Source organism: Streptomyces sp. NPDC090445, from assembly GCF_044769385.1.
In the GTDB taxonomy this organism is placed as follows: domain Bacteria; phylum Actinomycetota; class Actinomycetes; order Streptomycetales; family Streptomycetaceae; genus Streptomyces.
Genome location: NZ_JBIVXV010000043.1, coordinates 1 through 47,518, shown reverse-complemented (window position 1 = coordinate 47,518; position 47,518 = coordinate 1). Strand labels below are relative to the sequence as shown.

General features: G+C 70.5%; 49 protein-coding genes and 6 pseudogenes. 26 read left to right on the top strand and 29 right to left on the bottom strand.

Translation table 11 applies throughout. The features are described from left to right. The 4 genes and pseudogenes from ACIQUT_RS37970 to ACIQUT_RS37955 form a co-directional block, all read right to left on the bottom strand. A pseudogene (locus ACIQUT_RS37970) lies at positions 1-121 on the bottom strand (IS607 family transposase); the annotation flags it as partial. Between the two features lie 372 nt (positions 122-493). Continuing rightward, positions 494-1,870 (bottom strand): tetratricopeptide repeat protein, encoded by a 1,377-nt coding sequence (locus tag ACIQUT_RS37965; RefSeq protein ID WP_403570004.1) that lies wholly within the window; start codon positions 1,868-1,870, stop codon positions 494-496. A gap of 128 nt (positions 1,871-1,998) precedes the next feature. After that, positions 1,999-2,262 (bottom strand): recombinase family protein, encoded by a 264-nt coding sequence (locus tag ACIQUT_RS37960; protein WP_403570002.1) that lies wholly within the window; start codon positions 2,260-2,262, stop codon positions 1,999-2,001. Further along, positions 2,220-2,861 carry a recombinase family protein gene (locus tag ACIQUT_RS37955; RefSeq protein WP_403570000.1) on the bottom strand — a complete coding sequence of 214 codons (642 nt, stop codon included), beginning with the start codon at positions 2,859-2,861 and terminating at the stop codon, positions 2,220-2,222. The genes ACIQUT_RS37960 and ACIQUT_RS37955 overlap by 43 nt, the downstream gene beginning before the upstream one ends. Positions 2,862-3,221: 360 nt before the next feature. On the opposite strand from ACIQUT_RS37955, the gene ACIQUT_RS37950 reads away from it, so the two are divergent. The 6 genes from ACIQUT_RS37950 to ltrA all read left to right on the top strand — a co-directional run bounded on the left by ACIQUT_RS37950 (position 3,222) and on the right by ltrA (position 10,061). Then, entirely contained in the window at positions 3,222-4,769 is a 1,548-nt protein-coding gene (locus tag ACIQUT_RS37950) for a Mu transposase C-terminal domain-containing protein (protein ID WP_403569999.1), read from the top strand. Next, positions 4,770-5,528: an AAA family ATPase gene (locus ACIQUT_RS37945; RefSeq protein WP_403569997.1), complete on the top strand. Its 759-nt coding sequence runs from the start codon at positions 4,770-4,772 to the stop codon at positions 5,526-5,528. Then, the gene (locus ACIQUT_RS37940; protein WP_403569995.1) at positions 5,521-5,940 is read left to right on the top strand and encodes a hypothetical protein; all 420 of its coding nucleotides are present in this window, start codon (positions 5,521-5,523) and stop codon (positions 5,938-5,940) included. Before ACIQUT_RS37945 ends, ACIQUT_RS37940 begins: the two co-directional genes overlap by 8 nt. After that, entirely contained in the window at positions 5,937-7,046 is a 1,110-nt protein-coding gene (locus ACIQUT_RS37935) for a hypothetical protein (RefSeq protein WP_403569993.1), read from the top strand. Before ACIQUT_RS37940 ends, ACIQUT_RS37935 begins: the two co-directional genes overlap by 4 nt. Continuing rightward, a complete protein-coding gene (locus ACIQUT_RS37930; RefSeq protein ID WP_403569991.1) occupies positions 7,043-7,855 on the top strand; it encodes a hypothetical protein in 813 nt (270 codons plus the stop codon). The genes ACIQUT_RS37935 and ACIQUT_RS37930 overlap by 4 nt, the downstream gene beginning before the upstream one ends. 451 nt (positions 7,856-8,306) lie before the next feature. Next, positions 8,307-10,061, top strand: a complete 1,755-nt coding sequence (ltrA, locus tag ACIQUT_RS37925) for a group II intron reverse transcriptase/maturase (RefSeq protein WP_403569990.1) — start codon at positions 8,307-8,309, stop codon at positions 10,059-10,061. A 204-nt stretch (positions 10,062-10,265) separates the two neighbouring features. Here the strand turns inward: ltrA and ACIQUT_RS37920 are convergent. Then, a pseudogene (locus ACIQUT_RS37920) lies at positions 10,266-10,622 on the bottom strand (zinc-binding dehydrogenase); the annotation flags it as partial. Between the two features lie 464 nt (positions 10,623-11,086). Then, positions 11,087-12,277: an MFS transporter gene (locus tag ACIQUT_RS37915; protein WP_403569988.1), complete on the bottom strand. Its 1,191-nt coding sequence runs from the start codon at positions 12,275-12,277 to the stop codon at positions 11,087-11,089. A 79-nt stretch (positions 12,278-12,356) separates the two neighbouring features. On the opposite strand from ACIQUT_RS37915, the gene ACIQUT_RS37910 reads away from it, so the two are divergent. Both ACIQUT_RS37910 and ACIQUT_RS37905 read left to right on the top strand, forming a co-directional pair. Then, on the top strand, positions 12,357-12,746 hold the full coding sequence (locus ACIQUT_RS37910; protein WP_403569986.1) for a MerR family transcriptional regulator: 390 nt from the start codon (positions 12,357-12,359) through the stop codon (positions 12,744-12,746). Positions 12,747-12,974: 228 nt separating this feature from the next. Beyond that, positions 12,975-13,655, top strand: a complete 681-nt coding sequence (locus ACIQUT_RS37905; RefSeq protein WP_403569984.1) for a recombinase family protein — start codon at positions 12,975-12,977, stop codon at positions 13,653-13,655. A gap of 107 nt (positions 13,656-13,762) precedes the next feature. On the opposite strand, the gene ACIQUT_RS37900 is transcribed toward ACIQUT_RS37905, so the two are convergent. The 5 genes from ACIQUT_RS37900 to ACIQUT_RS37880 all read right to left on the bottom strand — a co-directional run bounded on the left by ACIQUT_RS37900 (position 13,763) and on the right by ACIQUT_RS37880 (position 17,485). Then, complete coding sequence (locus ACIQUT_RS37900; RefSeq protein WP_403569983.1) at positions 13,763-14,473, bottom strand: hypothetical protein; 711 nt, start codon at positions 14,471-14,473, stop codon at positions 13,763-13,765. Between the two features lie 87 nt (positions 14,474-14,560). Continuing rightward, positions 14,561-15,589: a DMT family transporter gene (locus ACIQUT_RS37895; protein ID WP_403569981.1), complete on the bottom strand. Its 1,029-nt coding sequence runs from the start codon at positions 15,587-15,589 to the stop codon at positions 14,561-14,563. A 118-nt stretch (positions 15,590-15,707) separates the two neighbouring features. Then, entirely contained in the window at positions 15,708-16,088 is a 381-nt protein-coding gene (gene gcvH, locus ACIQUT_RS37890) for a glycine cleavage system protein GcvH (protein WP_403569980.1), read from the bottom strand. A gap of 282 nt (positions 16,089-16,370) precedes the next feature. Continuing rightward, positions 16,371-16,493, bottom strand: a complete 123-nt coding sequence (locus ACIQUT_RS37885; RefSeq protein WP_403569978.1) for a hypothetical protein — start codon at positions 16,491-16,493, stop codon at positions 16,371-16,373. Positions 16,494-16,591: 98 nt separating this feature from the next. Next, positions 16,592-17,485 carry an NAD-dependent protein deacetylase gene (locus ACIQUT_RS37880; RefSeq protein ID WP_403569977.1) on the bottom strand — a complete coding sequence of 298 codons (894 nt, stop codon included), beginning with the start codon at positions 17,483-17,485 and terminating at the stop codon, positions 16,592-16,594. A gap of 229 nt (positions 17,486-17,714) precedes the next feature. Between ACIQUT_RS37880 and fabV the strand changes: the two genes are divergently transcribed. Further along, positions 17,715-18,929: an enoyl-[acyl-carrier-protein] reductase FabV gene (gene fabV / locus ACIQUT_RS37875; protein ID WP_403569975.1), complete on the top strand. Its 1,215-nt coding sequence runs from the start codon at positions 17,715-17,717 to the stop codon at positions 18,927-18,929. Between the two features lie 195 nt (positions 18,930-19,124). Further along, on the top strand, positions 19,125-20,042 hold the full coding sequence (locus tag ACIQUT_RS37870) for an alpha/beta hydrolase (protein WP_403569974.1): 918 nt from the start codon (positions 19,125-19,127) through the stop codon (positions 20,040-20,042). Here the strand turns inward: ACIQUT_RS37870 and ACIQUT_RS37865 are convergent. Beyond that, on the bottom strand, positions 20,029-20,304 hold the full coding sequence (locus ACIQUT_RS37865; RefSeq protein ID WP_403569972.1) for a helix-turn-helix domain-containing protein: 276 nt from the start codon (positions 20,302-20,304) through the stop codon (positions 20,029-20,031). The two genes, ACIQUT_RS37870 and ACIQUT_RS37865, sit on opposite strands and share 14 nt — an antisense overlap. Positions 20,305-20,605: 301 nt before the next feature. Here ACIQUT_RS37865 and ACIQUT_RS37860 point away from each other — a divergent pair, with 301 nt between their 5' ends. Further along, entirely contained in the window at positions 20,606-21,832 is a 1,227-nt protein-coding gene (locus tag ACIQUT_RS37860; RefSeq protein ID WP_403569970.1) for a serine hydrolase domain-containing protein, read from the top strand. 191 nt (positions 21,833-22,023) lie between these two features. After that, positions 22,024-23,145, top strand: coding sequence for a nucleotide disphospho-sugar-binding domain-containing protein (locus tag ACIQUT_RS37855; RefSeq protein WP_403569968.1), 1,122 nt, complete (start codon positions 22,024-22,026; stop codon positions 23,143-23,145). A 114-nt stretch (positions 23,146-23,259) separates the two neighbouring features. Here the strand turns inward: ACIQUT_RS37855 and ACIQUT_RS37850 are convergent, their stop codons facing one another. Continuing rightward, a complete protein-coding gene (locus ACIQUT_RS37850) occupies positions 23,260-23,994 on the bottom strand; it encodes a helix-turn-helix domain-containing protein (protein ID WP_403569966.1) in 735 nt (244 codons plus the stop codon). Between the two features lie 290 nt (positions 23,995-24,284). Here ACIQUT_RS37850 and ACIQUT_RS37845 point away from each other — a divergent pair, with 290 nt between their 5' ends. After that, on the top strand, positions 24,285-24,641 hold the full coding sequence (locus ACIQUT_RS37845) for a hypothetical protein (protein WP_403569964.1): 357 nt from the start codon (positions 24,285-24,287) through the stop codon (positions 24,639-24,641). Between the two features lie 151 nt (positions 24,642-24,792). Here ACIQUT_RS37845 and ACIQUT_RS37840 read toward each other — a convergent pair whose 3' ends face one another. Beyond that, positions 24,793-25,143 carry a hypothetical protein gene (locus ACIQUT_RS37840; RefSeq protein WP_403569962.1) on the bottom strand — a complete coding sequence of 117 codons (351 nt, stop codon included), beginning with the start codon at positions 25,141-25,143 and terminating at the stop codon, positions 24,793-24,795. Positions 25,144-25,472: 329 nt separating this feature from the next. Beyond that, positions 25,473-26,540, bottom strand: coding sequence for a peptidoglycan-binding protein (locus tag ACIQUT_RS37835; protein WP_403569960.1), 1,068 nt, complete (start codon positions 26,538-26,540; stop codon positions 25,473-25,475). A 279-nt stretch (positions 26,541-26,819) separates the two neighbouring features. On the opposite strand from ACIQUT_RS37835, the gene ACIQUT_RS37830 reads away from it, so the two are divergent. Next, on the top strand, positions 26,820-27,605 hold the full coding sequence (locus tag ACIQUT_RS37830) for a hypothetical protein (protein ID WP_403569958.1): 786 nt from the start codon (positions 26,820-26,822) through the stop codon (positions 27,603-27,605). 86 nt (positions 27,606-27,691) lie between these two features. Beyond that, positions 27,692-28,294, top strand: coding sequence for an HD domain-containing protein (locus ACIQUT_RS37825; RefSeq protein WP_403569956.1), 603 nt, complete (start codon positions 27,692-27,694; stop codon positions 28,292-28,294). A 7-nt stretch (positions 28,295-28,301) separates the two neighbouring features. Here ACIQUT_RS37825 and ACIQUT_RS37820 read toward each other — a convergent pair whose 3' ends face one another. The 5 genes from ACIQUT_RS37820 to ACIQUT_RS37800 form a co-directional block, all read right to left on the bottom strand. Further along, positions 28,302-28,769 carry a DUF3592 domain-containing protein gene (locus ACIQUT_RS37820; protein WP_403569954.1) on the bottom strand — a complete coding sequence of 156 codons (468 nt, stop codon included), beginning with the start codon at positions 28,767-28,769 and terminating at the stop codon, positions 28,302-28,304. A gap of 32 nt (positions 28,770-28,801) precedes the next feature. After that, positions 28,802-30,220: a GH1 family beta-glucosidase gene (locus ACIQUT_RS37815; protein ID WP_403569952.1), complete on the bottom strand. Its 1,419-nt coding sequence runs from the start codon at positions 30,218-30,220 to the stop codon at positions 28,802-28,804. A gap of 111 nt (positions 30,221-30,331) precedes the next feature. Continuing rightward, positions 30,332-31,234: a carbohydrate ABC transporter permease gene (locus ACIQUT_RS37810; RefSeq protein ID WP_403569950.1), complete on the bottom strand. Its 903-nt coding sequence runs from the start codon at positions 31,232-31,234 to the stop codon at positions 30,332-30,334. Further along, a complete protein-coding gene (locus ACIQUT_RS37805; RefSeq protein ID WP_403569948.1) occupies positions 31,231-32,193 on the bottom strand; it encodes a carbohydrate ABC transporter permease in 963 nt (320 codons plus the stop codon). Before ACIQUT_RS37805 ends, ACIQUT_RS37810 begins: the two co-directional genes overlap by 4 nt. Before the next feature lie 191 nt (positions 32,194-32,384). Next, positions 32,385-33,722, bottom strand: a complete 1,338-nt coding sequence (locus tag ACIQUT_RS37800) for an extracellular solute-binding protein (protein WP_403569947.1) — start codon at positions 33,720-33,722, stop codon at positions 32,385-32,387. A gap of 372 nt (positions 33,723-34,094) precedes the next feature. Between ACIQUT_RS37800 and ACIQUT_RS37795 the strand changes: the two genes are divergently transcribed. Beyond that, the gene (locus ACIQUT_RS37795) at positions 34,095-36,380 is read left to right on the top strand and encodes a glycosyl hydrolase (protein WP_403569945.1); all 2,286 of its coding nucleotides are present in this window, start codon (positions 34,095-34,097) and stop codon (positions 36,378-36,380) included. Between the two features lie 166 nt (positions 36,381-36,546). On the opposite strand, the gene ACIQUT_RS37790 is transcribed toward ACIQUT_RS37795, so the two are convergent. Then, positions 36,547-37,089, bottom strand: coding sequence for a GNAT family N-acetyltransferase (locus ACIQUT_RS37790; RefSeq protein WP_403569944.1), 543 nt, complete (start codon positions 37,087-37,089; stop codon positions 36,547-36,549). Positions 37,090-37,127: 38 nt separating this feature from the next. Between ACIQUT_RS37790 and ACIQUT_RS37785 the strand changes: the two are divergent. Next, a pseudogene (locus ACIQUT_RS37785) lies at positions 37,128-37,540 on the top strand (flotillin family protein); the annotation flags it as partial. A 40-nt stretch (positions 37,541-37,580) separates the two neighbouring features. Here the strand turns inward: ACIQUT_RS37785 and ACIQUT_RS37780 are convergent. The 4 genes and pseudogenes from ACIQUT_RS37780 to ACIQUT_RS37765 all read right to left on the bottom strand — a co-directional run. After that, positions 37,581-38,405: an alpha/beta fold hydrolase gene (locus ACIQUT_RS37780; RefSeq protein ID WP_403569942.1), complete on the bottom strand. Its 825-nt coding sequence runs from the start codon at positions 38,403-38,405 to the stop codon at positions 37,581-37,583. Between the two features lie 199 nt (positions 38,406-38,604). Further along, positions 38,605-38,901, bottom strand: a complete 297-nt coding sequence (locus tag ACIQUT_RS37775) for a hypothetical protein (RefSeq protein WP_403570011.1) — start codon at positions 38,899-38,901, stop codon at positions 38,605-38,607. A 174-nt stretch (positions 38,902-39,075) separates the two neighbouring features. Further along, a pseudogene (locus tag ACIQUT_RS37770) lies at positions 39,076-39,246 on the bottom strand (iron chelate uptake ABC transporter family permease subunit); the annotation flags it as partial. Positions 39,247-39,298: 52 nt separating this feature from the next. Continuing rightward, positions 39,299-39,379, bottom strand: a pseudogene (locus ACIQUT_RS37765) (hypothetical protein); the annotation flags it as partial. 368 nt (positions 39,380-39,747) lie between these two features. Between ACIQUT_RS37765 and ACIQUT_RS37760 the strand changes: the two are divergent. Next, positions 39,748-40,224, top strand: coding sequence for a cupin domain-containing protein (locus ACIQUT_RS37760; protein WP_403569940.1), 477 nt, complete (start codon positions 39,748-39,750; stop codon positions 40,222-40,224). Between the two features lie 355 nt (positions 40,225-40,579). On the opposite strand, the pseudogene ACIQUT_RS37755 reads toward ACIQUT_RS37760, so the two are convergent. Beyond that, a pseudogene (locus ACIQUT_RS37755) lies at positions 40,580-40,981 on the bottom strand (alpha/beta fold hydrolase); the annotation flags it as partial. Between the two features lie 152 nt (positions 40,982-41,133). Here ACIQUT_RS37755 and ACIQUT_RS37750 point away from each other — a divergent pair. From ACIQUT_RS37750 to ACIQUT_RS37735, 4 genes are all read left to right on the top strand, one after another. Continuing rightward, positions 41,134-41,625 carry an SCP2 sterol-binding domain-containing protein gene (locus ACIQUT_RS37750; RefSeq protein WP_403569938.1) on the top strand — a complete coding sequence of 164 codons (492 nt, stop codon included), beginning with the start codon at positions 41,134-41,136 and terminating at the stop codon, positions 41,623-41,625. Then, positions 41,582-41,848 carry a hypothetical protein gene (locus tag ACIQUT_RS37745; RefSeq protein ID WP_403570010.1) on the top strand — a complete coding sequence of 89 codons (267 nt, stop codon included), beginning with the start codon at positions 41,582-41,584 and terminating at the stop codon, positions 41,846-41,848. Before ACIQUT_RS37750 ends, ACIQUT_RS37745 begins: the two co-directional genes overlap by 44 nt. Positions 41,849-41,887: 39 nt before the next feature. Then, complete coding sequence (locus tag ACIQUT_RS37740) at positions 41,888-42,871, top strand: hypothetical protein (protein WP_403569936.1); 984 nt, start codon at positions 41,888-41,890, stop codon at positions 42,869-42,871. A gap of 107 nt (positions 42,872-42,978) precedes the next feature. Then, the gene (locus ACIQUT_RS37735) at positions 42,979-43,242 is read left to right on the top strand and encodes a hypothetical protein (RefSeq protein ID WP_403569934.1); all 264 of its coding nucleotides are present in this window, start codon (positions 42,979-42,981) and stop codon (positions 43,240-43,242) included. A gap of 183 nt (positions 43,243-43,425) precedes the next feature. On the opposite strand, the gene ACIQUT_RS37730 is transcribed toward ACIQUT_RS37735, so the two are convergent. Then, positions 43,426-44,190, bottom strand: coding sequence for an IS5 family transposase (locus tag ACIQUT_RS37730; RefSeq protein WP_403570006.1), 765 nt, complete (start codon positions 44,188-44,190; stop codon positions 43,426-43,428). Between ACIQUT_RS37730 and ACIQUT_RS37725 the strand changes: the two genes are divergently transcribed. The 4 genes from ACIQUT_RS37725 to ACIQUT_RS37710 all read left to right on the top strand — a co-directional run bounded on the left by ACIQUT_RS37725 (position 44,098) and on the right by ACIQUT_RS37710 (position 46,895). Continuing rightward, positions 44,098-44,499, top strand: a complete 402-nt coding sequence (locus ACIQUT_RS37725) for a hypothetical protein (protein ID WP_403570008.1) — start codon at positions 44,098-44,100, stop codon at positions 44,497-44,499. The two genes, ACIQUT_RS37730 and ACIQUT_RS37725, sit on opposite strands and share 93 nt — an antisense overlap. A 706-nt stretch (positions 44,500-45,205) precedes the next feature. Then, positions 45,206-46,063, top strand: coding sequence for a hypothetical protein (locus tag ACIQUT_RS37720; RefSeq protein WP_403569932.1), 858 nt, complete (start codon positions 45,206-45,208; stop codon positions 46,061-46,063). Positions 46,064-46,091: 28 nt separating this feature from the next. After that, positions 46,092-46,529 carry an NUDIX domain-containing protein gene (locus ACIQUT_RS37715; RefSeq protein WP_403569930.1) on the top strand — a complete coding sequence of 146 codons (438 nt, stop codon included), beginning with the start codon at positions 46,092-46,094 and terminating at the stop codon, positions 46,527-46,529. 189 nt (positions 46,530-46,718) lie between these two features. Then, positions 46,719-46,895, top strand: coding sequence for a hypothetical protein (locus ACIQUT_RS37710; RefSeq protein WP_403569928.1), 177 nt, complete (start codon positions 46,719-46,721; stop codon positions 46,893-46,895). A 65-nt stretch (positions 46,896-46,960) separates the two neighbouring features. Here ACIQUT_RS37710 and ACIQUT_RS37705 read toward each other — a convergent pair whose 3' ends face one another. Together ACIQUT_RS37705 and tnpA are read right to left on the bottom strand one after the other, a co-directional pair. Continuing rightward, the gene (locus ACIQUT_RS37705) at positions 46,961-47,176 is read right to left on the bottom strand and encodes a hypothetical protein (RefSeq protein WP_403569927.1); all 216 of its coding nucleotides are present in this window, start codon (positions 47,174-47,176) and stop codon (positions 46,961-46,963) included. A 53-nt stretch (positions 47,177-47,229) separates the two neighbouring features. Beyond that, the coding region (tnpA, locus tag ACIQUT_RS37700) for an IS200/IS605 family transposase (protein WP_403569925.1) at positions 47,230-47,518 on the bottom strand (289 nt) is incomplete at its 5' end.

The following is a 47,518-nucleotide window of genomic DNA, read 5'->3' as shown; positions in this document are numbered from 1 at the left end:
TCACCAGGATCGTACGCGGCTCGACCCGCTGAGCCGGTACCGGCAACATCCCCTCACGGAACCAGCGATACGCGGTCTGCGGATGCACGCCCTGCGTCTTCGCCCATTCCGTCAGATTCACGCTCTGACAACGACACTCACTCATACATGGTTACGCTCACCTACCCGACTTCAAGGGCCAACAGGTGGAGACCCCTCGAAAGCCTCGCCGATCTTGTCGTACTGCTGCACGCTCACGTGCGCCCCCTCCGGTACCTCGTCTGTGTACGTCGTCGTCCTGTGCGCCGTTCTTCACGTGCGCGGCCGCGCCCGGCAGCCTTCCGGAACTCGGAGTCCGGCCCGGCCGGGCCGCCGCGGGCATGACAGAAAGTCTCTGTCGGGCGCAGAGAAGATGTCAGTGCGGCGCAGGGTTTTGTCAGTAGCGCGCCCGGTGGTCGATTGCTCCAGCGGGCCGCATCACTCCCGATACGGGTGTGACATGCAACGACAACTCCTAGAAGGGCGGCTCCAAGGAGTACCCGTTCTCGTCCAGAGGGACGGGCTCGGGCTTCGGTTTGGCAGCTCGCTGCTCGGCAGCCGTGGGGTGGACGCTGATCGCCTCGGCCGCCTGCCCTTGCCGGATCAGGACCCGGCATAGTTCCTCACGTGCCTTGACCGTGCCGAGGACCCGCAGTTCGGCAGCGGCGGCGTGGAACTGACCGACCATGCCGAGGAGGTCGGCCTTGATCATGCGGGGGTCGGTCCAAGGGCGGGGGTCAGCTTCGGCCAGGGCGATCGCTTCATCGATGCGCCCGAGGCGGGCGAGGGCCAATGCTCGCCACCAGTGCTGGAAGTCCTCGTGGTCGTGGTGGGGTACGACACGGGGGTGCTCCACCAGGTGCAGGAGTTCCTCGGGGCGGTCAAGGAGCGGGTAGACGAGCGGTGCCAGGAGGTTGGAGCAGTCGTACCAGCCGAAGCCGGGTTCGGCCACGGCGATCGCGTCGTCCAGCCGGCCGTCCCGCAGCAAGGCCAAGGAGAGCCAGGCCCGGTACCCGACCCAGTCGTCGGCGGCGATGGCTTCGCGCATCACGGTCTCGGCCTCCTCGGCCCGGCCGTGGTCGCGAAGGGCGCCGGCGTAGATGGCCAGGACGGTGCGCCGGGTCCGTCCAGTGGCCAGTTCGCGAAGCTCGTCGAGCCGGCCATGACGCGCCAGAAGGTCGGCGTAGGCGGTGAGAGTGTTCTGCGTGAAGTAGTGGTGTCCGGCTATGTCCTGGCCGAGGATCTGGATCGCTTCGTCGGTGCGGCCCGCGCGCTCCAGCACCTGTGCCTGGAGTTCCTGTGCATTGTGGAAGGGGTGGTTCCACCGGCTCTCGCCCCGGGCGTGGCGTGCGCTGTCAGCGTGGGGGGCGATGAGCTGCAGGACCTGCTCGTCACGGTCCTGGCCTACGGTGATCTCCACCAGGACGGACAAGGTCCACCATCCGTCGATGTGCGGGACGAGCAGATCGACGGCCTCGTCGATGCGCCCTGCCTTGGCAAGCAAACCGGCGAAGTCATGGGACTCGGCTTTCGAGGTCCCACCGGCTGCGTCCGGGCGTACCAGATCCAGTGCTTCCTGCGGCCGTCCCGACCGGAGCAGGATGTCGGCCTTCACCCACAAGGCAGTCGGCCACCCGGTCGCGACGAACGGCTCCATCACCTTCAGCGCCCGGCCGAACTCCCCTGCCCGGCATAGCTCCTCCACCGCGCCTTCCGCGCAGAACCACTCGCCGCGTTCCGCCGCCGCCTGGATCACCAGTTCCAGGTGGCCGTGCTCCAACAGGAGGTCCACGCTTCTCGGGGCGAGGCCGCCAAGGTTGCTCGCCTGCCAGGCAAGATCATCCATGTGCATGAACGGGAGCGTAGATGTACCCGCTGACACCCGCTGCCCAGGGGTTCCCGACCGGTCGGCTCGCCTCAGAATGGGAAAGGCGATCCGCAGGTCAACCCAATCGCGTCAGCTGAAGTGGTTGGGCACAGTCAGCAACTGGTTGCATCTCGCCCAGCCGTGGTACCAGCGGCTTCGTCGTACGCGGCGAGCGTCCGGTAGAGGGTGGAGCGGCGGATGCCGAGGTGCTTGGCGATGGCGGTGACGGACTCCTCGGCGTCGCGGCGCCGGAGGGCGACGGCGAGCATGTCGCCGTCGACTACCGGGGGCCGGCCGCCGTGATTGCCGTTGGCCGCGGCGGTGTCCAGGCCGATCAGGGTCCGCTCGTGGATGAACTCCCGCTCGACCTCCGCCATCGCGGCGACACCACGAACAGGACCTTGCCCGCGCCCTGCGGGTCGTACATGCCGGCGAGCGGGCCGCCGAGGATTTCCAGGCGGTGGTCGCGCTCGGCGAGGTCCTGCGCGGAGGTGATCAGCTCGACCATATTGCGCCCGAGGCGGTCGAGCATGGTGACGGTGAGGGTGTCGGCCGGGCGCAGGTCGGCGAGGGCGGCGTTGTATTCGGGGCGGATCTTCTCCCGGGTGCCGATCTTCTCGACGAAGATCCGCACGCAGCCGGCCTTCTTCAGGAGGCGGACCTGTCCGGCGAGGTCCTGGCCCTTGCTGGAGACGCGGGCGTACCCGATGCGGTCGCCAGCCCGCGCGAGGAGTGCGGGGTCGAGGTCGGGTTCGGGGCCGGGCTGCCAGGTGCGGCCGGGCCCGCGCGCGGTCGGGATGCGGATCGCGGGCCCGGACTTCAGCGTGGGGATCTTCGCGTACCGGCCGGTGTGATAGTCGACGGCGACGACGCCGGAGTTGGCCCGGCACGCCGATCCGGGTGGCGCCCCGCAGCGCGGGCACGGTTCGCGCTCGATCAGCTCGGCGCGGGCGATCTCGTCCAGGTCGCCGTTCACGCGTTTCCCCTCCCGCCTGGCCGCTCGACACGGCCGTCCCGAATACCCGTCCCGCTTACTCGTCGCGCCCGCCGGTTTCGGGACGCCTTTCGGGACACCTCCCGGGATCCGCCCGCCGCGGCGGGCGGCCGTCCCGGAAACGACCGATTCCGGGACGCGCGGGCGAGCGACGGCCGCACGGAGTTCCGGCCGGACCGCGCGCCGCCGTGATCAGCGTGGACGGACCCGGGGCGACTGCCCGCCAATCACCCCTCGTTCACTCGTACGGACGAACGGAGCGGATGTCCCGAACACGTTTCGGGACTCTGTCGGAGACTTCCGATCACGGAGGGGGCGGACGAGTCGAAGCGTGCTGCGGCGGTGGCCCGGCTGATCCAGCTGCGCGACGCCGAGCAGTTGTCGGCCGCGCACGTGAGGCTGGCCGCCGAGGGCCTGGGCGTCAGCGAGCGCACGGTGTGGCGGTGGCTGTCCGCGCCCGCCCGCGTCCCCGAGCACCGTGGGCCCGAGCCGTACGTGCTGAGCGAGACGGATCGGGAGGCGTACGCCCTGTACCGGGGGAACGTCTCCGCCGTGCACCGCGCCCGCCAGGCGGTGGTCGACGGTGACGGGACCACGGCCGGCGCCCCGGTCCCCGACTTCCTGCGCGAGGGCTGGGCGGGCGCCGCCCCGGTCGCGCTGCGCACGTTGCAGGTCGCGTTCGCCCGTGAGCTGACCCCGGCCGAGCGGGCCGCGTGGAAGGTCGGCGAGTCCGGGCGCCGGGCGAAGTCGGTGTACCTGCGGCGCCCGGACGAGGTGAGGGGCCGGGTGTGGGAGATGGACCACAAGCAGCTGCCGATCCTCGTGCACCCGCCCAAGGGCAAGCCGCTCTCCCCGTGGATGACCACGGTCGTCGACGACGGCACCCGGGCCCTGCTGGGCTGGTCGCTCGCGGCGAGCCCGCACGCGGGCACGGTCCTGACCGCGATGCGCATGGCCCTGGTCCACGACCCCGACGTCTCGCCGTTCGGCGCGGTGCCCGTGCGCGTACGGATCGACCGCGGCCTTGAGTTCGCCGCCGGCACCATCAAGGACGTGATGGCCGCGCTGTGCGTCACCGTCCACCGCCTCCCGGCGTTCACCCCGCACCGCAAGGGCAAGGTCGAGCGGGTCAACCTGACCATCGAGCAGACCCTCGTCTCCCTGATGCCCGGCTTCACCGGAGGGCCCCGCGACGCGTCGGGCCGCCTGTACGGGCCGGTCGGCGACAGCCCGGCCGCCAAGCGCGCCGCCGAAAAGACGGGCGGTGGGCCGATGCTCCTCGACGACTTCGTTCAGCGGCTCGCCGCGTGGGTGCGCTGGTACAACACCGAGCGCCCGCACCGGATGCTGGCCGGCCGTACCCCGCTGGCGGCCTGGCAGGAGGACGAGGCACCTCTGCACCGGATCGACGCGGACAAGCTGCGCCACCTGCTGCTGGCCGGTGACGAGCGCACCATCCAGAAGGACGGCATCCACCTCAACGGACACGCCTACGTCGCGTCCGAGATCCACGGACGGGTCGGCCAGGTCGTCCAGATCCGCTACATGCCGCACGACGACCGGTCCATCGAGGTCTACCTAGGCGGCAAATACCTCTGCACCGCGCTGCCGACTGGAACGCTCACTGCCGAGCAGACCGACGCCTTCCGCCTCCAGCAGCGCGAGGAGGCCGCCCGGCTCGGCCGCGAACGCCGCAAGGCGTCCCGCCGGGCCCGCCGCGAACTGGCGCCGATGACCGGCGACGGCACCCCGGCCGCCGAATCGCGGCTCGTGCCGGACAAGGTCGGCCGCGGCTCCTCCCGCCAAGCCTTGGACGCCGCCCTGCGCGCCCGCTCCTCCACCTCCCTGCTGGGCATCACCCCGATCACCAAGAACAACGAGGAGAGCTGAATGCCCCGGCACTTCGCCGACCTGACCGGCGCCGCGACGCTGCCGACCGGCACCTTCCAGCTCGCCCACCGCGTCGTGGACGACCTGGTCGCCGACAACGCCACAGGCGTCATCCACGGCCCGGCCGGCACCGGCAAGACGTACGCGGTCGAGGCCGCCCTGGAGGACCAGGCCCACCGGGGCGGCCCCGCGGTGTGCGCGCTGTCCTTCACCGCCCGCCCGACCATGCGCCTGGTCGCCGACCACCTCCTGGCCGCGCTCACCGGCATCGAGGCCCCCAAGTCCCGCAACCGGTTCCACATCACCAACCGGCTCCTGGACCTGCTGTCCCACCCCAAGCGCCTGGTCGTCGTGGACGAGGCCCAGCGCCTCAACAGCGACTGCATCGAACTGCTGCGGCACCTGCACGACGACCCGAGGACGAAGTTCGTCCTGCTCTACGTCGGCGGCGACGGCTGCTGGGAAGTCCTCTCCCGCGAACCGATGCTCCGCTCCCGCGTCTTCCGCCGCCTGCCCTTCCGCCCGCTGACCGCCGAGGAGATCCCCGCCCTCATGAGGGACTACCACCCCATCTACACCGGCGCGGACGACGCCCTGCTGCGGCAGATCGACGAGCTGTACGGACAGGGCACCATGCGCGACTGGGCCGCCTTCACCCACACCGCCGCCGGACTGTGCCAAGCCGCAGGCCGGCCCCGCATCGACATCGAGGTCCTCGACAACGCCCTCACCCTCCTCGGCGGCGGCGTGTATGCCTGAGACCGAGCCCGCGGCACACGTCGTCAACCGCGACCTGCCGCCCGGCCCCCGCCTGGTGTTCGTCCGCAACCCCGGCGACGACCACCGCATCGTGCGCCGCCTCGCCGCCGTCGAAGGCCCCGGCCGGCTCGTTGTCCGCCCCACCCCCGGCGGCCGCACCAGCGACCTCGCCCTCGACATCCTCACCGCCACCGGCCGCAGCCCCGCCACCCTGCTCGCCGACCGCACCCCCGCGCCCGAAGCCTGGCGCCAGGCCGCCGCCTGGCTGTCCACCGACCAGATCGCCACCTCGTCATCGACCGCGCCCACCGGCTCCCCGACGGCGCCCTCGACCTGCTCGCCGAACTCGGCACCCGCGCCGACGCCACCGTCTGGCTCATCTGGCCCATCACCGAAGACGACGCGTACGTGAAACCGCCCGTGCGCGCCTTCCACGACGCCGGATACCGCTTCCAGTCGATCGGCCTGACCGACTTCGCCCGCGAGCTCCCGCCCTCGCCCCGCTCCCTCACCAACCCCCTGCAAGCCGACGCCAAGACCCCATGGGCCGAAGGCATCGGCCCCATCCTGCCCATGCAGGACTTCCCCGTCTTCCTCGCCCACTGCCGCGCGAAGCTCCCCGGCAACACCTTCACCGCCCTGAACGAGGTCTACGGCCGCGAGATCCACCTGGCCGACCAGTGGCTGACCCGCCGCGGCCTGGCCGGCCACCACGCCCAGCCCGGCACCCTCCGGCACACCCGCGCCCTCGGCGCCCGCCTCACCTTCTACCTCCGCGACCACCGCATCGGCCCCGCCCCCGACCAGGCCCACGCCCTCGTACGGCTCCGCGCCGTCCAGGTCGCCCTGTTCCTGCGCGGCTACCTCCTGCGCTGGCAGTACGAGACCCTCGGCGCCACCCCAACCACCCGCCTGCTCAGCCAGCTCACCGAACGCGTCTGCGGCAAGATCCGCACCGTAGCCCCGCCCGAGGCCGCCGCCGCGACCGCTCTGTCCATCCACCTCTCCCACGGACCCACCGGGTTCGGCCTGATCACCTGCGGCAACACCGCCCCCGACGGCAGCAGCGTCCATGTGCCCGTCACCGGCAGCCCGTACGAGCCCGAGGAGACCCGCTACCTCCGCGTCCCCTGGAGGTGGAAGTTCCACCACCACACCCCGCACGAGCTCAACGCCCTCCAGGTCCTCCACCTCGAATCGGATGACCCCGTGCTCCTGCCGGCACACGCCGCCCCTCTCGTCGCCGCGCACCTCGCCTACCGGCGCAGCCAGGGCGCCACCGACACCGACCCCCTGTTCATCCACGACAAGGCCCCGGGCAACAAGAGTCCGGAACTCCACCTGCGCGAAGCAGTCATCCGCACCTGCTACCGCATCCACTTCAACCCGGCCTGGCTCCACCGCTCCCACTGCCGCCACGGCGACGAGACCGCCCACGACGCCGCGGCCGCCGGATGGATGCACTACCGGGGCCTGGACCTCATCGCCCTCAGCGACAACCTGCGCAGCCGCCTGTGACCGAGCCGATCTCCTCCAGCCGTCGCCTTCGACGCGAGGGCCCCCAGAGGCGCCGCGACTCGGCGCAGAGATCGCACATCATCAAGCGGCGCCTCCTGGCCGCCGGGATGACCGGCTGGCAGCTCGCCGATCTCCTCGGTGTCCACGAGCACCAGATCGACCTCGAAGAACTCCCCGACCTGCCCGTCCGCGTCCTGCTCGAACTCGCCCGTCGCCTCGACATGCACCCGGCCGACCTGATGCCCGGCTCCGACGACCTCTTCGAGCTGCCCCGCCACCGCCAGGTCATCGACCGCCGTCCGGCCGGCGCCGACCACGACGCGCTCACCGTCCTCACCGGGCTCGCGTACGCGGACGGCCCCCTCACTGCCGACGCGCTCGCAGCCGCCCTGTCCTGGACCCGCCACCGACTCAACGCCGCCCTTGACCACGCCCGAGCTCACCCCGACGCAGGCGGCGTGCTCGTCCTGCGGCAGGTGCCACCCGAGGCCTACACCGCCACCCCGCGCCTCGACGTCCTCGACTCGTACCAGGTCGACGCCCTCACCGGCCGGAAGAGGCCCCACGCGTCAGTACGCGGCCCGATCCAGCCCGCCGAGGCCGAGGTCCTCCTCCGCGTCTGGGCCGACGGCGGCATCGACCCGCACGACGCCGCCCAGCGCCAGGCCCTCGAAGACCTCGCCGCCGCCGAGATGGTCACCCGCAGCGACATCATCGACCGCTTCCACGACAACGTGCTCTACAGCCTCCGGATGATCCCTGAGCCGTCACCACCTACTGACACGGACTCTGCGATCCCGCTGTCATAACCCTGCGCATCCCACTGACATCCACCCTGCGCACGACAGTCTCCGCCGCCCGTGTCCGCAGGCCGTACTGGCAGATGACACGAAGAAGCGGCCCCACACCCTCGTATCACCCGACACCGCGTCACACACGCCGACCGGTGGCCCCCGCACGGCCGTGTCCTTCCGCCCCGGCGACGCAAGGGGAGCGGTGGACAAGGGCGGTGGCGAACGAGAGCCCGCAGCACCCGGGCCGGTGATCGACTGCGGGAAAAGGATGGTCCGAGAAGCGAATGCCGCCACGCCGAAAGGCACGGGGAAAGGCCGGATGCAGGGGCTCCGCCTTCCGGCTGTAACCCGGCGGATACCGGGCTGGTGCCCGGGTCCGAAAGGACGCCCAAGCGGACCAGGTGGGTCTTTGAAGAGACGACGAAGCACCGAGTAAACGGCAGCGCACGTTAGACAGGGAGGGCAAGTGGACCAGAACACCGGGCAGTTGTCCTTCTGGAACGAAACTGCCGACGATGCGGAAGCCCGGCACCAGATCGACTGGGGCCGGGTCGACCGTGACGTAACGAGGCTGCGTCAGAGGATCTTCAAGGCCGCTCAAGCGGGTGACATGAAGAAGGTCCGCAACCTCCAGAAGCTCATGATGCGGTCGGCCGCGAACACGCTTCTGAGCGTGCGCCGGGTGACCCGGGTGAGCCGGGGGCGGAAGACCGCCGGCGTGGACGGGGAGACGGCGCTCGGCCCGAAGGAGCGGGGCCGACTGGCCCGGATGCTTCTGCGGGACGGGGCCGCCCGTCCGCGTCCGGTGAAGCGAGTGCAGATTCCGAAGGCGAACGGGAAGACGCGTCCTCTCGGTATCCCGGTCATCCGGGACCGGGTCCACCAGGCCAGGGTGAAGAACGCCCTGGAACCTGAATGGGAGGCGCGATTCGAGGCGCGAAGCTACGGCTTCCGCCCCGGCCGGGGATGTCACGACGCACTGGCCGCCATCTTCCAGGTGGTGGGCAAGCCCGCCAGCCACCGGAGGTGGGTGCTGGACGCCGACTTGTCGGCGGCGTTCGACCGGATCGACCACACGCACCTGATGCGGTCCCTCACAGGCTTCCCCGCCAGGGATGCCGTCGAGGGCCGGCTGAAGGCCGGAGTAATGGACAGGGGCGCCTTCGCACCGACGGTGGAAGGTACTCCGCAAGGAGGGGTGATCAGCCCGCTCCTGCTGAACATTGCTCTGCACGGAATGGAGGAAGCAGCCGGGGTCTCCTGGAGAAGACACGGGAACTCCCGCGTCCTCAAGGAGGGGTCTCCGGCCCTTGTGCGGTACGCGGACGATTTCGTGGTCATCTGTCACACGGAGAAGGACGCGCACGAGGCGTACCGGCGGTTGACGGAATGGTTCACCCCCAGAGGTCTGGCCTTCAACGAGGAGAAGACTTCGGTCCGCCACCTCACCGACGGCTTCGACTTCCTCGGGTGCACTGTCCGCACGTACGCCAACGGGTACACGCTCGTGACGCCGAGCAAGGACGCAGTGAGGAAGGCCAAGGGGCGTATCCGGGACATCGTCCGGGCGAACCGGGGAGAGCCTGCGGACCGCCTGGTCCCAGAGCTGAACTCGTTTCTCCGGGGATGGACCGCGTACTACCGCCCCTGGAGCTCGAAGAGGGCCTTCAAGGAAGTCGATCGGATCGTGTTCTCCCAGCTCTGGCAGTGGGCGAGCAGGCAGCATCGGCGGAAGGGAAGGCAGTGGGTCGCAGCCCGGTACTGGGACAAGCGGATTCCCGGGAGCGACAACCGCTGGATCTTCGGTGAGGGTTCGGCGTACGTCAAGCCCGCCGCGATGACCAGGATTGTCCGTCACGTGCCGGTCCTTGGAACACATTCCAAGGACGACCCGGCACTGACGGGCTACTGGACCGAGCGCACGGCCAGGCGGACCAAGCTGGGGGTGGAGAACAGGTTCATCCAAACCCTGGCCGTCCGCCAGCGCGGCCGATGCGCACGGTGCGGTCTCGACCTCGTCGAAGGAGCCGAGTTCGAGCCGGACAACATCCACGACTGGGTGTCCTGGTTCGACTCGGTCCGCCGGACGCTGAACGTGCACCACGTCGTGCACCGACAGCACGGCGGCGGCAACGAGCTGAAGAACCTCATCCTGCTGCACTCGCAGTGCCACCGGCAGCATCACGCGACAGAAGCACTCGATGCGAAGCGGTCCCAGTGACCTGCTTGAGCCGTGGTGCGGTGAAAGCCGCTCGCCCGGTTCTGAGGGGGCCGGGGTCCAGCAATGGGCCCCGGCTACCCGACCGTGGAGCGGAAATCGGTCTGCATCTACTCCCAGCTCAAGTCCTGTTCGGCCTCTGAGGTCGCCTCCTGCTTCGAACCGCTCGTGGGCGCGGCGGACCTCGTGGAAGGGGCAGCGGTACGCAATGCGCAGCCGGAGTTCGCCCCTGTCCACAAGGGCCACGAGCCGGGCGAGGTGATCCTGGTCTTCCTGGACGTGGCTTTTGGCGGCCCCGGGGATGTTGGGCAGGGGGTGGTCAGCGATGGAGATGTACCGCCCCCTTGGCGCGAGGGCGGCGCCCGCGTTGATGCCTGCGGTGTCCAGTACTGCCGTATAGGCACGGCGGGGGAGGTCGGCCGGGGTGTGCCAGACGTGTTTGGCGCCGAGTTCCCGGGCCGCGTCGAGGTGCTCGGGGCGTGAAACCAAGGCGTCGACGGTGGCCCCGGTGTGGCGGGCGAGTTGGATGGCGATGCCGCCCACGGCACCGGCCGCGCCGGTCATCAGAACGTGGTCTCCGTCGGTGACTGCCGCCCGGTTCAGGGCCTGCAGCGCGGTCACTCCGGCCGGCGGCAGTGCTGCGGCATCCGCCAGCGGAAGTGTCGTGGGGGCGGCCGTAACCAGCCGTGCGGGCAGAGCGACCTGCTCGGCCCTGGTGCCGCGGCCGGTGGCGATCTGCGCCGACATCGCGATCACCTGGTCCCCAGGACGGTAGCGGGGTGGTTGGCGGCGGTGACGATTCAGGCCAGGTCCCACCCCAAGGTGGCGGGGAGTTCGGGCCCGACCTCCTCTGCGCGAGTTTTCCGGTCCACTGGGTTCAGACTGCTGGCGACGGTACGGATCAGTAGCTCTCAGGCTCCTTGAGTGGGCCGGGGAACCTCCCGGACGGACAGGACTTCGGGCCCGCCGTGGCGAGCGATTTGGATCGCCTGCATGGCGACCTCCTTGTGAGGTGAGTGGACGGGCAATCAGGCGACGATCGAGGCTTCGGATTCGGCATCCTTCGCCAATGTCCGTGTCCGGGGCAGGACGAGATGGGTGAGGGCCAGTCCGATCAGGCTCAGCGCCGCGCCCGCCAGGCCGGTCCACCGCAGAGCGCCGGCGGCGACGATCGTGCCGCCGATGACCGAGCCGGCTGCGGCTCCGAGGTTGAAGGCACCCACGTTGACGGACACCGCCAGGTTCGGGGCGGCGCCCGCATGGTGCAGGATCAGTCCCTGCAGCGGGGCGATGGTCGCGGTGGCGAGCAGACCGAGTACCAGGACCGCGGCCACGGCGGTGGGCTGCCACACCACGGCAAACGGGACGAGCAAGAGCGTCCCCGCCAACCCACCGAAAACACCGCGTACGGTCGCACTCATCGACTTGTCGGTCAGCTTTCCGGCGGCGAGGTTGCCGAGGAAACTCCCCGCGCCGTAGGCGAGCAGCAGACCGGAGACCGCCGCGGCGGAGAAGCCGGAGACGCGGATGAGCAGCGGGGCGATGTAGGTGAACACTGTGGCGACCCCGGAGAAGCCCACTGCGGTGGTGGCGATGGCGAGCATGACCGGCCGACGCGTCACCACGCGTATCTCGTCACGCAGTCGCGTGGGCCGTGCCTCCTGCCGGGGCAGTGCGGCGGCCAGGAGCGTGGTGCCCACCAGGGACAGAGCGGTGAGCACGGCGAATGGAGCCCGCCATCCGGCGCTCTGCCCGAGCAGTGCGCCCAGGGGCACTCCGAGGAGCGTGGCCACGGTGAAGCCGGAGGCCACGGTGGCAATGGCCGAGCCCGTCCTCTCGGCCGGGACCACCCGGGTCGCCGTCACCAGCGCCAGAGCCAGGAAGGCGGCGTGGCTGAGCGAGGACACCACGCGGCCCACCAGGAGCAGACCGAACGACGGCGCCACCGCGCTGATCGCGTTGCCCGCCGCGAACAGCAGCATCAGGCCTATGGCGAGCCCCTTGCGCGGCAGACGCGAGGTCAGCAGGGCCATGAGCGGCCCTCCGACCACCACTCCGAGCGCGTATGCGGTCACCGCTTGTCCGGCGGTTCCCACGGAGACGTCAAGATCGGCTCCAACCTGGGGCAACAGCCCAGCGATCAGGTACTCCGAGGTACCCACGACGAAGACGCTCGCGCACAATGCCGCGAGCGTCGCGAAACCCTTGTTCACCTTCATGTCGCAGACGCTAAAGTCTCACATTGGTATGAGAGTCAAGGCGGGCGGGCCATGCCCGCCTCGTCATCAGGAGGTCGATGTGCGCATCGGTGAGCTGTCCCAGCAGACCGGCGTGGCCGTGTACCTGCTGCGCTACTACGAAGAACAGGGTCTACTCCACCCCCAGCGGCGCCCCAGCGGCTACCGGGAATACGTTGAAGAGGACGTTGCTGTCGTCCGCCGCATCCGCAGCCTGCTGGCCGCCGGCCTGAACACCTCGACAATCACCACGGTCCTGCCGTGCCTGCGGGACACCGGCGACCGCCTCGTCCCCACCTGCTCGGACCTGCTCGCCGACCTCCACCAGGAGCGCGACCGTATTGCTCAGGCCATCAGCGACCTTCAGTCCTCCATGGACGCGCTCAATGACGTCATCGCTGCGGCCCCGGCCGACGTCACTCGCCGGGCACTGGCCTCACTCGGCGTGTAAGCGAATCGGCTCTCACGAGCGACCCTTTCCCGGAGCAAGATCAAGAGAGGTCGGCGGAAGCGGTCCGGAGCACCGATTTACTGTCATGACTCGTTCTCACTCAAAAGTGGATTGGGGCCCATTCTCCGCCGACCGCGGCCCGGGGCAGCGGTGGCGTCCCGGTACTCCCGTTCCGGCGCCGATCGACCGGGACACTCCGACCACGGACATCCGCATCGGATACGCCAGGTGCTCCAGCCTCACGCAAGAACTCCAGTCGCAGCTCGACGCGCTGGCCGCCAAGAACACCCCCGAGACAAGATCTTCTCCGAGAAGATCAGCACCCGGGTCCGGGTCCGCCCGCAGTTCGAAGCCGCGCTCGCGTGCGCGCGCGAGATCAAGGCCCACGCCCCGCACTGCCGGGTGATCTTCACGGTGTACGAGATGAAGCGCCTCGGCCGGGACGCGGCCGAGCTGACCGCCCTGGCCGACCACCTCACCGCGCACGGGCTGGTGCTGGAGATGCTCGCCGGGCCGCTGCCGGGGATGTACGACCCCAGCGGCCCGGGACGGCTGCTGTTCGGCTTCTTCGCGGCGATGGCCGAGACCGAACGGGAGAACATCCGCGAGGCCACCCTCGAAGGGCTCGACGCCGCCTCCCGCAAGGGCAACCACGGCGGCCGACCGCCCGTCATCACCGACGACAAGCTCCACACCGTGCTCCGTCGCCGGGCGATCGGCGAGACCGTCGAGCAGATCCAACCGGACCTGATCATCCCCACCGGCCGCCGCAAGGGATGCAGCCCCAGCCTGTCCAGCATCTACCGGGCGCTCTCCGAGCCCGACAAGCGGCAGGCGTACCCCGAGGCCGTCCAGACCGCGCACGCCGACTTCGCCACCCTTCATCAGCGCGACCGCAGCCCCAAGTAGTTACTCAGCGCTACACGCCACCTGGCGGTAGCTATACGAGAACAGAGCCATGCGTTGTCCCCGCTCCTGCCACAGGCTGGAGCTCCTCGGAGCGCTGCGGCGCACGCTCAGCGCAGGAACACCAACCAGACAACGACCGCACCAATGATCAGACCGAGCGCCGACACGAGGAACCAGCCCTGTTTCCGGGACGGTTCCGCCGCCGTGGCCACCCACGAGGCCGGGAGGGGAGGCGGCATCGACGGACTCGGGCGTTCCATGGCCCGTTCGACCGAGGGCGACTCCCGGGACGCCCACGCCCAACTGCCGTCGGCGAGCCGTCTGCCCTCACGGAGACCGCCACCGGGGTCCCGGCGCCAGCGCATGCCGGCCGCGTCGGTGAAGATCACGCTCATGTCGGCCGACCCCGCCGCGAAGCCGACTGCCGCAGCCGAGGTGACGGGGAACGAGCGGGAGTCGCCGGCCGCCACGCCGCCCGCAATGCCGGCGATCGGCTCGTCCCCCAGCCGCGCAGCCAGATCCAGGATCGGTTGGGTGCTGTCATTCGTGATCTTCAGTTCCGGGAGTTTCACCCCTTCGTTCAGGCGCGACGGCGTCCACACGAGACGTACGTCGACCATGGACGCTTGCGTGAGCACGGCTTGCCGCTCGGCCGCCACTCGGCGTTGCTCCAGCTGCCGTTCGGCCGCCTCCAGACGCTGCTCCCTCGCGTCGAGGAGCCGGGCGCGCACGATCTGGTGCCGGAAGCCGAAGACGGCGAGGGCTAACGACCCGATGGAGACAACGACTCCGGTGACTGCTCCTATGGTCTCGATCACGGATCAAATTCTGTCGGGTACACGTCGAAATCGCCCGTGGTTCTCGGCCACTGCACCGGAGTCGGCCGCTCAGCTCGTCGACGGCGCTCAGGTCGTCGTCGACGGCGGTCCGGCCGGCACGGGGTGGGGGGCCGGGCCTGCGGGTTCGGCGGTGTCGTCGTGCGGAGCGCCGCGGGTGAGGCCGGCGCGGTTGAAGAGGTACGAGGCGAGCAGGACGCCCGCGACCACGAGCAGGCCGCCCCACAGCTCGTGGGCGGTGGGGGTCCGGCCTTCCCAGAGGAGGTTGAAGGCGACGCCGAAGACCGCCTCCATGCCGATGACCGGCCCCGTCACCGTGGCCGGCAGCCGCTGGGAGGCGAGGTTCCAGAACCAGGTCGCACACCACGAGCCGAGGACCGCCAGCGCCACGCACCACGCCAGGAACGGCCACAGCGTCCCGGCGTCCGAGACCGGCGACGGGCCGCCGCCGGCCAGCGCGAGCGGCAGCAGGAACAGCGACCCGAGGCAGGCGCCCAGACCGATGCACGCGGTCCAGGCGGTGCCGTCGACGGCCGGCCCGGCGTGCCGGAGGGCCCTGCGGTTGACGATGACGAAGTAGGACCACGCGGCGGAGGCCAGGAACCCCAGCACGGCGCCGAGCGCGAGGTCCCGGCCGCTCGCAGCGCCGTCGGCGGGCTCGCCACCGTTGACGAGCAGGAGACCGGCGGAGATCACCACGACGGGGAGAACCAGCCTGCGCCAGGCGAGCACCTTCTCCAGCAGGTTCGAGACCAGGGTGACCATGAGCGGGATCAGCCCGGTCATGGTCGATGCGAGGACACCGCCGCCGAGTTCGGCGGACATCGCCAGCAGCAGGTAGAAGCCGATGTAGCCGACCACGCCCAGGTGCGCGGCCGTCAGGAGCCGGCGGGTGCCGAGGGCGCGCAGCCCGCCGCGGTGTACGAGGAGCACGGCCAGGGACATGAGCCCGAAGACGGCGTACCGGCCCACGACCAGGTAGTAGACGTTGACGGGCGCGACGGCGGCCGGCCCGAGGAACGTGAACCCCCACAGGGCCGTCGCCGTCAGCGCCGCGGGTAGGCCGACGAAATAGGCGCGGTACGCCCTGGCTGTCATGGCTGCACCCTATGCTCGCCCTTGTCTTCGCCCTCGCCCCTCGCCTTCGCCGGCGGCATCGAGGGGGAGGGGAGGAGAGGGGAGGGGCCCGCGATCCGGCCGTGGACCGGCAGGATCGTCAGCCGATCAGCTTCTCGTACGCGGCGGCGTCGAGCAGGCCGTTGCCGGAGGCGCCTGCCGTCGGCTTGATCTTGAACAGCCACATGTCGTAGGGATCGGCGTTCACGTCCTCGGGTGCGTCGGCGGCATCGGTGTTCACCTCGATCACCTCGCCGCTGACCGGGGCGTAGATGTCGGAGGCGGCCTTGACCGACTCCACGACGCCCACGGCGTCCCCGGCCTCGACGATCCTGCCCACCTGGGGCAGTTCGAGGAAGACGATGTCCCCGAGCGTCCTCTGGGCGTGGTCGGTGAGTCCGATGGCCACCGCCCCGCCGGCTTCGGTGCGCACCCACTCGTGCTCGTCGGTGTACTTGAGATCGGCAGGGACGTTCGACATGGCAGGGCTCCCCAAGCGAAGGCGGCGTGCTGTGATCAACGGGTTACACAGTGCCATGTCGTACGCGCTCACGTGAGGACCCTCGGGGAGAGCGCGCCTGAAGGCCGACCGTGAGGGTCAGCAGCCGCAAGGGGGTGCGAAGGGGCCGAGCACTCGCTACGGCGTGGCGGGCGGCTGCCGTTCCGCGAGCTGCTCCTGAGCCCATTCGGCCCACTCGCGCTGGGTGGCGCTCAGTCGCAGGCCCCACTCCATGACGATCCGGCCGTAGACCGACAGCGCGTCTTACCCCTGGGTCACGGTCTTGCCGAGCGCGGCGAGCCGGTCGTTCCGCTCCGCGGCGAGTTCGGCCTGCCGGCGCAGATAGGCGAGGGCTTCGTCGCGTTCGAGCTGGTCGAGGAAGAGCACGCGCAGGCCACCGTGCGGCAGGCCGAGGCCGAGGCCGAGGCCGGGGCCGGGGCCGGGGCGCGGGCGGGGGCTTGACGGGCGTCCGCGCCCGTCCCCGGTCACCCGTCGCCGTCGACCGGGATGCCCAGTCGGTCGGCCACCGTGGTGAGGGCCGTCCCCAAGGGCAGTGCGACGCGGGTGCGGGCGTGCGGGTCGCCCCGGGTCGGGTCCCGGTTGACGATCACCACCGGCTTCCCGGCCTGCGCCGCCTGGCGGACGAACCGGAGGCCGGACATCACCGTCAGCGAGGAGCCCAGGACCAGCAGGGAAGCCGCCTCACTGACCAGTCGGCGGCAGTGTTCGACCCGCCCCGGCGGAACGGTCTCGCCGAAGAACACCACATCCGGTTTGAGGATGCCGCCGCAGACCGAGCAGGGCACCGCGCGGAAGTCCCCGACCTGTTCCGCGGTGAGGTCGGCGTCACCGTCCGGGTTGATTCCGGCGGCCACCGGCTCGAAGCCCGCATTGGCCTCCTCCAGCCGCTGAGCCAGTTCGCGGCGCGCGCTGAAGGCTCCGCAGGAAAGGCAGACCACCCGGTCCAGGCTTCCGTGGAGTTCCACGACGCCCTCGCTGCCGGCGGCCTGGTGCAGGCCGTCCACGTTCTGGGTGATCACACCCGACAGCAGGCCGTGGCGCCCGAATGCGGCCACCGCCCGGTGCCCGGCGTTGGGCCGGGCACGGCCGAAGGTACGCCAGCCGAGGTGGCTGCGCGCCCAGTACCGGTTCCGGGCGCGGGCGCTGGTGGTGAAGTCCTGGTAGGTCATCGGGGTGTGCCGGCTCAGGCTCCCGCCCTCGCCCCGGTAGGCGGGGATCCCCGACTCCGTCGAGAGGCCCGCCCCGCTGAGCACCAGCACACCGCCGGTGCCCAGGGCATCGGCAACCGGCTCCGGATCCGTGGTGCCCGGCGGCAGGTCCCCGGTAGGGGTCCAGTGCAGAGTGGGGCGCATGCGCATGCCGCCAGGGTACGGAACAGGCCCGGCAGCCCGCCTCCGCGGCCGATGAACACACGGCCCGGTCACGGCTGCGTCGCGCCCTGCCGGAAGTAGCGGAACATCCAAGATCGGCTCATGATCATTGTCCTTGGCGGGGCCACTGTCCGTGTCCGTCCCATCGCAGACTTGCAGGGTGTGGCGGCCGGCTGGTTGCCGCGTCTTCGGCCCGGTCGACCCAAGGACTGCGATCATGAGCGAGCGTGTTCTCACCCCCCGCAACCGGGGCTTCCTCTTCCTCGACGCCCACCCGGCGGGCTGCGAGCGGCTGGTGGCCGACATGTGGCAGGCATGTCCCGACTCCGCCGACGTCCCGGAGGGCGCCGGTCCGGTGGCTCTGGTCATCGGCTCCTCGGCCGGATACGGCCTCGCGGCCACGGTCGCCGGACTCAAGCGCGCAGGCATCCGCGGCATCATGGTCTCCTTCGAGAAGGCCCCCACCGAACGGCGCACCGCCACGGCCGGCTGGTACCGCACCGCCGCCACCGCCGACCTCGCCCGTACCGCCGGGCGGGACCTGGTCTTCCTCAACGGCGACGCGTTCTCCGACGCGATGAAGAACCAGGTCGCCGACCTCATCGAGCAGCGCTTCGGCGGCAGGCTGGACTACCTGGTCTACTCGGTGGCCGCGCCCCGGCGCACCGACCCGGACACCGGCACCGCGTACGCCTCCGTCCTCAAGCCGATCGGCCGGGCGAACCGCACCAAGACCCTCGTCTTCGACGACCGGGGCGTCCCCGAGGTCCGCGAGGTCGAGACCGGGCCGGCCGAGGGCGACGACGTCGAGCAGACCGTGGCCGTCATGGGCGGCGCGGACTGGGAACGCTGGATCGACCACCTGGCCGGCCGGGGACTCCTCGGCGAGGGCTTCGCCACCGCCGCGCTGTCGTACATCGGGTCGCCGCTGACAGCGGCGATCTACCGGCAGGGCACCATCGGCGCGGCCAAGGCCCACCTGGAGTCCACCGCCCGCACCCTGAACGAGCGGCTCGGCAAAACGGTGGGCGGGCGGGCCGTGACCTCCGTCAACGGCGCCGCCGTCACCCAGTCCTCCACCGCCATCCCCGGCATCGCCCTGTACACCGGACTGCTGCGCGGCGTCCTCGGTGACGGCCTGGTCCCGCCGGTGCATCAGCTCGCCGCCCTGTGGGACCAGCTCACCGGTGCCGCCCCGCTCGCCCTGGACGACGAAGGCCGGATCCGCCTGGACACCTGGGAACTCACCGACGAGGTCCAGGCGGCCGTCGCCGAACGCTGGGAGGCCGCCACCACCGACACCATCACCGGTCTCGCCGACCTCGACTGGTTCCACGCCGAAGTCCAACGCCTGTACGGGTTCTCCGTGCCGGGCATCGACTACACCGCCCCGGTGGCCACCGGCATCCCCTGGCCCACCCCGGCACCCTGATCCGGGCACGGCCCCGCCACGCGGTACGCCCCCGCCGAGGAAGCCGGACAGCAACCCGACCCACGCCTGGCGCAGATCGAACGGCTCGGCGCCATCCCGGCGCCGTCGGTCCGCACACTTCCTCGCCGGTGGTCGCAACCGCCGCCGCAGGTCGGCGATAGCGTGGGGGTGAACCCCGAGTGGTGAGGAGGGCGCGTGCGATTCGCGCTGGACGCACTGTTGGCCGACGTACCCGCGGAGCAGGTCGACGAAGCTCGCGACTTCTACAAGTCGAGGGCGCCAGGCCGCGGCCCCAGCACACTGGAGGAGCTCAAAGAGGCACGGGCGAAGAGGCCTGCTCCTCCTGCCGCCGATCCGCCTGCCGTCGAAGAGACGATCGAAGCCGCGGGAGCGCGCGTCCCCGTGAGGATCTTCACTCCTGCCGGCGGTCCGCCGCGGGGCGTCTACCTGGACATACACGGCGGCGGCTTCTACATGGACTCCGCGGCGCGAGGAGACAGACGCAACCGCGAACTCGCAGACGCCCTGCACCTCGCCGTGGTCAGCGTCGACTACCGGCTGGCCCCTGAGCACCCCTGGCCGGCGGCACCCGACGACTGTGAAGCGGCGGCGCTCTGGCTCGTCGAAGAAGCCGATGCCCGCTTCGGAACGTCCCGACTCGCGATCGGCGGGAGGTCTGCGGGAGCCACACTCGCCCTGGCGACCCTGCTCCGGCTGAGAGACAGAGGTGCCATCGGCCGATTCACCGGCGCTGCGCTCCAATTCGGGACCTACGACTTGAGCGCACGAACCCCGGCCGGTCGCCGCATCGCGGACGAATACTTCATCCAGGCGTACGCCGGCCATGTGGAAGACCGCACCGTTCCCGACGTCTCTCCCGTCTACGGCGTTCTTCGCGGGCTTCCCCCGACGCTGCTGATCGTCGGCAGCGCAGACGTATTGCTGGAAGACAACCTGGCGATGGCAGGTCGGTTGTCAGCAGCCGGCAACGACGTCGAGCTCCGGGTCTACCCCGAATCGCCTCACGGCTTCACGGCCCACCCCACGGCAATGGCCAGGACGGCGCTCAGCGGCGTCGACACCTGGCTGCGCGACCGGATCACGCAATCGTAGAGACCGACCGCGATCCTCCGTCCGGTGAGCCGGGCTCGGCTGCCGGGCCGGAGAGCAGCTCGGCCTGACGCGGGCCTCCCGGGGGATGCCACGCGCGGTGCGGCGCAGCAGCGTACGCGGTGCCGGGGTTGCGGGTGACCTCCCGCATGACGGTCGAGGCGGGCCGCCCCAGGCGGCGGCCGATCTCCGTGTATCCGAGCCCCTCGGCCAGCCCGTCGGCGATGCGCTGACGGTCCTCATGGGTGAGCCTGCCTCCGGGCATCGTTGCTCGTCTCCCCTCTGCCGTCTGCACCTGTCACCTGTCATCCGTCGACGGCCATGTGGGGGAGCGGACGCCCGCACACCCCGCGGCGCAGTATGCGTTCAGTCTGAGGTCATTGCAATGCGTCCCGCCGTCGTTCGTTGCGTTCGGCGTCAGTGTCATTGCAATGTCCGGTGTATATCCCGTAACCACAAGGCAGTTTCGGCGCTCATTGCTCGTTGACGGATCAGTAAACGCAATGTAGCGTCGTAGACGTTCAGCGATTCCCGAAGAACGAAGAACGTACGCAAGGAGATTGACGATGGAACACGGCAACAGCGGTTTCTCCGCGGCCGGGCTGCGCAGGTGGCGTGATGTGCTCGCACGGCACATCGACTCCGGTCAGATCCCCGGGCTCGTCGCGCTGATCAGCCGGGGCGACGAGACGCACGTCGAAGCGATCGGCACGATGCGTCACGACGGTGGCGCGCCGATGCGCCGGGACACGATCTTCCGGATGGCCTCGACGTCCAAGCCGCTCGGAGTCTCGGCGGCGATGGTCCTCCTCGACGAGTGCAGGCTGCGCCTGGACGACCCGGTGGACCCGTGGCTGCCCGAACTCGCCGACCGGCAGGTGCTGAAGCGGATCGACGGCCCCCTGGACGACACCGTGCCCGCGCGGCGGCCCATCACCGTGAGGGACGTGCTGACCTGCACGTTCGGGCTCGGAATGGATCTGACGTCGATGAACACTCCGATCATGGGCAAGATATTCGAGCTCGGGCTCACCGGTCACGGGGGGCCGCTGCCCGACCCGGACGAGTGGATGCGCCTCCTGGGCACGCTCCCGCTGATGCACCAGCCCGGAGAGCAGTGGCAGTACCACATCGGCTCCGACCTGCTCGGCGTGCTGGTCGCGAGGGTCACGGGCCAGTCGTACGAGACGTTCCTGCGCGAACGCGTCCTCGACCCGCTGGGGATGAAGGACACCGGCTTCCACGTGCCCGCCGACAAGATGGACCGGCTGCCGCCCAGCTACGCGCCCGACCCGCAGACCGGCGAGTTCACCGTGTGGGACGAGCCGGCGAGCGGAAGGTTCAGCGAGCCTCCGGCGTTCCAGGCGGGCGGCGGCGGGGTGGTCTCCACCGTCGACGACTACCACGCCTACTTCCGGATGCTGCTGAACCACGGCATGCACGGCAGCGAACGGATCCTGTCCCGGCCCGCCGTCCAGCTGATGACCACCAACCGCCTTACGTCCGAGCAGGAAACCGTCCGGTCCGCCCTGGCCCGCAACAGCGTCCACGTGTCGTTCGGCCAGGGGCAGCAGGGCGGCTGGGGCTTCGGGATGGCGGTGCGCACCTACCGCGGCGACTACGCGCCGGTCGGCCAGTTCGGCTGGGACGGCGGCACCGGCACCTCGGCGTACGCCGACCCGAACGCACAGCTCACCGGAATCCTGCTCACCCAGGTCGGGTTGTCCGTACCGGCCCCGGCGCAGCTCATCCACGACTTCTGGACCACGCTCTACCAGGCGATCGACGACTGACACCGGGCCCGCCCCGGGGCGCCCCGGGAGCACGGCGCTCCATCCCTGCCCGGAAAGTTCCCCACCAGAACGTCCGATTATCGACGCTTCCCGAGGGAACACAGCGTGCCGCCCCGTCAGTTCACACAAGTGAACGGGGGCGGGCCTGCGCGGCTCGTGCTCGACCGGCAGACCATGGGCAAGGAGAGACCGTGCGCATACTCTTCACCGGACCGGCTTCGGCCGGCCACCTCTTCCCGATGATCCCGACCGCGCAGGCGCTGCGCGCCGCCGGCCACGAGGTGCTGTTTGCCGGCTCCCAGCCGCTGGACCAGCTCCGCGAGGCGGGTTTCCCGATCGTGGAGATCGGCGACGGCCGCACCGTCCGGGAGGTGTTCGAGCAGTCCACCGACGAGGAGGTGCGCTACGTCGCCCCCGACATGACCACGGACGAGATACTCGACAGGGCGGCCCAGGGCTTCGCGCTCGTCTCCCGCCCCACCGTGGACGGCCTGCTGGAAGCCGCGGACAGCTGGGGCGCCGACCTGCTGGTCTACGACTCCTTCCAGGCCTCCGCCCCGCTGGTCGCCGCCAAGCTCAAGATCCCGTCGGTGATCCAGAACTTCGGCGTCACCTCCGGCCTCGACATGGTCGGCCGCCTCGCCGCCAACTTCACCGAGGCGTACGAAACATACGGGGTGGCCGGCCCCGCCCAGGCCACTGCGCTGAACATCGTCCCCGCCTCGCTCGGCGGCGACCCGGGCGGCCTGCGGATGCGCTACATCCCCTACAACGGCGGCGGCACCGTCCCCGCCGAGCTGCTCCGCCGCGGCAGCCGCCCCCGCGTCGCCGTCACCCTGGGCACCGTGCTCACCGAGATGGACGGCGTCCGCGCCATCGTCCGCCTGACCGAGGCCGCCGCCTCGGTGGACGCCGAGTTCCTGCTCGCCGTCGGCGACACCGACCTCACCCCGCTCGGCACCCTCCCGGACAACGTCCGCCCGCTGCCCTGGGTCCCGCTCGCCGAACTGCTGACCGCCTCCGACGCGCTGATCCACCACGGCGGCTCCGGCACCCTCCTCACCGCCCTGCAGGCCGGCCTGCCCCAGCTCCTGCTCCCGCAGGGCGCCGACCACTTCACCAACGCCGACGCCCTCACCGCGACCGGCGCCGCCCTGCGCTCCGCCTCCGACGACGTCGACGACCGGCTCCTCACCCGCCTCATCACCGACCCGGCCCTGGGCGAGGCCGCCACCCGCCTCCGGGCGGAGAACGCCGCCCTGCCGACCCCCGCCGAAACGGTCCCCGCCCTGGAGGCCCTGACCGCCTCCTAGGGTCGGAACGCGGCTGCGATGCACGACGGGCATCGCAGCCCGTCCGCGGACGGCACGGGGGAGGAGATCCCGCGTGCCGTCCCGTGGGCGAGTGGGACCGCAGACGGCAGCGGTTCAGTGGTCGAAGACAGCGGCCAGGCGCCCGCCGGCCGGATCCCTGCCTCCGGCAGACGCCCGCTCGGCCAGAGAGCGCAGCTGTGCGGGGGTGAGTCCGGCCAGGGCACGGAAGTCACGATTCATGTGCGCCTGGTCGAAGTAGCCGCAGAGGGCCGCACGGTCGGCCAGCGACCGGCCGGCGTCGGACGGCAGGGTCAGCGCCCGCTGAAACCGCAGGATCCGGCTGACGGACTGCGGCGGCAGCCCGATGTGCTCGCGGAAGAGCACCTGCAGCCGCCGATGGCCCCGCCCGGTGGCGGCGGCCAGTTCTCCGGCCGACAGCCTCCCGTGACGGGCCCGCAGCAGACGCCAAGCCCCGGCCATCACGGGCGAGGGCGTCGGGCCGCCGGCCAGCCGCCGCGCCAAGGCGTCCTCGACGACTGCCCATCGTCCTTCCCAGTCCGGAACCGCGATCAGCCGCTCGGTGAGCCTCGCCGACCAGCCGTCGCCCAGTACGTCATCCGGGTGCACGTGGCCGTTGGCGAGGTGGTGCAGCGGTAACCCCAGGCACGTGTACGCACCGAGCGGGGTGAACTCCACCTCGATCGCTTCCGCGACGCCCTCGAAGCCCCCTCTCACCGACGACGTCTGCAGACCGGCGAGCATCGCATGCCACGTCGTCTGCTCCGCCGGAGCGCTCCGGGCGTTGTGGAACAGGCGCAGGGGATCCCCCCAGCCCAGGATCAACGTCACGGTGGCCGAGGGGAGGGTGAGTCGCACAGGTCCCCGCCCCGCGGTGCGATGACCTCGGTACATCACCACGTGATCACGAAGCCGCGCGGAAGCGCGACGCTCCCGGTACATGCCTGTCCTGCGCGCCCCCACGGCCGTTGCGACCCGCATCTGCGCCTCCCCCGCCGGCCCTCGGATCCCGCGAACATGGTGCGCCTTCGTACAAGGCCAACCCCCACGCGCCGCCGCAATCTGGACACCACGCCGCGCGCGGCGCCCCGTCAAATCCGGTAAAGGGAAAGGGAGAGAGCATGCGTTTGCGTCAAGTCCTCGCGAGTGCCGCACTCGCGACTGCGGTGGCCCTCGGCACCGCAGCCGTTCCGGCCCAGGCAGCTCAGTCCGGCCACGATGCCCACAGCGGCACCGTCGCGGACGGTGCGTTCACGGCCGGGACGTACGCCGATTCGCGCCAGGACGCGTTCGTTGTCCGGAACGTCGACACGGACACGGCAGCGGCCGCACCGAGCACCGCCTTGGACATGATCCTCGTCGGCACCTTCCGCAGCGAGTCCGCGTGCGAGGCGTTCGGGGCGAACTCCGCCTACGGCTTCTGGGTCTGCGAGCGGAACGGCCGACGCTGGGAGCTCTGGGTGGACAACGACACGTGAGCACCTGAAAGCCCGTAGGGCCCGAGGTCGTCATGAGGACGGCGAAGGGCCGGACCGCGATCGGCCCGGCCCTTCGCCGACTGCGCCGCCGTCAGCCGGGGCGACCGACGTGCGGTGCGTGGTGCGTGCTGTGCTGCGCTGCGCTGTGCCGTCAGGCGATGGCGAGGCGCGCCTGCGCCTCCTTCGTGCCCTTGAAGGTGAACGAGAACTGCTCCCGCACCCCGGATCCGCACGCGGACTTCGTCCTGTACTCGCCGTTGCCGGCGTTGATGCGGACCAGGGCGCACTTGCCGTCGGCGCGGGTGTCCTGGAGCCAGCCGGACACCGTCACGCTGTTGCCCGAGCAGCTCAGGGTCCAGTGGGCCGACGCCCCGTCGGTCACGGGGGAGGCGGAGGACGGACAGGTGGCCGCGCTCGCCGGGCCGGCGGCGCCGAGGGCCAGACCCCCGGCGAGGACGGCGGCGGATACGGCGGACGTGAGGGTCTTGCGGACAGTGGACATGGGTGCCCCCTTCGGGCGGTGTGCTGACGGGAAGCGGACCGGCACGAGTGCCTGGACGTGGTGCCTGCCGAGGGGGCGGGCTGTCCGGGGGTGTCGGCCGCGAAACCAGCATGGCGGGGGCGGCCGGGTGGGGGGAGACGAATCCGGCTGCTTGCCGACGCGCATCGATGCACCCTGCATGCCAGGCCTGTGACCTGTGGTTATGGCCCGGTGCATGAGGACTGCACGGACCGCACGCATCGGACTGCGAACCCGGGTTGGCGCTGTGCCCGGGGCGGGGGCGAGGGCGGGGCCGGGGGCTGGGGGCGGGTGGGAGGAGAGCCGCCCCCTCACAGGGAAGCGGAGGGCAGGGGGCCGGGGCCGGCGGTCCTCTGGTACTCCGGTGCCTTGACCGGCGGGAGCTGCTTCACGAGCAGGGCAAGCCAGGTGTCGGCGTTCGCCCGGCCGGTCACGGGCAGGCCGTGGGTGCGCTGGAAGAACCTCAGGTCCTCGGCGGTCGCCGCGGTGAACTCCCCCGACACCGGTGTGCCGCCCTGGCCCGCGTTGTTCAGGAGTTCCTGCACGGCCCGCACCTCGAACGCACCGGATCCGGGCCCCGCCTCCTTCACCACCACCGGCCAGGTCTGCCTGCCCACCTTGCCGTCGGCCGGCAGGTCGTGCCGTTTCTGGAGGTCCATGACGGCGTCCCGGGTGTCCTGCCGGAAGAACCCGTCGGCCTGCACCTTGTAGCCGTGCGCGTTGAGCAGATGCTGCAGGGCCCGGGCACGGGTGAACTGGTCCTCCTCGCCCATGCGCAGCAACGGCCACTCGTACGGTGCCTTGCTCGCGGCAACGGCCCCGGCCGCACCGTCGGCCGCGGCCCCGCGGCCGCGGACGGACAGCCGTTCGTGGACGACCATCCCCAGGGTGAACGCCAGAACCACGGCTGCCGCGACCAGCACCGGCCGGAGCCAGCGGAAACGGCGGCTCCGGCCGGAAGCGCCACGGACATCAGTGCCGTGCACGGCAGCGCAGGGGCGCTCGTCGGATCCGTCCGCGGCACCGCCTTCCGTCGCCGTGTGTTCCCCTCCACCCCCGGAGGGCCGCTGGCGGCCGTTCTGCAGCAGCGCGGCCCGGCACAGTGCCCGGGCCTGATCGAGTTCGGCCGCCGGGGCGCGTAACTGGGTGTGCAGAGCCTCCACCACCCTCAAAGGCGCGATCGACAGGTGTTTGGGGTTCAGGTAGCGCGAGAGGGTCGTCTGGTCGATGTCCAGCCTCACGGCCAGGGCCTGCTGTGTGGGCCGACTGCCGCCGGCCGGGCTGCCGGCCTCCTCCCACCAGCGGCGCAGCAGCCGCGCCAGCTGCACTCCTGCGCTCCGGTCCTGGTCCAGGCCGCCGCCGCCCCGCTCCTGCGTCATATACATGCCCCTCCCGTCGTCGCCATGTCGAACAGCCGGGCCTCCGCACCGCCCGCATGGCGGCATAACAGCAGGTCAGGTCTGTGCATAGCGGCAGGCGTCCATGCATCGGCCTCAGCGGCGCCGATCGTAACGACGCGGTCGCGGTATCCGGCGCGGCCGCGTACGGGCGGTGCACGCCTCCGCCCCTGGGCAGAGCCGGACCGGCAACCGCGGCGACGGCCCGCGTTTCACCCGGACGAGTGCGTGGAGCAACGCGCCGGGTGCGATGCTGGGCGGATGCACGAGACACCCGCCGCTGCGGCGGCCGCGCGGTGGCCCTTCGCCGGGTCCGGGGAAGCCGACTGGTTGCGGGACCTGACCTCCGATGACGGGCTCACCGGGTTCATGCCGCCGGCGCTGCCCGACGCGGCCTGGGTGCTGCACGCCATGTACGAGCACGAGCTCGGGCCGACCGATATGTCGTTCATCGAGTACCGGCGGGCCGTGCTGATGGGCGGCGGGCCCGACATCATCCCGGGCCTCGACCCCGCGGACGTATGCGGCGCCGACGACGGCGAGCACCCGGGACCCCGTTGGCATCGGCTGCGCTGGACGGAACTCGCGCGCCGGACCGGGGATCCAGTGGTGCCCGAGGGACGGATGCCGTGCCACACCTCCTTCCCCTCGATCACGCCGGGCACCTGGCCGGTCGGCATCCAGGCACCGCCCGAAGGCCGCATGGACCGACCCGACTGGAACCGCCTGATCGACATCCTCACCGAGCACAGCCCCCAGGGCGCCGACACCCCCTGCCTGGCCTACTACAACCCGTTGCTGCAACGGGCCGAGGACTTCGACAACCTCCACATCCGAAGCGGCGCACTCGCGGACGCCAAGGTGCTGTACGACCACCCCGAGGAAGACGGCTGGAGCCCGTCCAACCTCTGGCCCCGGGACCGAACCTGGGTCCTCTGCACGGATCACGACCTCTGGGCCACCAAGGTGGCCGGCCCCGCGCCACTCGTCCGGGCCCTCCTCGACGACACGGAGATCGAGGCCGTACGCCTGCCCTGGACCACCTGACCACCTGAGCGCCTGACCACCTGACCGACGGCCGCGCCCTTGCCACGGCCTGGCCCACGCCGACCCGTGCGAGTACTGTCCGTGGGATGCCCCTGACCTCTGCGGACCTCTTGTCCCGTGCCCTGGACGCCCCGGGCGAGCCCCCGCTGCGGCCGCTGCCGCCCGCGGCGGCGGACCTTCTGCGATCCCTGGGCGCCCCGCCCCGGCTGGCGGCGCACTTGCGCGCGGTCCACGACGTCGCGGTCGAACTGGTCGACTGGGTACGGGACCGCTACCCGGACCTGGCCGTCGACCGTGACGGCGTCCTCTTCGGCGCGGCGACCCACGACGTGGGCAAGACCCTGCACCTCGAAGAGCTCACCGGGCCCGGCTCGGCACACGAGGAAGCCGGCCGTGACCTGCTGCTGAGCCGCGGCTTCCCGCCCGCCCTGGCCCGGTTCGCCGCCACCCACGCCGACTGGGACGACCCGGCGGTGACCGTCGAGGACCTCCTGGTCAGCACGGCAGACAAGGCGTGGAAGGACAAGCGTGTCCCCGGCCTGGAGGACCGGCTCGTCGGGATGCTGGCCGGGGCGACGCAGCGGGAGCCCTGGGAGGAGTACCTCGCGCTCGACGACCTGCTCACCCGGCTCGGGGCGGGCGCCGGCCATCGCCTGGCCTTCCAGTCCTCGTTCCCGGTGCACGCCTGACCGAGGTTCAGAGCACCTGCACGTACAGGATCCCTGCGAAGAACCCCAGCCCGAGCACCAAGAAGAGCGCACCCATCGCGACGAAGACCCGCCCCAGGCCGTTGCCCTCGGCGGGGAGCGTCCAGCGGGAGGGGTCCGCCGGGTCGTAGCGGACCTCGACCCGGGAGCCGACGCGAAACGTCTTGTCGCGGGCGCGGCCCAGCTTCGACGTGGTCTCCATGGGCCGGTCGTCGGCCGTGGTCCAGGCGATGACCGGGCAGTACACGGTGGTCCCGGTGCTCCTGATCGTGATCGATGCCTCCGATTGCCCCTCCAGTTTCATCGGTGCGAGGCGGGTGACCACACCCTGCGCTGTCATGCCCTTGCGGAGCAGGTGATCGGTCTTCCGGACCTCGCGGTATCCCACTGTGCCGAAGACGGCACCGACCAGGGTGAAGATCAGGGAGAAGAAGCAGAGGGCCAGGGAAGGGGACATGAGACCTGTTTCGGTTTGGCGGCGGCCGGGGCTCAAGCGGTGAGGCCGCCGCGGGCGATGACGTCCGCGTACCAGTGGGCGCTGCTCTTGAACGTCCGGCGCCGGGTCGGGAAGTCGACGTGGACGATGCCGAAGCGCTTGCTGTAACCGTAAGCCCATTCGAAGTTGTCCAGGAGGGACCACAGGAAGTAGCCGCGGACGTCGGCCCCGTCCTCGATGGCGCGGTGCACGGCCGCCAGATGGGCGTGGAGGTAGGCCACCCGCTCGGGGTCCTTCACCTGCCCCGAGGGGTCGGCGTAGTCCTCGTACGCCGCGCCGTTCTCGGTGACCACCAGCGGCACGCCCGGGAGGTCGTCCCGCAGCCGGAGCAGCAGCTCGTGCAGCCCGTCGGGGTCGACCGGCCAGTCCATGGCCGTACGCGGCCCGGGGACGGGGACGAAGCGGACGTGCCGTTCCGCACCGGCCCACGGCGACGGGGACAGGGAACGGGAAGGGGAAGGGGAGGTGCCGGCCGCGACCGTGGCGGGGGAGTAGTAGTTGATGCCGAGGGAGTCGATCGGCGCGGCCGCCGTCCGGAGGTCCCCGTCCATGACGAAGGACCAGTCGGTCACGGGCGCGGTGTCGCCGACGAGGTCCTCCGGGAGACGCCCGTGGAAGACCGGGTCGAGGAAGATCCGGTTGCCCACGGCATCGATCCGGCGGACCGCGTCCGCGTCCTCCGGGGTGTCGGCGCGGGCGCGCAGCGCGTGGAGGTTGAGGGTGAGCGACACCTCGGCCGCCCCGGGCACGGCGCCGCGCAGGGCCCGGACGGCGAGGCCGTGGGCCAGGTTGAGGTGGTGGGCTGCGCGCAGCGAGTCGACGGCACTGGTGCGGCCGGGGGCGTGCACCCCGCTGCCGTAGCCGAGGAAGGCCGCGCACCAGGGCTCGTTGAGGGTCGTCCAGGTCGCCACGCGGTCGCCGAGCGCCTCCGCCGCGAGGCCCGCGTACTCGGCGAACCGGTACGCCGTCTCCCGGTTCGGCCAGCCGCCGGCGTCCTCCAGTTCCTGGGGGAGGTCCCAGTGGTAGAGGGTGGCCACGGGCCGGATGCCGGCCTGGCGCAGCCCGTCGGTCAGGCGCCGGTAGAAGTCCAGGCCCTTCTGGACGGCGGGTCCCCGGCCGGTCGGCTGGACGCGGGGCCAGGCGATGGAGAAGCGGTAGTCGGTGACGCCGAGCCGCCGCATGAGCGCGATGTCCTCGCTCACGCGGTGGTAGTGGTCGGCGGCGATGTCTCCGGTGTCGCCGTTGCGCACCTTGCCGGGGGTGCGGCTGAAGGTGTCCCAGATGGACGGGGCGCGGCCGTCCTCGCCTGCGGCTCCCTCGATCTGGTAGGCGGCGGTGGCGGTGCCCCAGCGGAAGTGCGCGGGGAAGCGGAGCGTCGCCCCGGTGCGGGGGCGTGCGTCGAGCGCGGTCATGACGATGGGTCTCCCGGAGGTGAGAGGGCTCGTGAGTGCGTGAGTGCGTGAGTGAGTGAGTGAGTGCATGCGTGCGGGAGAGGTGAGGGGGCTTCTGCGCGGAGGCGGCGGTCAGCCCTTGACCGCGCCCTGCATGATGCCGCCGACGATCTGCCGGCCGAGCAGGCCGAAGACCAGCAGCACCGGCAGGGTGCCGAGCAGGGTGCCGGCCATGATGACGGACTGGTCGTTGACGTAGCCGCCGCCGAGCTGGCGCAGGGCGACCTGGACGGTCGGCTCGGAGGAGGACAGGGCGACGACGGGCCAGAAGAAGTCGTTCCAGGCGGCCATGAAGGTGAGCAGGCCGAGTACGGCCATGCCGGGCCGTGCGACGGGGACGACGATCCACCAGAAGATCCGGGCGGTGGAGGCGCCGTCGACCCGGGCCGCTTCGATCAGTTCGTCCGGCAGGGACTGGGCGAGGTACTGCCGCATGAAGAACACGCCGAAGGCGGAGACGAGGCCCGGCAGGATGACGGCCTGGAGCTGGTTGACCCACTGGAGCTCGGCGATCAGCATGAACAGCGGGATGACGCCCAGCTGCGGTGGGATCATCATGGTGCCGACCGTGACCGAGAGCAGGGCGCCGCGGCCGCGGAAGCGTAGTTTGGCGAAGGCGAACCCGGCGAGGGTGGAGCACAGGACGGTGCCGAGGGTGATCGACCCCGACACGATGAGGGAGTTGAGCAGCGCCCGGCCGATGTCGGCCTCCTCCACGACCGCCTCGAAGTTCCGCATCAGGTTCGGTCCGGGCAGGAGTGTCGGCGGCACCTTGGCCAGGTCGGCGTTGGAGCGGCTGGCCGCGACGATCGTCCAGTAGAACGGGAACGCCGAGACGAGCACGGCGAGGACGAGGATCGCGTGGGCGAGCTTCCCGCCCCGCATCGCGCGCCCGGCGCGGGAGCGGCGGCGTCCGCCCCGGGCGCGCCGCCCGGGGGCCGGGTGTTCGACCGGCGGATCGGCGAGGACGGTCACCGGTCGGCCTCCTCGCGGGTGCGGCGGTACACGATCACGGCGTTGACGCCGACGACCAGCAGGATCAGCAGGAACATCACCCAGGCGACGGCGGCCGCCCGGCCCAGGTGGAAGAAGCCCCAGCCCTGCTCGTACAGGTAGAGGCCCAGCGTCTGGTACTGGTGGGAGATGCCGCCGGACACGGATCCCTCGAACAGGAGCGGTTCGCCGAACAGCTGGGTCGCGCCGATGGTGGAGACGACGACCGTGAAGACGATCGTCGGCCGCAGCCCGGGCAGGGTGACGTGGAAGAACTGCCGCAGGCGCGATGCCCCGTCCATCTCGGCGGCCTCGTAGAGCTCGTGCGGGATGGACTGCATGCCGGCCAGGTAGATCAGCGCGTTGTAGCCGGTCCAGCGCCAGATGACGATGGAGGAGACGGCGATCTGGGAGGCGACCGTGCCGGTCTGCCAGTCGACGGGGCCGATGCCGACGAGCCCGAGAGCGTGGTTGACCAGCCCGAAGTCGCGGCCGTAGAGCTGGGCGAAGACGAGCGTGGCGGCGGCGACCGAGGTCGCGTACGGCAGCAGCATCACCGTCCGGAAGAGCGTCCGACCGCGCAGCCTGTGGTTGAGCAGGTGTGCGAGGCCGAGCGCCATCACCAGCTGGGGGACCGTGGAGAGCACCCCGATGGTGAACGTGTTGCGCAGCGAGGTCCAGAAGAACTCGTCACCGAGGAGCGCGGTGTAGTTGCCGAGCCCGCGCCACTGCATGTCGCCGGGTGCCTGCAGCTCCACCCGGTACAGCGACACGAACGCCGTGTAGAGCAGGGGGAAGAGCCCGAAGGCGGCGAACAGGCCCAAGAACGGGGTGATGTAGGCGTACGGGGAGACCGTGCGCCACGCGCGCCGGACGGGGGACGGCCGGGGAGGTGACGGCCGGGGCGGCGACGCCGGCCGTAGGGGTGCTGCCAGGGTCACGATGCGGCCCTTCGGGAGGAGTCGGTGCCCGGGTGGGGTGAGGTGGGGCACGGGCGGGGCGGGGGAGCATGCCGGGCCGGTACGGGCGCGGGGCGGGGCACGGGCGGGGCGGGGGAGCATGCCGGGCCGGTACGGGCGCGGGGCGGGGGCAGTCCGGGGGTGGTGCGGGCGCGGGACGGGGCGGCAGCCGGTCAGCCGGTGGTGTTCGCCACGCCCTTCCCGGCGTTCGCCCACGCCTGGTCGGGTGCCGTGCCCTTGCGCTCCACCTCGCCCAGGGCGTTGGTGATCTGCTGCGCGATGTTCTGGTCGTGGACGCCGAGGACCTGGACGGGCGCGGCCTTCGCGGCGTCGCCGAAGATCCGGCCGATCGGGGCGTCCGAGAAGTACGGGTCGGTGGCGTCGGCGATCTGCGCGATGGCACCGGTCGCGGACGGGAAGTTGCCCTGCTTCCGGAAGACCTTGGCCTGCTGCTCGGGCGCCGTGAGCCAGGCGATCAGCTCGTACGCCTCCTTCTTGTGCTGCGCGGCCCGCGGAACGGCGAGGTACGAGCCGCCCCAGTTGCCGGCACCGGCGGGCAGCTTCGCGACGTCCCACTTGCCCTTGCCGGCTTCACCGGCCTGGCCCTTGATGTAGCCGAGCATCCAGGCGGGGCAGGGGAGCGTCGCGAAGGAACCGGCGGCGAAGGCCTGGTTCCACTGCGGCGACCACTGGTCCAGCCGCGCGCTCAGCCCGCTCTGCGCCGCCGTGACCGACGCCTCCCAGGCGGCCTTCAGGGCCGGGTTGGTCTCCCAGACCAGCCGGCCCGAGGCGTCGTGGTAGCGCTCCTTCTGCTGGCCGATCATGACCGAGTAGAGGCTGCCGACGCTGTCGAGCCACGCGCTCTTGTCGGGGGCAGCGGCCTTGTACTGCCGGCCGAGTTCCAGGTAGCCCTCCCACGTCGACCACTTCTTCGCGAGTTCCTCGCGGTCGGTGGGCAGACCGGCCCGGGCGAAGAGGTCGGTGCGGAAGCACATCGCCTCGGGCCCCACGTCGGTGGCCAGGCCGAGGATCTCGCCGTTCTTCCCCGTGGCAGCCGCCCACGTGGCCTCGGCGAAACCGCCCTTGAGCGCGCCCGCGCCGTACGTGCGCAGGTCCTCGAACCTGCCGCTCTGCTGCTGTGCGACGGAGGCGATCCGGCCCACCTCGACGGCCTGGACGTCGGCGAGACCGCCACCGCCGGCCAGCCGGGTCTGCAGCGACTTCCAGTAGTCGGCCTCGTCCTCGGTGTCGGTCTGCTTGACGGTCACGCCCGGGTGCAGCTTCTCGTACTCGGCGTAGAGCCCGGCTTCCTCGTAGCCGAAGGAGCCGAACAGGTCCACGGTGATCGTGACCTTGCCGTCCGCGCTGTCGGAGGCGCCGCCCGGCGAACCGCCGCAGGCGGCGAGGAGGGCCCCGGCAAGAGCGACCGCCCCCAGGCGGACGGCTGCTTTTCCGGTGGTTCTTTCGGCGGTTCTCCTGGCGCTTCTCGTGGCGGTTCTGGCTGTGGGCATGGGAAGCCTCCCTTGGCTCCGGGGCGAACGAGAACGCATCGCTGAGAGCGCTCTCACCAAGCGAGGGGAGCGTGCCCGCGGCACGTGTGATCCGTCAAGAGTCGAAGGCGCATTGGCTCGGAATCGGCCCAACTTCCGTTGTTGCGAGGTCTCTTGACACCTGCGTTTCGGGAGTCTTACGGTTCCGGCCAGTTGAGAGCGCTCTCGCGTACGAGTCCCGGACACGACCCACCGCGTGCGGACGCCACCGCGTGCGGATGCCGCCACGTGTGGCCCCGCCCCGTACGACCGCACACCGCCGCGCCTACCGGGCACCACCCGGTTCGCCGCGGGTGAGCCGCCTTTCCACCGCGATGACATGAGGTGTTCCCCATGCCCGTCCCCCACTCGCGCCGCGCCGCCCCGCTGCTCCTGGCCGCCGCCCTGGCGGCCGCCACCGTCGGGCTCGGCCCGGCCACGGCCCCCGCGGCAGCCGCGACCGTCCCCGTGGGCGCCGGAAGCCACTCCGACACCCGCCCCGCCGGAACCTCCGGCCCCACCACCAACACCGGTACGCCCGTCACCCCCAAGGTCACCCCCGCCGCCGCAGGCAAACCGGTCCCCACCAACGACTGGTGGTCCTCGCTCGCCTTCCAGCGCTACGGCGACAACCCGTACTCCACCCCCATGTACGGCCACCCCCTCACCTACCAGGCGGTCGCCGGCGGCCTGGACATCGGCTACCCCACGAACCCCGCCGTCGTCGGGGACGGCCGCCAGTACGAGTTCGCCCACCGACGCGACCTCACCATCGGCCTCGCCGGACTGAACTCGCCCGACACCAAGGCCGATTCCTGGTCCGACTGGACCGTCACCCCCTACTGGTCCGACGGCGCCCGCACCCTGCGCACCACCATCGGCCACGGCAGCCCGTTCGTGTACGCCCAGGGCTCCGGCGGCGACGCCCGGATCACCACCGCCGCCACCCCCGCCGTCTTCGCCGACCAGGGCAACGTCCTCGGCATCACCGTCGCCGGCCACCACTACGCCCTCTTCGCACCGACGGGCGCCGACTGGAACGTCTCCGGCACCACGATCAGCGCCGCCCTCGGCGGCAGGAACTACTTCTCCGTCGCCGTCCTGCCCTCCACCGACGCGCTCGCGACGTACCGGAAGTACGCCTTCAGCTTCGTCACCGGATCCCGGGTCGACTGGAGCGCCGCCGGCGGCACCGTACGCGCCACCTACGCCCTCACCACCGAACCCAAGGAAGGCGCCGAGCGCGGCACCCTCCAGGCCCTCTACCGGCACCAGTGGCTCCACACCGCCGACCCCCTCACCTCCTACACGTACGCATCGCCGCGCGGCACCATGAAGGTCCGCGAGGGCACCGCCTTCACCACCGCCCAGAAGACCGCCCCCGTCCTCCCCGCCCTGCCCCGCCCGAACGACGTCGACGCGGCCAGGCTGCGCGGCCACCTCAACGAGGCCGCGTACGCCGCCGACCCGTTCTCCGGGGCCGTGGACACGTACTGGACCGGCAAGGCGCTCGGCCGGCTCGCCCAGCTCGTGCCGCTCGCCGAGCAGATCGGCGAGACCGCCACCCGCGACCGGCTCCTCGGCCTCCTCAAGGGCCGCCTCCAGGACTGGTTCACCGCGGGCGGCGCGAACGAGTTCTCGTACGACCGCACCTGGAAGACCCTCACCGGCTACCCGGCCTCCTACGGCAGCGACACCGAGCTCAACGACCACCACTTCCACTACGGCTACTACGTGTACGCGGCCGCGATCGTCGCCCAGTACGACTCCGGCTGGGCCGCCGACTCCGCCTGGGGCGGCATGGTCAAGACCCTGATCCGCGACACCGCCAACCCCTCCCGCACCGACGGCGCCTTCCCGTTCCTGCGCGGCTTCGACGTCTACGCCGGCCACAGCTGGGCCTCCGGGCACCAGGGCTTCGCCGCCGGCAACAACCAGGAATCGTCCTCCGAATCGACCAACCTCAGCGCCGCCCTCGTGCTCTGGGGCTCGGCCACCGGCGACACCGGCCTGCGCGACCTCGGCTCGTACCTGCTCGCCACCGAGGGCGAGGCGATCGCCCAGTACTGGTTCGACGCCGACGGGCAGGTCTTCCCCGCCTCCTTCGCCCACGACACCGCCGGCATGGTCTGGGGCAGCGGCGCCGCCTACGCCACCTGGTGGACCGCCAACCCCGAGGAGATCCACGGCATCAACGTGCTTCCCGTGACCGGCGGATCGCTCCACCTGGGCGGGCACAAGGACGCGATCCGGCGGAACATCGCCGAGATGGAACGCGAGAACGGCGGCCCCGCAGCCGAATGGCGCGACATCCTCTGGGAGTTCCAGTCACTGGCCGACCCGGCCGCCGCGAAGGCGAAGTGGGACGCGGGCAACGCCGCCTACACCCCGGAGGCGGGCGAGTCCAAAGCCCACACCCACCACTGGATCACGGCCCTGAACGCACTTGGCGCCCCCGACCCGTCGGTCACCGGCGACATCCCCACCTCCGCGGTCTTCAGCAGGAACGGCACCCGCACCTACGCCGCCCACAACCACGGCTCCGCCCCCCGCACCGTCACCTTCTCCGACGGCCGGACCCTGACCGTGCCGCCCCGCTCCACCGCCACCGGCACCGGCACCGGCACCGGCCGGGCGTAGTACGTGCCGAAGGGCACGCTGCGTGGGCCGATACGGGACCATCTGGCCACGGCCCGGAAGGTCGCACCGATGTTGCCCGTCCCGGCCGCTGCTCGCCACTGTCGAGCAGGCCGCGGAAGCGTTCGTCGAGGGGGCTTGACCAGCTGGCTAGGACTTGTCCGGGCGATCACGGAGTTGTTGGCGGCAGCTTCTTCATGAGGACGATGCTGTCGTAATTGGTGACGTCCCACCGCCACGTGCCGATCGGCGCGTAGCCTCGCCGGCGGTACCAGCCGACGAGGTCTGCTGCCTGCGAGGAGGTATCGATGACGACCTGTGTCGATCCGAGAGCAGCAATGCGTGACTCTGCCAGAGCCAGCAGTCGTTGTCCCAGGCCGGTGCCTCTTTGCGATGGCTCGACAGCCAGTTGCCAGAACGAGCCTCCTCCCGCCGGCGCTGGGTATCCGGCCGGAGTGGTGTGTGGAGCTGACACGGTGACGGTGCCGACCAGTACGTTTCCGTCCATCGCGACCCAGCACTCGCCTTTGCTCAGGCGGTGCTGCGTGTCCTGCGGAGACTGGTAGGAGGCGAAGAAGACCCGCCCGGCAGCGGCGTGGTCTGCGTAGGCGCGGTGGAGCAGGAGAGTGAGCTGCTCCACCGAATCGCCGTCGCGGAAACGCCTGACCTGCAGGCTTGCAGACGGACTTACTTCCGTCGAGTTGATGTTCATCCGCGCAGTCAAGCGCACTTCAGGGACCTGTCCAGCTGCCTCTCGGCCGCCCCGAGGCCGCCCGCGCCAAGCAGGAAGCCGACATCGCCGAGGCCAACGCCCGCCAGGCCGCCGAGCGGGCCCGCCTGAAGGCCCAGGAGGAGATCGCGGTCGCGCAGCGCACCCTGTACCTGCGCCAGGCCGAGATCAAGGCCGAGACCGACGCTGCCGCCGCCCAGGCCAACGCCGCCGGGCCGCTGGCCGACGCCGACCGGCAGCAGCAGATCCCGGCCGAGCAGGAGAAGATCGCCGCGCGGCGCAGGCCGCGCTGACCGACCGCCAGCTCGACACCGAGGTCCGCAAGCCCGCCGACGCCCGCCGCTACCAGGCCGAACAGGAGGCCGAGGCCAAGCGGGCGGCCCGCGTACAAACGAGCCCCAGGTTGCTGACCCGGGGCTTTGTCGTGGATCAGGGGCTGCCCAGGATAGTCCTGTACCGGTGGGGTCCGGCGGTCAGGAAGGGCGCCGACTGGTTTCGATGAAGGTTGTGACGCGGTTCGCGTACTCGTCCGGGTGGGTGACGTGCGGGACGTGTCCGGCCCCGTCGTACGTGTGCGTCTGTGCCTGGGGCAGTGCGCGGGACAGCCGGGCGGTGATGGCGGCGAACCAGGGCGGGCTGTCGGTTCCCTTGGTCAGCAGGGCGGGCCCGGTGTAGCCGGAGAGCCGATCGAGGTCGAGGTCGGCCCAACCGGGGTCGGCCTGCTCGTCCGCGAAGGTGGGGGCGTTGCTCACGAGCGTCTCGCGGAGCTCGTCCGGCAGCTGCTCCCAGGACCCGGGCCCGAAGGCGACCTCGTCCACGAACTGGCGTGCCCCTGCGACGGTCTCGCCCGCCCGCAAGTGGCCGAGGACGGATTCGATCCTTTCTTCGGCAGCCGCCATCAGCGGCCGCTGCTCGGCGTCATCGGCCACGATGCCCATGAGCGGCGGTTCGTGGGCGATGAGGGCACGGAAGAGCTCGGGACGCCGGGCGGCCAGGCCGAGTACGGTCGAGGCGCCGAAGGAGTTCCCCGCGACGTACGCCGGCGCGAACCCCAGGGTTTCCATCAGTGCCGCGAGGTCCTCCTCGTCCTCGAACCGGGATCCGGGCCCCGGCGGCCGTTCGCTCTGACTGTGCCCCCGCCGGTCGTAGACGAGGACCCGGTGTCGCAGCGCGAGGGCGTGCAGGACGGGAACCCAGTTGCTGTGGTCGCCCCAGGAGCCGTGCACCAGGACCAGCGGATCGCCGTCCCCGCCCACCTCGTAGAAGAGCTCGACGCCGTTCACCTCGACCTGGGACATGCTCCTCCTCCTTACCGGCCGGCGATGGCCTGTGCCGGAGCCATTGAGTCACCGCTTGCCCGGCGCGCACAACCGCCGTGGGCCTGGGCGGGCGAAACACCACCGGTCCGGCCCACCGGCGGTGACGGGGCGCCGTGGCGGATACTTGCGAGAAGGAAGGCGTCGCCTGCGTATCGAGCACCTTCCCCTGGCAGGTGTACTACGCGCCCGGGGCCACCGTCTGGTCGACCCGGGCGGATACGCGGAGCCGGCCGGGGCGTACGAACAGAGCACCGGCAGGCAGTGGTTGCAGCCGCTCGGACTCGCCCACGCGCCGTTCGAGGTCGCGCTCCACGCCCTGGCGACGGCGGAGGCCCCGACCGACCGGGGCCGTGGCCGCCGCCGTGGGCCGAACCCGCCTGGACACGATCGCGGGACCCCCGAGTGCGGCCAGGCCGCCGGGGCGGTCCGGTCCGTCGTCCGTGTCCTTGACGGGTTCGGTCATGGTGTCGGTCACGAGGCCACTCCTTGTACGCCGCGACGGCTGCGGATCAGGAACGTGATGACGACGGGGGCGCCGAACAGCGAGGTGATGGCGTTGAGCGGGCAGGACGGAGTCCGTGCCGGGCGGCTGGCTCAGCAGGGCACAGGCCGGCGCGAGGAACATTCCCGCGAGCATCGACGCGGGGATCAGCGCCCGGTGGTCGGAAGTCCCCAGCGCCACCCGGGTCAGATGCGCGACGGCCAGGCCCAGGAAGGCGACAGGGCCGCAGAACGCGGTCGCCGCCCCCGCCGGCAGCGAGGTGCCGAACAGCACCGGATCTCGGCTGCGCCCCACGTTCAGGCCCCATGGTGCGGGCATAGTCCTCGCCCAGCAGCAGGGCGTTGAGACGTTTGGCCGCCGGCAGCGCGGTCAGCAGGCCGGCGCCGATGACGGACAGCATGACGTGGAGGTCGGGCCAGGCCGTGGCGCTGAAGCTGCCCAAGCCCCACATGACGAACTGCTGGGCGCGCTCGGGTCGGGCCGGGCGTAGACGAGCATCACCCCGACCACCGCGGTGGCCGCCGAGCCGATCATGACTCCGATGACGAGCAGGGTGGTTCCGCCGTCGCTTGTCGGACGGAGGCACCGCAGAACCGGGCACGGCCACGCCAGACCCGCAATGGTGCGACCAGCCACAGGAGGTGTCGCTTTGAGGCGCCCCGCGGCAACGGGAGATGCGGTGGCCATCCGCGCGGCGTCACTCGTGTGCGGTAGCGGCTCGTGTACGTGTGGTCAGAAGGGCCCGGGGCTCTGAGAATGTTGACGCGGGCCGGCGCAGGACCGCCACCGCGTACCGCCTTCGTCGACCGGGAGAGAAGGATGACCACCAAGGACATCGGGCCCGAACCGCAAAGCTTCGACCTGGAGAAGGCGACGCTCGAGAACACGAACTACCGCGCGGTCGCCTGGTCGGGGAAGTACCTGCAGTTGACTCTCATGTCGATCCCGGTGGGTGAGGACATCGGCTTGGAGGCGCACCCGGAGACCGACCAATTCCTACGACTCGACGCAGGACGGGGCCGCGTCCAGATGGGCCGTACGAAGGATCGACTCGACTTCGACCGGGAGGTCGAGGACGGCTGGGCCATCTTCGTACCGGCCGGCACTTGGCACAACGTCACCAACATCGGTGACGAGACCCTGCAGCTCTACGCCGTGTACGCACCGGTCCACCATGCGGCGGGCAAGATTCATGTGACAGCCGCCGACGCGGAGCGCGACGAGCACTCGGGCGACGACGAGCCGGCAAGCTGGTCGGTCCAGCCCGCCCGGCAGCCGCCGGACGAGCACGCTTGACCGGCGAGGGCGTATCGCGACACTACTTCCCGGCCCCGAGGCGAGCCGAGCGGCCCGGCGGAGCCACTTATGGCACGCGGGCCCTGATAGGTCTGGACAACAAACCAGCCCCAGGTCGCTGACCCGGGGCGTTGTCGTGGAGCGGATGACGGGAATCGAACCCGCGCTACAAGCTTGGGAATCACCCGGCACTTGGGCGTGTGTATGCGCTCTGACCTGCCGGAATGTTCGGCAGCGGACCCGTCCCGGCTCCGACTGCGAGCCCCGTGCAGACCGCTGCCGCTGTTCACCGCCTCTACCGGCACGGTGTGGCACGGAGCGGGCGCCGCCGGCACCGTATTGCCCTGTCGTAGCCCTATGCGCCGGCCGCAGCGGGGTTGAGGGAGTCGACGTCCTCCATGAAGGACAGCATCCGGGCGTTGACCACGTCGGGGTGGTCGATCTGCGGGCCGTGGCCGGTCGCGGTGATGATCTCGGCACGGGCTCCGGGAACCAGCCTGGGGACGCGCTCCAGCTGCCGCTTCGGGTGCACGAGCAGGCTGTGCTTGCCCATGATGACGTAGAGCGGGGTCCGGATGGACCGCAGCGCGTCCTCGGCGAGCGGCAGGGGTGCGGGGCGGCGGATCCGGTACGCGCGGGCGCCGAGCTGGATCCACTTGCGCATCTCGGGGACGGCGATGACCGGCTGGTCCAGCCACTTGGCGAGCCGGGGGCGCAGCGCCTTCGGAGCGAAGGTGGCGAACAGGCTGACGAAGAGTGTCTCGCGGGGCAGGGCACCAGCCATTCAACCTCAGAAGTCCCTGACTGGCGAGGCGAGCCGGACTCGGATGCAATGGAATGTGCGCTGCCACCGGATCTGACCATCAGACTCCGCTGCCCCGTGCCTTCGTTGGTGATAGGGAGGACGGCATGGCCCAGGACAATCTCGTACCTGCGTCTGCACCTGTTCGGTTCCAAGGCCACGACTTCCTGCTGGTTTGTGGTGTTCCCTGGACCACACTGGCCGCCGAGGACGAGATGGACCTTGACCGGTCGTTTCAGCGACTGGGCCGGCTAGTCGATGACTCTCCACACCACGCTCGGGTCCACTTTGGGATCACGCGTGGCGCTGAAGTCCGTTCCTGGTCTTTGGAAATCGGACCGGAGGGTGCCAAGGTCATTCCCGGATTCGTGCACGGTCCCGATCTCGAGCTCCTGCTGGGGGAGGAGACCTGGCGGCGTATCACCCGGGGCGAGCTGGCCCCGCTGGACGCGTTTGGGCAGGGGAAGATGCGAGTGATCGGCGACCTGCGCGTCGCGCGATACCTGGCCGAACGGCTGACCGCCCGGGAGAGCCAGCAGGAAGGGAATGAGGACCATGGCTCTGACGACCGGAAGCGTGACAAACCTGATAGCGAGTGAAGGTCAGGCTTTCGCCGATATCACAGAAACGACGACCGGCGCGGTAAGGCGTTTCGTGTTGTGGGGCTTCAGGGAAGACGAAGTATCGGCCTTTGACAGCATCCACTACAGCATGTGGGTCTCTCAACTCCGGGCTGCCATGCTCAAGGGCCTTCAGGCCACCATCAGTCATCCAGTTGGCAGTAGGAGCGTCCAATCGGTCGAGCTGACGGCAGGGCCGTGACCCCCGATCATCCACCCAACCTGGCGAGGAGGGATCTCGGTGAGCGAGTGGGAAGTGGATCAGGCCATGGTCTCACGGGCACGCCAGGTAAAGCAGGCGACGGCCGATCGCCTTCGCTCATACCCGAACGTGACCGGAATCGGCGTCGGACTGAAAGAAACCGGGGGCCGGCCTACAGGCCAGATAGCCGTCATTGTTTATGTTCGCCGCAAGCTCCCTGATACCCAGCTGCGCACCGAGGACAGGCTCCCCGCCGAGCTCGAGGGGATCCCAGTTGACGTCATTGAAGCCGAGTTCAAGTCCTTGGACGTGCAAGACCACCGCAAAAGACGTGATCCCCTAGTTGGCGGGATCAGCATCGGCCACAGACCGCCTGGCGAGTCAGACCCCAGAAACGCCGGCACCCTCGGCGGAGCCTTCTTCGATAATGCTACTGGCGAGGATATGATCCTCAGCAACTGGCACGTACTCTGCCGGCGCACGACATGCCAAGCCGATGATCTAGCCACCCAGCCCGGGGACGAGGACAACCAAACGGTTACATCCGGAGATGTGGTGGCCCGACTACACCGAACGGCATTCACCGACCGGGTGGATGCCGCTGTTGCTCGCCTGACAGGAGCTCGATTCCTCTTGCCCGAGCTGCTCGGGCTGGCGCCGATCTCTGGCCTCGGGTTCCCGGTTATTGGGTCAACCGTGAGAAAATCGGGTCGTAGTACCGGGGTAACGGCCGGGCTTGTAACCGCGATCGACGCAGATGTCACTGTCGAGATAAGAGACGTTGGACACTTCTCCTTCCGTGGCCAGATTGCTGTGGGAGGCCTCGGCATTGGGGAGCGTGGCGACTCAGGCAGCTTGGTCGTGGATGAGTCCAACCGCATCATCGGACTTGTCTTTGCTGGCGCCGACAGCCACATCATATGTAACCAGATCGCGTTGGTGCTGGCCGAACTTGACATTAGCCTAGAACGCGGCGTTCGAATGCATGACTTCGTCGCCATCACCGCCGCACTGCTGCACTGAATCGTTGAGATTCAAAGAGCGTGCGCCTGATGATTTTCATCGCATCGCGGGCCTCCTGAAGGGTTCCAGGAGGTCTAACGGGGCCGCCGGGAGAGGATGTGAGGACCATGCCGACTACGACCGGAAACGTGAGATGCCTGCTGGTGGGCGAAGATTACGCCTTTACTCAAATCAGGCGAATGGATGGCCGTGATGAGGTTTTCGTGCTGTGGTTTCCAGGCCTGGACGATGCCTCGGCTTTCACCCGAATCCGTCAAAGTATTTGGGTTTCTCAACTTAGAGACGCCATAGTCGGCAATACCCAGTTGGTTATTGCCTCTCCAGACGGGAGTGCACTGGTCCAATCGATCGAACTGAGAGCGACGCCGTAGACCCGGCCGTCGTGAGGCCGAACATCAGCAAACCCATCTGTGCCACGTGTATCGAGGTTGGCGGATTGAAAAGGGCAGATATGCCGAACCCGTCGAAGACGAGCCGGACCAGGCTTACTGGGCGTTTCATCCTTGATCTGTGGGTCAGGTTCCGCGCCAGGTCGGGGTGGTTTGGCCGGTCAGTCAGCGGGTCATCAGGTTGATCATTGCGACGTGGATCATGGCTTCGGAGCGGGCGGGGAGGGCTTCGTAGTCCCGGGCCGAGCGGCGGTGGTTCATGAGCCAGCCGAAGGTTCGCTCGACGACCCAGCGGCGGGGCTGGACCACGAATCCCCTGGTCGTGGGGTCGCGGCGGACGATCTCGACGTCGATGCCGAGGTTGGCGCCGTGCTCGACAACGGTTGTCTTGTAGCCCATGTCGGCCCAGGTCTTGTGCACGGTCGGGTGGTCCGCAGCCACCTTGGTCAGTAGTTGTCTGCCGGCGGTGCTGTCCTGGACGCTGGCGGCGGTGACCAGGACCGTGAGCAGGAGTCCGATCGTGTCGGTGACGATGTTCCGCTTTCGGCCGGCGATCTTCTTCCCGACGTCCACGCCCTGGGTGGTGGCGGGGGCGTTGGTGGAGGTCTTGACGCTCTGGGAGTCGATGATGCAGGCCGTCGGCTCCGGATCGCGGCCCTCGCTGGCGCGGACCAGACGACGCAGAAGCCCGTTGAGCTGCTCGAACACGCCGTCTCGTTGCCATCGGGCGAAGCAGGCGTAGACGGTTTGGTGGGGTGGGTAATCGTGCGGGAGGTAGCGCCAGGGGATGCCCGTGCGGTCGACGTAGAGGATTGCGTCGAGAAGATCTCGCAGGTCGTGCTCGGGTGGCCGGCCGAATGCGAGTGCGCGTGCGGTCCGGGCCTGGCGCCAGGCTGTCAGGGCCGGGAGAAGTCGCTGGACACCACGCACCCCGGCCGCCCGCGCCTGTCCCTGCCGCACCTCACCGCCATCCCGCCGGAGCCGGAGATCGCCGCCCGACTCGCCGTTCCCCGGGCCCGGATCGAGACGGACGACCAGACGGTGACGTTCGCAGGCGCAGGGAACGAGTGGACCTTCGCCCTCCCCGTCGCCCCCGCCCTCAGCCTCCTCGCGGACGGAGGGCCGGTCACCCTCGCGGAACCGGCCGCCGCATCCGACCTCACCCTCGGACAGGCGGCGGAAGTCGTCACCGCTTTGGTCGCCGGGCAGGCCGTCGCGGTCGTCGGGGGCTCCCAGTGACCGCTTCCCTCGGCCTGGGGACGTACCGGGTGCGCACTGTCGAACTGGCAGCGCGCACCGCGTGCGCCGACGGCCCCGTGTGGATCGACACCGCCCCCAACTACGGGGACGCCCACCGGCGGATCGGCCCTGTCATCGCCGGTCACCCCCAGGCCAAGGTCGCCACGAAGACGGGATTCTTCACCAGGGCGGAGGGCGAGGCCGCGGTCCGGGCCGGGCTCCTCACCTGGGCGCAGGTGGCCACCGGGCACAGCCTCCACCCCCTCTTCGTCCGCTGGCAGACCGAGCGGTCCCTCGCCGCGCTCGGCCGGGCCGACCTCGTGTTCGTCCACAACCCCGAACACGCCCCTCTCGAACGCGCTGAACTGCACGTGGCGCTGCGCGACGCGTTCGCTGTCCTGGAGGAGTTCGCCGGCCTGGGCGGGATCGGCGGCTACGGCGTGGCCACGTGGTCGGGCTTCTTGCACGACACCTTCACCGTGCCCGAGCTGCTGGGGCTGGCGCAGGACGCCGCCGGATCGGGTGAACATCACCTCCGTGCCGTACAGCAGCCGGTCAGCCTCGTCATGGCGCGGCCGATCGTGCTTACCCTGGATGGCCGGGGCCGACGTGGTACTGCTGTCCGCCAGCACCCCTGCCCGCTGGGGCGCTGCCAAGGAAGCCATCGCCTCCCCGCTCGACCCGGGTCAGCTCAGGAAGGTCACCGATGTACTCGCCCAAGGATGAGACCACCAGGGCCCGCATGGAGGGGGCCTTGGTGCACGCCGCCGCGCGGTTCTCCACCACGACGGCTGGGGCGGCGGCGTGGGGCTGGCTGGGCCGCACCATCGGCAGCCGCACCGCAGGCGGCCACTGGCTCCGCGTCCACTGCGGTGAGGCATCCAAGACTCCCGCCGCCCGGAACGAGGGCATCGCCCTCGCCGAAGAGCGGGTGTCCGACGAGGTCTCCCGCCCCCACCTTCACGACCTGTACCGCTGGAACGGCGGGGAGTGCGTCTTCGAGGCCGAGCTGATCGACTACATCGCCCAGCCCGTCATCTCCCCGGAGACGCCCGACCTCACCGTGGACCCGGGCCTGCCGGACTCCTGGTGGGCGACCCTTCGGGGGAGCCTGGACGCCCTCAGTGCCGCCGAACCGCCGCGCGAGACCATCCGGCAGTCCTGGGCCGACCGGGTCTTCCCCGAGTTCCTGGGCATCCCCGCGCCGGCCATCACCGAGCGCGTCACCGGGCACGCCGACCTCCAGTGGGCCAACCTCACCCACGACCCGCTCGTCATCCTGGACTGGGAGCGCTGGGGCGCCGTCCCGGTCGGCTACGACCCCGCGATGCTCTATGTGAACAGCCTCCGCGTCCCCGCCGTCGCCGACCGCATCCGCGCCGAGTTCGCCCACGCCCTCGACACCCCCGCCGGCCGGATCGGCGAACAGATCGCCCTCGCCGAGATGCTCCAGGCCGTCGGCCGCGGCTGGTACGTCGAGTTGGCCCCGCTCCTGCGACAGCGCGCGGAGGAGCTGAACGGGGTCCGTCCTCCGCGTGTGGTTCCCTCCCAGGCCCAAGCCTGACGATCGACAAACAAGGAGACAGAGCGAAATGGTCGAACGAGTCCGCGCCGTCCTCGTCACCGCTGACGACACGATGCTGGTCATCCGCCGCACCAAGCCCGGAATCCCGACGTACTGGGTCCTGCCCGGGGGCGGGGTTGAGGAGAGCGACGAGTCCCGCGAGGCCGCTCTCCACCGGGAGATCCACGAGGAGATCGCGGGGAAGGCCGACATCGTCCGCCTCCTGCACACGATGGAGTCCGACGGCGAGCGTCAGCTCTTCTACCTCGCCCGCATCGAGACGTGGTCCTTCGAGGACCGCACCGGCCCCGAGTTCAGCGCCGAAGGTCGCGGCGAATACGCGCTGGAAGAGATCCCGTTGACCGTGGAGGGGCTCGACGGCATCGAGCTCAAGCCCGAGGAGATCGCCCACGCCGTGCGGGACGCCATCGGTGCCGGCGGACTCGGGGCTGGGGTCGTGGTCTAGTCGCGGAATCCTCCGGCGCCGTGTGCCGGACATGGGGATACATGCGCGGTGTCCCGGCATTCCTGCCGCGCACGGCTCTGACCAGGTACTCAGGGCCGAGCAGGATGAGTAGGCGTACTCAGGTGGCGGTTCTCGGCAGCTTCGAGACTGGGCGCAGGTCGAACGAAGCAGAACGGAACGGGGAACGTCATGGTGCGGCGCTGGTCGAAGGCTGAGATGTGGGTGCCCGGCGCGTACCTGGCACTGGTGGTCGGACTCGGCTTCCACGCTGCGGTCCTGGTCAGCGCCCTGGTCAACGCCGCAGCGATCTGGGCCCTGTTCCGCTACACGGCGCGGCGGCGCGACGCCAGGAGTGCGCAGGCGTAGCCGTACGGACATGCGGACATGCCGCCGGGGCCAACGCTGAAATGCGTTGGCCCCGGCGGCGTTGGTCAGAAGGTGTACGGGGCGAAGGAGCGAGGGGGCTCCATCATGAGGCCAAGCAGCCGCTCGAATTCGGCCCTCTCGTCCTCGGTCATGAGCTCGACGGCATTGCCGAGGGCCTTCCTGGTGAGCTGCTCCATGAACGGGGCGAGGAACCGCTCGAACCCGCGCCATCCCTGATCTTGCGTGGGTATCCCCGGCTTCAGCCGGGGAGGGAAACGCATCTTTGGCCCGGAGGCGCGGAGCGCCGGAGTTCGCTGCGCCTCCGGGTTGACGGTCAGACGGGCCGCTTCTGTCCTTCGATGTACTGGCGGATCACGGTCAGCGGTGCGCCGCCGCAGGACCCGGCGAAGTAGGAGCGGGACCAGAACGCCGAGCCCATGCCGATCCGGTTGATCCGGCCGGTGTACTCCGCCCGCAGATACCTGGAGCTGACGCCCTTGAGCGAGTTGATCAGCTTCGACAGGGCGACCTTCGGCGGGTAGTGCACGAGCAGGTGCACGTGGTCGGCTTCACCGTTGAACTCACGCAGCTCCGTCTCGAAGCTGCCGCGCACCTCCCGCATG

What these genes read in the sequence shown, in the direction of transcription:
- ACIQUT_RS37745 (WP_403570010.1), top strand. Translation starts at nt 41,582, where the DNA reads ATGGCTCTGACGACCGGAAGCGTGACAAACCTGATAGCGAGTGAAGGT.
- ACIQUT_RS37705 (WP_403569927.1), bottom strand. Translation starts at nt 47,176, where the DNA reads ATGCGTTTCCCTCCCCGGCTGAAGCCGGGGATACCCACGCAAGATCAG.
- ACIQUT_RS37895 (WP_403569981.1), bottom strand. Translation starts at nt 15,589, where the DNA reads ATGACAGCCAGGGCGTACCGCGCCTATTTCGTCGGCCTACCCGCGGCG.
- ACIQUT_RS37880 (WP_403569977.1), bottom strand. Translation starts at nt 17,485, where the DNA reads ATGCGCATGCGCCCCACTCTGCACTGGACCCCTACCGGGGACCTGCCG.
- ACIQUT_RS37865 (WP_403569972.1), bottom strand. Translation starts at nt 20,304, where the DNA reads ATGCCCGGAGGCAGGCTCACCCATGAGGACCGTCAGCGCATCGCCGAC.
- ACIQUT_RS37800 (WP_403569947.1), bottom strand. Translation starts at nt 33,722, where the DNA reads ATGCCCACAGCCAGAACCGCCACGAGAAGCGCCAGGAGAACCGCCGAA.
- ACIQUT_RS37960 (WP_403570002.1), bottom strand. Translation starts at nt 2,262, where the DNA reads ATGGCGGAGGTCGAGCGGGAGTTCATCCACGAGCGGACCCTGATCGGC.
- ACIQUT_RS37835 (WP_403569960.1), bottom strand. Translation starts at nt 26,540, where the DNA reads ATGACGCAGGAGCGGGGCGGCGGCGGCCTGGACCAGGACCGGAGCGCA.
- ACIQUT_RS37715 (WP_403569930.1), top strand. Translation starts at nt 46,092, where the DNA reads ATGGTCGAACGAGTCCGCGCCGTCCTCGTCACCGCTGACGACACGATG.
- ACIQUT_RS37795 (WP_403569945.1), top strand. Translation starts at nt 34,095, where the DNA reads ATGCCCGTCCCCCACTCGCGCCGCGCCGCCCCGCTGCTCCTGGCCGCC.
- ACIQUT_RS37780 (WP_403569942.1), bottom strand. Translation starts at nt 38,405, where the DNA reads ATGTCCCAGGTCGAGGTGAACGGCGTCGAGCTCTTCTACGAGGTGGGC.
- ACIQUT_RS37915 (WP_403569988.1), bottom strand. Translation starts at nt 12,277, where the DNA reads ATGAAGGTGAACAAGGGTTTCGCGACGCTCGCGGCATTGTGCGCGAGC.
- ACIQUT_RS37790 (WP_403569944.1), bottom strand. Translation starts at nt 37,089, where the DNA reads ATGAACATCAACTCGACGGAAGTAAGTCCGTCTGCAAGCCTGCAGGTC.
- ACIQUT_RS37750 (WP_403569938.1), top strand. Translation starts at nt 41,134, where the DNA reads ATGGCCCAGGACAATCTCGTACCTGCGTCTGCACCTGTTCGGTTCCAA.
- gcvH (WP_403569980.1), bottom strand. Translation starts at nt 16,088, where the DNA reads ATGTCGAACGTCCCTGCCGATCTCAAGTACACCGACGAGCACGAGTGG.
- ACIQUT_RS37825 (WP_403569956.1), top strand. Translation starts at nt 27,692, where the DNA reads ATGCCCCTGACCTCTGCGGACCTCTTGTCCCGTGCCCTGGACGCCCCG.
- ACIQUT_RS37710 (WP_403569928.1), top strand. Translation starts at nt 46,719, where the DNA reads ATGGTGCGGCGCTGGTCGAAGGCTGAGATGTGGGTGCCCGGCGCGTAC.
- ACIQUT_RS37845 (WP_403569964.1), top strand. Translation starts at nt 24,285, where the DNA reads ATGCGTTTGCGTCAAGTCCTCGCGAGTGCCGCACTCGCGACTGCGGTG.
- ACIQUT_RS37830 (WP_403569958.1), top strand. Translation starts at nt 26,820, where the DNA reads ATGCACGAGACACCCGCCGCTGCGGCGGCCGCGCGGTGGCCCTTCGCC.
- ACIQUT_RS37815 (WP_403569952.1), bottom strand. Translation starts at nt 30,220, where the DNA reads ATGACCGCGCTCGACGCACGCCCCCGCACCGGGGCGACGCTCCGCTTC.
- ACIQUT_RS37840 (WP_403569962.1), bottom strand. Translation starts at nt 25,143, where the DNA reads ATGTCCACTGTCCGCAAGACCCTCACGTCCGCCGTATCCGCCGCCGTC.
- ACIQUT_RS37945 (WP_403569997.1), top strand. Translation starts at nt 4,770, where the DNA reads ATGCCCCGGCACTTCGCCGACCTGACCGGCGCCGCGACGCTGCCGACC.
- fabV (WP_403569975.1), top strand. Translation starts at nt 17,715, where the DNA reads ATGAGCGAGCGTGTTCTCACCCCCCGCAACCGGGGCTTCCTCTTCCTC.
- ACIQUT_RS37860 (WP_403569970.1), top strand. Translation starts at nt 20,606, where the DNA reads ATGGAACACGGCAACAGCGGTTTCTCCGCGGCCGGGCTGCGCAGGTGG.
- ACIQUT_RS37940 (WP_403569995.1), top strand. Translation starts at nt 5,521, where the DNA reads ATGCCTGAGACCGAGCCCGCGGCACACGTCGTCAACCGCGACCTGCCG.
- ACIQUT_RS37760 (WP_403569940.1), top strand. Translation starts at nt 39,748, where the DNA reads ATGACCACCAAGGACATCGGGCCCGAACCGCAAAGCTTCGACCTGGAG.
- ACIQUT_RS37735 (WP_403569934.1), top strand. Translation starts at nt 42,979, where the DNA reads ATGCCGACTACGACCGGAAACGTGAGATGCCTGCTGGTGGGCGAAGAT.
- ACIQUT_RS37965 (WP_403570004.1), bottom strand. Translation starts at nt 1,870, where the DNA reads ATGCACATGGATGATCTTGCCTGGCAGGCGAGCAACCTTGGCGGCCTC.
- ACIQUT_RS37720 (WP_403569932.1), top strand. Translation starts at nt 45,206, where the DNA reads ATGTACTCGCCCAAGGATGAGACCACCAGGGCCCGCATGGAGGGGGCC.
- ACIQUT_RS37820 (WP_403569954.1), bottom strand. Translation starts at nt 28,769, where the DNA reads ATGTCCCCTTCCCTGGCCCTCTGCTTCTTCTCCCTGATCTTCACCCTG.